The following is a 54502-nucleotide window of genomic DNA, read 5'->3' on the forward strand; positions in this document are numbered from 1 at the left end:
GCCCACCGCCAGCGCCACAATGCCCAGGGTGGAGCTGGCGTACAACGTGGTGGCCAGCGCCTCAAAGGAGCGAAACGCCGGCGCCACGGAGAGGAAGAAGACGAAGATGGCGATGAAGCCGAGGAGGCTGGCAAACTCCGGGCGGCGGATCAGGCGCGCGAACCCGGTGCGGGTTTTCAGGCGGTCGTCCCTCATCGCATGCCCGCCTTCGCGGCCTCTTCGACCTTGTCCACGTTGCTTTGGTCCACGAAGCTCGGGCCCGTGTAGACGGGGCGCCCGCCGCCGAGGGTGCCGCCGTTGCGTTTTGCAATCCACAGCGAGTCTACCGCCAGGTAGCCCTGCAGGTACGGCTGCTGGTCCACGGCCCACGCCACGCGGCCGTCCGCGATGGCGCCGACGAGCTCCGCGTTGGTGTCGAAGGTGGACACCTGCGCCTGCGCGCCGGACTGGTTCACGGATTCCACGGCGCGCATCGCCACCGGCGCCTGCAGCGCAAACACGGTGTCGAACGAGCGGTCCTGGGAAAGCTTCGAGGTGATGGTGGACTGTACGGCGGTGAGGTCCTGGCCGTTGACGTACAGCAGCTCCACCGCGTTTGAGTCGCCGCCGAGGCCGTCGCGCACACCGTCGCAGCGCGCCTCCTGTGACGAGTTGCCCTGCTCGTGGATCACGCACAGCACCTTCTTTTTGCCTTCCTCCTTGAGCCGCTCGCCGGCGGCGCGGCCGGCCACGGTCTCGTCCTGGCCGAAGAAGCCGGTCATCCCGTAGTCCTGGTACGCGGTCATGCCGGCGTTGAGCCCCACCACGGGGATGCCATGGTCCACGGCGTCACGCGCCGCCGGGCCGATCGCCTCCGCATTCGGCATGGTCACGGCGATGCCGTCCACGCCCGCGTCCACCGCGGAGCGCACGAGGTTCGCCTGGTTGGGCGCCTGCGGGTCGGAGGAGTAGCGCAGCTCGATGTTGTCTTTCTTCGCGGCGTCCTCGGCGCCCTTGCGCACGAGGTCCCAGTAGGTGTCGCCGGGCGCGCCGTGGGTGACCATCGCCACCACGTACCGCGGGGTGTCCACGCCGCCCGCCGTGCCGTCGCCGTCTTCGTTGCGGGGGGCTCCGCCTGTCGACGAGCATCCGCCCAACACCGCCACCACCGCAAGCAACACGGCGGCCACTGTTTTCCGCGCCTTGGTCATTGCCAAAGTGTGAACCACTCCACTCGCTCCGTCAAGCGAAGGCACCTAGAACACCCCGGCGATGAGCAGCATCGCGGGCAGCGCCAGGAACGTGGTGAGAAAGACCGTGTCGCGGCAAATCACCTCACCCGAGCGGTACGTCGCCGCGTAGTTGTACACGTTCTGCGCAGTGGGCAGCGCGCACAGGATCAGCGCGGCGTACATCTCTTCCGGCCCTAGGTGCAGAAGCTTTGCGACGATCCATGCCACCGCCGGCATACCCACCAGCTTCAACGCGGTGGCGGTGAGGGTGGGGCCGCGGTGGCTTGTCAGCACCTTCTCACCGGTGAGTGAGGCGCCGAAGCTCATCAGGATCAGCGGGATGGACGCCCCGCCCAGGATCTCCAGCGGCGCGAGCACCGGCTCCGGCACGGTCCAGGATGCCGCGGAGACGGCGAAGCCCGCGAACGCCGCGACCACCACGGGAGCTGTCAGCCCGGACAGCACGGACTTGGAAACGCCGGAGGAGCTGCGGTCCAACCCGGCGATCACGATGGGGGAGAGCACCGCCATTTGCAGCACGAGGGCGGGCACGACGAAGGTGGCGTCGCCAAGCACATAGGTTGCGATGGGCAGGCCGATGTTGACGGAGTTGTAGTAGCTCGACGACGCCGCGCCCGCCATAGTCTCGGCCGCGTCCTGGTGGAAGAAGAGCGCGCTGATTGCCCAGTAGATGAGCATGGTCACCACCGTGGCGACGGCGATGACCAGGATGACCGGGGAGAAAAACGCGTCCGTGTCCGAGACCGCCACCGAAGAGAAGATCAGCGACGGGGTGGCCACGTGGAACGCGATGCGGTTGAGCTGCAGGCGCTGCTCGCCCGGCCCGATGACGCCTTTGTGGGCCAGCCACCACCCCGCCGCGATGACGGTGAAGATGATGGCGAAACCGGTGAGGACGTCAAGCATGCCGTGAGTGTATCGCCGGGGCTGGGGGTGGTCGCGTTTGGGAATGTGGCAAATATTTGCCACATTGCGAAAACGCGACACCTAGCTGTGATGTCCAGGGACGTTGTTCTGGCCCCCGCCCGTAATGACACCGTGCCGATTCAAGAAGTATCTGTCCAGACCGCTTGCCATTGAAGGCATGTTAGAGTTTGGGGCATGTCGAGTCCCGAATCAGACAGGTCAGGGGTTGTCGGTCACACCGCCAGCCCCTTGAACCACTAGTTACGACGCCCACGATCTGTGTGGGCGTATGTCTGGCGTACCCGGGGCGCTGGCCGTGGTGACAAGAAGAACCATTTCTTGATCTCACACCTCGGAGTACTCGATGCCTTTTGCCCTCTACATGCTTGCCCTGGCGGTCTTCGTCATGGGCACTTCAGAATTCATGCTCGCGGGATTGCTCCCCGCGATCGCGACCGAACTTGACGTCTCGGTCGGCACTGCGGGCCTGCTGACCTCCGCATTCGCAGTCGGTATGGTCGTCGGCGCGCCAGTGATGGCGGCATTCGCTCGCCGTTGGCCACCGCGGCTCACATTGATCGTTTGCCTTCTCGTGTTCGCGGGAAGCCACGTCATCGGAGCGATGACACCAGTGTTCTCTCTCCTGCTCATCACCCGGGTGCTCAGCGCTCTCGCAAACGCAGGATTCCTCGCCGTAGCACTGAGCACGGCCACTACCCTCGTGCCAGCGAACCAGAAGGGGCGTGCACTGTCGATCCTGCTCTCCGGCACGACGATCGCAACCGTCGTGGGCGTCCCCGCCGGGGCACTGCTCGGCACAGCGCTGGGCTGGCGAACGACGTTCTGGGCGATCGCCATCCTCTGTATTCCCGCGGCCGTTGGAGTCATTCGTGGCGTCACGAACAATGTTGGTCGGAGCGAGACTAGCGCGACCTCACCAAGGCTCCGTGTCGAGCTCAGCCAGTTGGCGACGCCGCGGCTCATCCTGGCCATGGCACTCGGAGCGCTGATCAACGGAGGGACCTTTGCGGCATTCACCTTCCTGGCACCCATCGTGACCGAGACCGCGGGCTTGGCCGAAGCGTGGGTGTCCGTCGCGCTGGTGATGTTCGGCATCGGATCGTTCCTTGGCGTCACGATCGCAGGACGACTATCAGATCAACGACCTGGCCTCGTGCTCGCAGTCGGCGGACCGCTATTGCTGACAGGCTGGATCGTGTTGGCAGTGGTCGCATCTCATCCCGTTGCGCTTATCGTCCTCGTCCTCGTTCAGGGATTCCTGTCGTTCGGCGTCGGCAGTACTCTGATCACGCGTGTGCTGTATGCAGCATCGGGTGCGCCAACGATGGGCGGTTCGTACGCAACCGCAGCATTGAATATCGGAGCTGCAGCGGGGCCCGTGCTTGGTGCGCTCGGGCTCGCGACCGGGCTGGGGCTGCTCGCGCCGGTTTGGGTCGCTTCGGTGCTGACAGCGATCGCTCTCGTCATCATGCTTCTCACCAGACGCGCGCTTACGAAGACCGCGGCGGAGGCCAATTGATGACCCATCCGAACGCTCTTCTCACTCCTCGTGCCCGTCTCCGGTTAGCTCGGCTGATTGTCGAAGACGGCTATCCGGCCACGATCGCCGCAAAGATGTTCATGGTCTCCCCGATCACTGCCCGGAAATGGGCAGGCCGCTACCGGGAAGAGGGTGAGTTTGGGATGCAGGATCGCTCCAGCAAGCCGCACCGGATCCCAGGCAGGACGCCCGAGCATGTCAAGAAGAAGATCATCAACCTGCGCTGGCGGCTTCGACTGGGGCCAGCCCAGATCGCTGCGCGACTTGGTCTCTCGACGTCGACTGTTCACGCGGTCCTCGTCCGTTGCCGCGTGAACCGCCTCTCGCATATCGATCGTGTCACTGGCGAGCCATTGCGGCGATATGAGCATCCTCATCCGGGATCGTTGATTCATGTCGATGTCACGAAGTTCGGCAACATCCCCGACGGCGGTGGACATCGTTACGTAGGTCGGCAGCAAGGCGCACGGAACAAGCTCGCGACTCCGGGATTACCACGAGGAAAAGATCACAAGCCGCGCACCGGGACGGCGTTCGTTCACACAGTCATCGACGACCACTCCCGCGTCGCATACGCAGAAATCTGGTCGGATGAGCAGGCGAGCACAGCGGTGGGAGTTCTCGAACGCGCCGTGGCCTGGTTCGCCGAACGAGGCGTGACCGTCGAGCGAGTCCTATCCGACAACGGGTCGGCATACAGATCCCACGCATGGAGGGACTTCTGCGCTCGGCTCGGCATCCGACACAAGCGGACACGCCCCTACCGGCCGCAGACGAACGGGAAGATCGAGCGATTCCACCGCACGCTCGGGGACGGCTGGGCCTATGCCAGGTTTTACGGTTCAGAGGCCGAACGACGCCTGGCGCTGCCCGGCTGGCTCCACTTCTACAACCACCACCGACACCACTCTGCGATTGGCGGCGTACCCTTCGACCGACTCAACAACGTCCCTGGACATCACACCTAGCGCGACGCCAACGGCGCGTACGGCACGGCCTCGCCGATACCGGCGAACTGACCCCAGAACGACCAGCCGAACCACGCGAACGCCACCGCGGTGACCACGGCCCAGGCCAGCATGGTCTTACCGTTCAGCCCCAGCACCGGGATGAGCTCTTTGCCCGAAGCCCCGCCGCGAACCTTCAAAACGCTCGCCACCGCCAGCGGCAGCGCCACCAGAGCCGCTAGCGCAGACACGGTGGTCATCGACAGCACCACTGAGATGAAGAACGGGAACAAGGTCAGGACGGTGAAGAGGGTGCGCGCGTTGTCGTCGCCAAGCCTCACCGCAAGTGTGCGCTTGCCGGCGGCCGCATCGGTTGGGATGTCGCGGATGTTGTTGGCCAGGTTCACCGACGCGGAGATCGCGCCAATGGCCAGCGCGCACAGGAAGCCTTCCCACGACACCATTCCGGACTGGGTGTATTCGGTGCCCATCACGGCGACCAGCCCGAAGAACACAAACACCGAGAGTTCGCCGAAGCCGGAGTAGCCGTAGGGGCTGTCGCCGCCGGTGTAGAACCACGCCGCGGCGATGCACAGCGCGCCCACCAGCACGAGCCACATCGCGCCGGCCACCGCGGACAGGATCACGCCGAACACCGCGGCGGCGCCGAACGCGATAAACGCCGCAAGCTTCACCTGTTCCGGCGCGGCCAGCCCGGAACCGGTTAGGCGCGTCGGGCCGGTGCGGTCGTCGTCGGTGCCGCGGATGCCGTCGGAGTAGTCGTTGGCGTAGTTCACGCCGATGATCAGCGCCCACGCCACTGAAAGCGCGAGCACGGCGCGGCCGGGGTGGGCCTGCAAGGTCAGGGCCGCCACGCCGGTGCCGGCGATGACGGGGGCGAATGCGTTGGGCCAGGTGTGTGGGCGGGCGGCGTCCCACCAGTCGCGGGGCGTGGCGGTGTGAGTCCCAGTGTCAGTCATGCCCTCCATCATGCACCCTCCCACGCCGGTGGGCTAGGGTAATGCGCCATGTGGATTGACTACGCCGTGCGCCAGGGGTTCGTGGCCACCGGCGCATTCGTTCGTCTCCCGTTGCTGCTCAACGCGGCGCACAACTCGGATAAGCGCTTCCCGGAGGACGGCGAAACCGTCATTTCTTTGACCACCCACGGTACCCGTTTGCGCTCAGCGTCCGCGGCGATCGCGTCGCTTCTGGTGGGCACGGTGCGCCTGCCGGTGCACCTGTGGCTGGACCCGGTGGATTTCCACGCCCGGTGGCCGGACGCGCTGCAGTCGCTTGCGAATCGCGGCCTGCAGGTGCACGAATCCACCGGCGGCTTGGGCCCGCACACCAAGTACTACGGCACGTTCCAGCAGTACCCGGACCGCAACGTCATCACCGTCGACGACGATGTGCTCTACCCGCGCACGTTTGCGCAGAAGCTCATCGACGCTCCTTCGGCCTCCACCATCACCGCCTACCGCGCCCACAGAGTCGTGCTGGACGAAGAAGGCATCGCCCCGTACAAGAAGTGGCGGCCGGTAAGGAGCACAGAGCCGTCGATTTTGCACTTCGCCACCGGCGTGGACGGCGTGCGCTACCCGAAGGAGATGGTGCGCTACGTCGCCGAGCGCGGTACGGAGTTTTTGGACCTCGCACCACGCGCCGACGATGTGTGGCTGAACCACTGCGCCCTGAGCGCCGGGTTCCCGGTGAAGCAGGTTTCGGAGCGCTCGGCGAACTTTCCGCTGGTCCCGGGCTCGCAGCGTGTGCGCCTGTCGCGGGTGAACCTCTCCGGCGGCAACGACGTCCAAATCGCGGCGACGTATTCAGCAGAAGACGTAGCCAAGCTGCGCGCCGCGGAGTAGCGTTTGGCCGGTGAATGACACAGCCTCCAAGAGGTGGCTCGGCCCCGCGCAACTAACTGCGCTGGGCTTTCTAGCTCTGATCCTCACCGGCACAGCGCTGCTTTCCATGCCGTTCGCCTCCGCTGACGGCGCGCCTACAGCGCTGATGAGCGCGCTGTTTACCGCCACGTCCGCGACCACTTTGACCGGCCTGGTCACCGAGGACACCGGCAGCCACTGGAGCCTGGCCGGACAGTTCATTGTGCTGGCGCTGATCCAGGCCGGCGGCCTGGGCATCATGAGCATTACCTCGCTTACCGGCATGCTGCTCACCGGCCGGGTGAAGCTGCGTTCGCGGTATGCCACGGCAGCTGAGGGGCGGCCAATTTTGGAAGGTGGGGTGAGGCGGACGCTCGTGGCAACGCTGCTGCTCACCTTCTTTTTTGAGGGGGTGGTAGCGGTGATCTTGGGCATTCGCTTCGCCACCGTCTACGGCATGGCGCCGGGGCGCGCCGCATACGAGGGCGTGTTCCACGCGATTTCCGGGTTCAACAACGCCGGCTTCGGACTGCGTCCGGACAGTCTGGTCTCCTACAACACGGACGGGTGGATCCTCATCCCGTTGGCGGGTGCGTTGATGATTGGCGGGCTGGGCTACCCGGTGCTTTCCGAGCTGGTGCGCCGCGGCCGCGAGCAGATGCGCGGGCTGGTCCACGGCGCGCCGGTGAGCTCGCGGCGGCTGTCCATCACCACCCGCATGACGCTGCAGGCGACCGCGTTTCTGGTGGTCAGCGCCACGCTTATCATCGCACTACTGGAGTGGCGCGGCTTCCTCGCCGGCATGCCAACCAGTGTCAAGTGCCTCAACGCGTTCTTTTCCGGGGTGACGCCGCGCACCGCGGGGTTCAACTCTGTCGATTACGCCGAGGCGCACCCGATCACGCTGATGGTCACGGACATTTACATGTTCATCGGCGGTGGGTCCGCGGGCACAGCCGGCGGCATCAAGATCACCACCGCGACCGTGCTGCTAGCGGCCATGCTGGCGGAATTCAAAGGCCGCGACGCCACCACCGTGGGCCACCGCACCGTGCCAAAAAGTGTGGTGCGCCAGGCCATGACGGTGGCCGCGGCGGGACTGGTAGCGGTGACCGCAGGCGTAGCTACGCTGCGTATTTGCGACCCCCAGTTCACCGCCGACCAGGTCAACTTCGAGGTCATCTCGGCGTTTGCCACCACGGGGCTTTCCACCGGCATCACCGCGGATTTGTCCACCCCGTCCCAGCTCGCGCTGTGCCTGCTGATGTACCTCGGGCGCATCGGCCCGTTCACACTCGTCGCAGCGCTGGCGCTGCGCACCGTTTCCCGCAGGTTCGACTACCCCACAGAAAGGCCGTTCATTGGTTAACTTCCCCCGTTTCACGTCCACGCAGCGTTTGAATATCCCGCCCGTGGTGGTCATTGGCCTGGGCCGTTTCGGCGGTGCGATCGCCCAGGAGCTCACCCGCTACGGCGTGGAGGTGATGGGCGTCGATGTGGATGAGCGGCTGGTGCGCGAGCATGCGCCTTTGCTTACCGACGCCACCGTCGCCGACACCACCGACCCCGAAGCCTTACGCCAGCTCGGTGTGCATGACGTCAAACGCGTGGTGCTCGGCATCGGCTCCGCGCTGGAGGCGTCCATCCTGACCGCCTCCAACCTGGTAGATCTAGGGGTGCCCGACATTTGGGCGAAGGCTGATTCGGAGTCCCACGCCCGCATTTTGCAACGCCTCGGCGTGCACCACGTGGTGCGCCCGGAGCACGACACCGGCCGCCGGGTGGCGCATCTGCTCGGCGGGAGGTTCCAGGATTTCGCAGAGTTGGCGGAGAACTACGGCGTGATCAAGATGGCCCCGCCGCGTGCGCTGCTGTCCGGTCCCTGCGACGCGGAAAAGCTGTGGGACAAGCACCGCGTGCAGGTGGTCTCCGTGCGCAACAGCAATGGCGAGTGGCAGCCGTTTGTGCCGGGCCAGGAGCTCTCCCCGTCGGACCTGATTGTGATGGCGGGTGCGCCGGACGACTTAGAGCGTTTCTCCCAGCAGTAGGGGCATGTGGCAGTCTTTGGACCAGTTCGGCTGGGAGTGGTTCTGTCTCAGCTGGTGAGTCTCAGTCCATCTGCAGCACGGTGCGAAGTTCCGCGAACAGCTCCGGGCGCAGCCGGTGGAGGACCGACCTGCCCAGGCGGCTCTTTTCTAGGAGGCCGGCCTCGGTAAGTTTTTTGAGGTGGTGGGAAACCGTCGGTTGGCTTAGCCCAGAGCGTTGCGTCAGTTCGCTCACGCTCATCGGCTCGCAGCCCTCTTCGGCGAGCCAGGAGAGTAGTTGCAGCCGGCCGGGGTCCGCCAAAACTTTGAACAGGGCCGCGTAACGCGTCGCGTCGTCTGCGGAGAGCAAGCCGGAGCCCAGCGAGCAGCAGTCGAGGCCAGTGTCTGCTGTCGTGGCGACAGAATCTTTCATGCTTCCTACCTTTTCATATTGACAGCGATAAATGTGCCTTTTAGTGTTCGTATTGATAATCGTCAATAGATAAGGATTCCAGATGGAAGACACAACCTCTCAGCCAGTAGAGCGCATGTCATTTCTTGACCGCTTCCTACCGGTGTGGATCATGCTCGCCATGGCGGCGGGCCTCGCCCTCGGCCGCGCAGTGCCGGGGCTTTCGGGCGCACTCGAGCGCCTTGAAGTCGGCGGGATCTCGCTGCCGATCGCGCTCGGCCTGCTTGTGATGATGTACCCGCCGCTGGCCAAGGTGCGCTACGACAAAACCCGCGAGATCGCCACCGACAAACGGCTCATGACCGTATCCATCATTTTGAACTGGATTCTTGGCCCCGCGTTCATGTTCGCGCTCGCGTGGATGTTCCTGCCTAACGAGCCGGAGCTGCGCACCGGCCTGATCATCGTCGGGTTGGCGCGCTGCATCGCCATGGTGCTGGTGTGGTCCGACCTCGCCTGCGCAGACCGGGAAGCCACCGCCGTGCTGGTGGCCATCAACTCGGTGTTCCAGGTGCTCATGTTCGGCGTGCTTGGCTGGTTCTACCTGCAGGTCCTGCCGTCCTGGCTGGGCCTGGAGACCACCTCGGTGGATTTCTCCTTCTGGGCGATCGTCTCCTCCGTGCTCGTCTTTTTGGGCATCCCGCTGCTGGCCGGGCTGCTGTCTCGCATCATCGGTGAGCGCACCAAGGGCCGCGACTGGTACGAAAACACCTTCCTGCCCCGGATCTCCCCGCTGGCGCTGGTCGGCCTGCTGTACACGATCGTGCTGCTGTTTTCCCTGCAGGGCGACCAGATCCTGTCCAGGCCGTTGACTGTGGCCACGGTGGCGCTGCCGCTGCTGTGCTACTTCGTGGGCATGTTCGCCGTGGCACTTGTGGTGGCCAAACTCTCCGGCATGGACTACGCCCAATCCGCCTCGGTGGCGTTTACCGCCGCCGGCAACAACTTCGAGCTCGCCATCGCGGTGGCGATCGGCACCTTCGGCGCCACCTCCGCCCAGGCGCTGGCGGGTACGATTGGCCCGCTCATCGAGATCCCGGTGCTCGTCGGCTTGGTCTACCTCATGCGGGGGATCGGCCCGAAACTGTTCCCCGGTGACCCAACCCTGCCTAACCAAAGGAGCCTTACATGAAGCCCTCAGTCCTGTTCGTCTGCGTCGGCAACGGCGGCAAGTCCCAGATGGCGGCGGCGCTCGCCGAGAAGCACGCGGGTAGCCAGCTCGGCATCCACTCCGCAGGCACCAAACCCGGCACGAAGCTGAACCAGGAATCGGTCGAGGCGATTGCAGAGACTGGCGCCGACATGTCGCACGGCACGCCCAAACCCATCGATCCGGAACTGCTGCGCAGCGTTGATCGCGTCGTGGTGCTCGGCGAAGACGCGCAGGTGGAAATGCCTGACGGCGCCCGCGGCACGCTGGAGCGCTGGCGCACCGACGAACCCTCGCACCGCGGCATCGAAGGCATGGAGCGCATGCGCCTCGTGCGCGACGACATTGACGCCCGTGTGCGTTCGCTTATCGACGAGCTAGTAGGACCCGTACATTAGCTCGCTTGCTGGGTGCGCAATCCATCAATGAACACGTCGACGAGCCAGGCGCGCCTGCCCGCGAACGCTTCCTCCGCGGGCTCGGGCAGCGGGCGTGAGAGCGCGATGATGGCGAAGTGGAACGACAGGTAGTCGAGGTCCGGGGGGCACAGTTCGTGCTGTTTGGCTTGCGCAAGTAGCGGGTCGTAGATGGCTTGCAGCTGCGCGGTGGCGACAGCCCTGTCTTCGTGCGACAACGTGGGTAGCAGTTTGGGCAGGATTTCCTGGCCGACGGCGGGGAAGTTCAAGTTCACCATCTCGCCGATCGCGGAACGCCAGGTGTCTTCGGGTAGGTCGGGGAAACGCAGGAGGTGCTTGGCCACCACGTCGCGCATGCTGTTCATGATGTGTTCGAGCACCGCGCGGAAGAGCTCGTCCCTGTCGGGGAAGTGGCGGCTCGCGGTGGCCACGCCCACGCCTGCCTCCTTAGCGATGTTGCGCAGCGACACGCCAGGCCCCATCTGGGCGATGAGCGTGGAGGCGACCTCCACAATCGCTTGACGGTTTTCGGCAGCATCTTTTCGCATGACCCGCAGCTTACCGTTGACGCGCCAGAAGTGGAACAGTATGCTCCATTTGTGTAATTGAAACACACTGTTCCATTTGGAGGAGATTATGTCCACAACCGTGGCGCGCCCCGCACCCACGCAGGGCGCAACAAAGAAGGCACTCGCCATGATCCTTGGCATCCCCGTCGTCATCGGACTGATGCTCTGGGCGTTTTTGGCCCCGACATTCGCGTCCGGGCCGGACGGGGTGCCGGTTGCGGTGGCCGGTCCGGGGCCTGTCGTCGAGAAGCTCATTGCTCAAGCTGAACAGCAAGAGGAGCACCCGGACTTCATCACCGTGAGCTCGCCGGAGGAGGCGGAGACGATGGTGCGCGACCGCGAGGCGGTTGGCGCGATCGCGATCGGTGAAGGCGGCGCGACCGTGTATACCGCCTCCGGCAATGGCGCACCGTACGTGCAAATGCTGAGCGGTGTCGCTCAAAACATGGAGGCCAGCGGCATGCCTGTGGAAACGAAGGATCTCGCCCCCACCACCAAAGATGACCCGCAGGCCCAAGGCCTCGCGCTGCTCGGACTGCCGCTCGCGTTCGGCGGCGTGATCTCGGGCATCTTGCCGACGCTGCTGCTTCGCGGGAAGAAGTGGTCGAAGGCTGCCGTGATTGCTGGTGTTGCAATGATTGGCGCCGGTGTCGCGGTCTGGATGCTGCACGGCGTATACGGCACCCTCTCCGGCAGCGTGTTCATGGAATGGTTGGCTGTGACGCTCGGCATCGCCGCGACGTCGTCGGTGACCGCGGGCCTCGGCGCGCTTATGGGTATGCCGGGTGCGGGCCTGGGCGCGGTGCTGACAATCTTCGTTGCCAACCCCTTGTCCGGCCTGGCCACGGGCCCGTGGTTGCTGCCGGCGGGTTGGTCCACGCTCGGCCAGCTGATGCCGATTGGCGCGACGGGCTTCCTCGTTCGCTCGCTAAGCTTTTTCGATGGTGCCGGGTCCACGCAGCCCTGGATAGTGTTGTGCTGCTGGATTCTCCTCGGCCTACTCCTGCTGGCCTTCGATCGCTCGAAGGCACCGACTGCTGAAACAACAACTGAAACTGCCTAACCCCTACGCCCGGCCCAAACGTGCACTATCACCTGGCCGGGATCATCGGGATTCGCTGTTTGTTGCGGAACCTCGACGCCTGCATGCGCGCCGGCGAGGTGCCGCGGTAGTGGGTGGTGGAGGGGGAGGTTGCGTACTTCGGATTTGTGGACGGTTTGCGGGAGCGTAGCTTCTCGTGCCTCACATCACCGCATTGTGGCACGAATTACACGGTTGTGCTTTGCGAGCAATTGCTTTGCGACGATCCTCCGGTGGACCGCCGCCCAGCGCCCACCGCGGCAGCCAGGGCAAACACCGATCGACGCGAGCGGGAATCTCGGCCTTCCCGGAGCCGGAGCCCGCGGCGCGTCACCTCGACCGGGGTGCCCGAGGAGTCTGCGCAGGTGGCCGACTACTTCCCCGTAAACCTGCGCACAATCAAATAGACCCGTGCACATATTGCGATGCCAAAGCCGAAGAAGAGCCCAAAGGCGAGAATTCCCGTGAGAAACGACTCAGCATCCGGGTCGAAGGTTTCCAGGCACAATCCGAACAGCAGGAACGAGATGAGGCCGACGGCTGCGGACCACCAGAACACCTTGACTGCAGTGGGGCGCTTCGCCGACTTTGCAGGCTCCTCCTGGACGGGGGCGGTGGCGGCCGCTGGAGCAGGGGCGGCAGCCGGTGCTGTCGTGGTGGCGGGTGCGACCTGTGGTGGTTCTGCGGCAGCAGGTTGCGAGGCTGGACTGGTCTGCGTGGTCAGGTCAAGCACATCACCGTGAAGCAGCAGTGGTTCCGGGTGGCGTTGAAACATATTGCCTTGCGACGGCGTCCCCGCCGCCCCTGCTTGCCCCGCTGTCCTATCCATCGTTGCTCCTCGCTGAGGTCCGTAGTCGTTGACTCCTGCACGACAGTAGTGCGCAACGGGGGAACCGTCTCGCTGGCGGAGAGCAAGGCCTGGAAACCGACGGTCGAGAACGCGATCCGAGCCGTAATCGTCATGCGCTGCGTCCGGGCGAAGAAATCACGCCGTTTCTCCGGTGGGTGGCTGACTATGGCTCGCCGGGCTTCCAGGTCGCGCCCGTGGTCATCGAGAACCCGAACGGCTAAAACAGCGCCTTGACGGCCGCGCGGTCCACCTTGCCCGGGCCGAGCTGCGGCAACGCCGCCACCACCTTGAGTTCTTTGGGGATCTGCCAGTGCGCGATGCGGCCGGCGTCCTCCGCGTCGGCGAGTGCGTCCAGGATGTCCGGCACTGTCGCAGAGCCGGTGTAGGCAGCGCAGATGCGCTGGCCGAAGCGGTCGTCGTCTTTGCCGATGACGGTGGCAGCGGTGACGCCGTCGATAAGCAAAAGCTCCTCTTCCAACACCTCGGGGTGGAGCTTGAGGCCGCCGGAGGAGATGACGTTGTCGGTGCGGCCGAGGACCGTGAGCACGCCGCCGTCGAGCTCGCCGGCATCGGAGGTGCGGAACCAGCCGTCTTGGAGGTCGGGGGAGGCGAAGTTGTGGTAGCCGCGGGCGACCATGGGGCCGCCGAGGTGGATGCGCCCGTCTTGGATTCGCACGCGGGCACCGGCGATGGGGCGGCCGTTATAGACGCAGCCGCCGGAGGTTTCGCTGGAGCCGTAGGTGGTGACCACGTTGATGCGCAGTTTGCGGGTGGAGTCGAGCAGGCGCGGGTTGGTTGCGGCGCCGCCGACGAGGACTGCGGAAAACGTGCGCAGCGCGTCGATGCCCTTGAGCGTGGATGTGGCCTTGGCCAGCTGCATCGGGGTCAGCGCGGTGTAGATGCGCTCGCCGGTGCGGGCGAGTTCGTGGGCGCGGGCGGCGAACTCGGCGACGTTGAAGCCGCGGGTCAGGTCAATGAAGGCGGGCTCGACGCCGGCGACCATGCTGCGGACGAGCACCTGGAGCCCGGCGATGTAGGCGGCGGGCATGGCAAGCAGCCACTGGCCCTCGCCGCCGAGCGCCTGGTGGGTCGCGTCCGCACTCGAGATCAGGTTCGCCGGGGTGAGCATCGCGCCTTTCGGTTTGCCCGTGGAGCCGGAGGTGGAAACCACCAGGGCGATATCGTCGTCGATGGGCGCGCCGGGTTTGAGAGTGTTGCGCAGCAGGTTCGTGCGCGCCGGGTCGTTGGCAGGCACGGGCAACAGCGTGTGCTGGCCGGTCAGGGCCTCCTCGAGCGCGGGCATGATGGCCAGCGGGTTCGCGGGGTCGACGGGGAGGAGTTCGAGGAGGTGGGTCACTTGGCGGACGTTTCGTTCTCGAGAGGGTTCGTATGGGCGGTGCGGGCGAAGGCCATGCGGGACAGCGGGCCGTCGATAATCGCCCAAAGCCCCACGGCTGTCAGCGCGGTGAGCAGCACGTACATCACCGGCACGCTGTGGGGTGCGACAAGCACCGCAACGGCGTTGAGCCCGACGTGGCACACAACCGCCAGCGCCCAGAGCTGCCAACGGCGCTCACGCACCGCGCGCAACACGATCAGTGTGAACACGACGTGTGCGGCGATTGCGAGCGCGCGCTCGTACCAGCTTGTGGCGATCATGCCGACTCCGATGTTCTGCAGCGCCTCAATCTGTTCGGCGATGGCTTGTGCGGTGGCAGGGTCGTCGTTCCCAGTGGCCTGCGCCTTGATCGCGTCGCCGGTGGTCAGCAGCATGATGTTGCCAGCAAACAGGTTGGTGAAGAGTAGCAGCGCTTCTATGCCGCCGTGGCCCAGGCCGAAGCCGACGCCGTCGTTCCACTCGCGGGTGTTCTTGTCCCAGAAACGCAGCACGATCCAGCGGGCGGTCTCCTCGAACAGGCCGGAGGTGACCAGGAACAGTGCAGTGGTCAGGGCGGTAGCCGCCGTTGGATCGAAGGTTTTGTTGAAGAGGAACTGCAGCGGGATCACCAACGCGAACCTGGCTACCTGGGACAACGGGAACGCCAGCGCGCCCCAGCCGAGCGAGGCCCAGTTGAAGCCGAAGTTGCGCTTCCCAACGAACCACGCGGCAACCACCAGGGCGATCATGCCTATGAACTGCAGAATGAGAAGGCCCAATGTCATGGCCCCGACGATACCGCTGCGGTCGCGGCGCGGCGGAACGGGTGTTAATGACGAAGTCGACTTTGTAGTCACCTGTAACGCAGGTCTCACTCTTCACCGATTACATAGACATGAGGAAGATCATCGCACCGGCCGTCGCTGCGGCGACCGCCCTTTCACTCACTGTCCCTGTCACTGCTACCGCCGCCACCTTGACTCCGTTTACCAAGGACGGCACCAACTACTGCCGCGTCACGCTCAACGACGTCGAGCGCGGCCCCGCCAACCAAGCCGAGCGCGCCGCGAAAACGCTCACGCACGGCATGTACGCCACCTCGGTCACCGAGGCGTTCGAGGCGACGTTCCCAGAGCTGAAGAAGCTTGGCGACGATTACGTGGCTGACCCGGCCGTCATCAAGCATCTGCACCTGCTGCTGGACGACAAAATGTCCCAGGAAGATGTCCGCGCCGACGCCCGCGCCACCGCGAAAGAGAAGCTGGCGCCGCTTGGCCTGCACACCACCGACGCCGACTTCTACCTGGACATGAAGGAAATCTCCCAGGTGCCGCTCAGCCCCGCGGCCAAGGCGCTCAAAGGCACCGCCGACTGGTTCGTGGGCATCGACGGCGGGGTACCCAAAATGCAGCCGCTTGGGGACGACTACGCGTTCGGCCGCAACGGCGACAACACCGCACGTTGGCTGCGCCACGTAGAAGACTGGCAGCGCAGCGAGTTCGCCCGGAACATGACAAAGACCTACTTCGCCCAGGTGCAGGACACACTCGAGAGCTCGTACTACTACCCACTCGAGGAGTCCAAGACCTGCCACGACGGCACCAGCCACGTCATCTTCCCCACGCAGGATCTAAAGCTGCCGAAGGCGCCGGAACTGGCCAACGCCGACTTGGGCGATACCGCGCCTGAGCCGGATCCAGCCCCGAAAGACCCGGAAGAGAAGCCGGACACCGAGGCCCCGGAGACCTTCGACGCGAAGCTGGCCAAGATCTTGGGCATCGTCGCCGCGGTGTTGACGGCACTGGGCGCGCTGTTCGGCCTGCTGCAGAACATGGGCGTCAAGGGCCTGCCTGCCATTCCTCAGATCCCGGGGTTGACCAAGTAGGTCCTCCTCGAGGAGGAGGTGGGGGCGCGGAGCCGCGAATAAGCTAGGCGCCCGTGCATATCAAACCGGGCGACGCGGTGCTCGCGGTGGCTATGGCGGTGCTCGCCGCTTTCTACACCGTGAGCGCGATCGGTGACCCCACCAACGCTTACGGTTGGGTGCAGGCCGTGTTGTCCTGGGGATTTGCGGCCTTTTTCGGTGTGCTGACCAGCCGGCCGAAAACCTCTGCCGCGGCACTAGTTGCGCTGAACGTGGTCTGGGCGGCGGCGTGGTTGGCAGCGCCGGTAAACATCGGCTACACCTTGTGGGTCCTCGCGGTGCCCGTGGCCGTGTTTGTGGCCAGCCGTTACGCGGACAAACGCTTCGCGCTGGGGGTGCTGGCGGCTGCGTGCGCGTGGGCGTTTGTGTCGCCGTTTATGTGGACATGGGATGAGCACTTCGTGCTGTTTTACCGCCAGGGCTCCGACAGGGCGGTCTCATTGGGACTGCACTGGGCGGTCGCAGCGGTGGCGTACCTGTTGGGCGCGAACCTTGCGGCCGAGCACGACGCCCGTGCCCGCGAAGCGGAGGCGAAAGAGACCCGTCGCGCCGCCGCCCGCCAGCAGGAGCGCCAAGATATCGCGCGCGAAATCCACGACGTGCTCGGGCACTCGCTCACTTTGATAAAGGCGCAGGCGAACGCCGGGTTGGCATCCGGCCGCGAGCGAGAGGCGCTGCGGCAGATCAACGCGGCTGCGGGGGAGTCGTTGGCAGAGATACGCATGCTGGTTCGGGGCCTGCGCGACAGCGACCTTGGGTTCGCGCCGGTGGCGGGGGTGGGCGACGTGCCTGCGCTGGTGCAGCGTTTCCGCGCTGCGGGACTTGAGGTCACACTTGATGCCATGCCTATCGACGTCCCACCGGTCACCTCCCACGCCATCCACCGTATTGTCGCCGAGGCATTGACCAACGCCACACGCCACCAGATAGACCCGCAGGTGGATGTGCGGATTGCGGGTGGCAACCCCGTCGTGGTGGAGGTGGCTTCTACCGGTCGGGTGCGCCCGCAGCCGGGCACCGGCGTGGGGCTGGAGGGGTTGCGAGAACGCGCTATAAGTGCCGGAGGCACGCTCGAAACGTCGCTGACAGGCCAGACGTTTACGGTTAGGGCGGAGCTGGCCGCATGATCAAGATCCTGCTCGCAGATGACCAACCGCTGTTGCTGAGCGCCCTGGAGACGATCCTGGGAGCCCAGACGGACCTCACCGTGGCGGCCACCGCCGCCAACGGAGCGGAAGCGGTTGAGAAGGCCCGGGCGCACCGCATCGACGTGGCAGTGCTGGATATCCGCATGCCGGTGTTGGACGGTATCGCCGCAGCCAGGCAGATCATGGAGCTCGGCCCGAAAGTGATCATGCTGACCACCTTCGACGACGACGCCCTCGTCCGCGCCGCCATCGACGCCGGTGTGGATGGATTCCTGCTCAAAGACGCCGAGCCGGAGGTGCTCGCCGGTGCCGTGCGCGCCGTCGCCCGTGGTGAATCCGTGCTGGCGCCCGGCGTGACCGGGCGGGTGATGGCATGGGTGCGTGGAAGCACGGGCTCCACCGAGGCGGCTGCAGAGTTGGAGGGGCTTACTTCTCGGGAGCTGGAGGTGCTGGCGGAGATCGGCCGCGGCGCTACCAACGCCGAGATCGCACGGACACTGTTCATCGCGGAGACTACGGTGAAAACGCACGTGTCCAGCCTGCTTACCAAGCTCGGGGTGCGCGACCGGGTGGCGCTGGCGCTGACGGCGCAGCGCGCCGGGCTCTCCTCCTAGGGGAGGATGCGGAATTGGTCCCGTCGGCCGATCCGCTTGGAATCCAGCGGCGGAACAATCGGGTGCATGACTGCAACGCAACTCGCCTGCCGCTTCGTGGCCGTGTCCTTCGGCGGCCACCAGGTGCTGCGCGACATCACGCTGACTACCACCCCCGGGCGCGTCCACGCCTTACTCGGGCCAAACGGCGCAGGTAAATCGACCTTGATGTCGGTGCTGCTGGGCCTTTTCACCCCCGATGCTGGAGAGGTCACGCTAATGGGCCGCCCGTTCGAGCGGGCTGCGCTGCACCACGTAGGCGCCTCCATCAACGACCCGGCCTTCTACGCGCACTTGAGCGCGCGAAATAACCTGCGGGTGCACACCGCGCTGTTGGGCCTGCCGGATGCGGAAGCGGACCGGGTGCTTGAACTTGTCGGCCTCGCTGGGGCAGGACGCAAGAAGGCGGGCAGCTTCTCCACCGGTATGAAGGGCCGTCTCGCCCTGGCTCAGGCTCTGCTCGGTGAGCCGGAGGTGCTTATCTTGGACGAGCCGCAAAACGGACTCGACCCTGAGGGCATCGCCCACCTGCGTGCCTACTTACGTGAGTACGCCCGCGCCGGGCGCACCGTCCTGGTCAGCTCCCACCAGCTCGGTGAGGTGCTGCACATGGCTGACGACGCCACCGTTATCGCCGGTGGCCGCGTCCGCTTCACCGGTGAACTCGCACAGCTTGGGCCAAACCTGGAAGAGTCCTTCTTCCGCCTCACCTCGGGGGTGGACGTCTGATGGCAGCGTTGCGCGCCGAATGGATCCGCGCCCGTGGCTCCACGCTGTGGTGGCTCGCCAGCGCCGGGCTGTTAGTCGGCCTTGTGCTGACCGCGTTTTCCCTGATGGGGAGAGTAAAAGACGCGTCCGATCTGCTCCATCCCCAGGGCGTGCTTCTGACCGGCATGTCCGCGCCAATCGCCGCGATCTTTGCAGGTGTTGCCGAACACCGCGAGCGCGACGCCCGCTCCGGCGGCACGCTGTGGCGCCCCGCCGCACCCTTAGCCGTCCGGGCGGCCCGCCTGGTGGTGGTCTGGGTGGCGTTGGCGGTATTTGTGATCCTCGACGTCGCGGTGCCGCTTGCGGTGACGGTTGCGTTCGGGGTGGACGGTGCCGGCTGGGTCGCGCTCGTCGGCCTGTTCATTTTGCTCGGCATGCTCGGCCCAGCAGGCTTAGCTGCGGCTGCAACCCGCCGCGTTGGGTTGCTTCCCACGCTCTTGGCCGCATTCGCCTTCACCATCGAGTTGGGGTACTTCGCTGAGCGCGACTGGTGGTGGGCCAACCCCGGCGCCTGGCCCGCCCGCCTGGCTCTGCCGTCGTTGGGGTTGCACTTCAACCTGCTTCCGCTCGAGCCGGATTCGCCACTAGTCGGCGAGTCTCCCTTGCCCGCTCTCGCCCTCACCCTCCTGTTGGCCGCTGTCGGTTTCGCCGCCGGCGCGCTCACCCCGCGGCGTACGAGGCCCGTTCTGAAGCGCCGCACCACTCACGAAGTGGCTGCTCCCGCTGCTGCTGGGCCAGCCATACCGCGGCCCGCGCGCACCGGGTTTCTGTCCGCGTGGAAGGGGGTTGCGAGGGCGGGGCGGATGCCGTCGTTAAGCATGGTGCTTGTGCTGACCGCTCTGGTGCTTCTCTTTGCCACCCGGTATCCGGAAGATGTGCGCCAAGCGCTTTTCGCGTACGCAATCCTCCCGGTCGGCGCGGGCGTGTTGCCCACGCTAGTGTGGCCGCGGATCCGCCCGGCATGGGCACTGATGCAAGTGGAGCACCCGCGAGTTGGTGCCGCGTTGATGGCCTGGTTTACCAGCATTGTTGCGCTTGTATGCCTGTTCGCAGGTGTCGTGACGTCAAGCGCGAGGTTCGGCGCGCTTTCCCTTGTAGCCGGTACCGTTCTTGTCCTCGCGGCGTTAGCTGTGACCGTGCGCTTCGGCGTGATGTGGACGTTGGCTGCGACCGTTTTGGTCACGATTGTTTCCGCCACGATCGGCGGCGACGTGTTGGCGGAGTCCTTCCTGTGGATCGCCGCCGTGCCCGCTTGGCCGGTGACAGCTACCGGCCCGCGCGTCTGGGTCGCGCTAGCGGTTGGCGCGGTCCTATTAGCCGCGCTGGTGGCTGAGCTGCACCGGGGACTGCGGGGGATACGCCCGGTCCGTCGCTGATCCGTGCTAGCCGGCGCGGTTCAACGGCCCCTCCGCGTGGTAGCGCCCGGTGGGGGCGTTGTAGGTGGCGCGCTCGCGGGAGTCGTTGATGGCAAAGTGCCACGTGCCGCCGTTATCGCAGGTGCCTTCCGTGATGGTCTCGCGGAAACCGTCCTGGATCTCCTCACCGGCGGAGGCGTGCACCGGCTCGAGGAGGCCGGCGCAGCCGAGGTCCGGGTAGGTCACCGGGATGCGACCGCCGCGGTCGCGGGTGCCGAACTGCACGCGGTAGGACTGCCCGTTGAGCTCCGGGATGTCGGAGACTTGCTTCATGGAGCCCTCGCGCGGAACGGTCAGCGGGTCCTGCTGGTCCCGCTCCGCCAGCTGCGTGGCGTCTGTGGTCGGGGTCCAGTGGATCAGGGTCGCATCGTCCAGCGGGTTGCCCACGACGGTCTCCTCCGGGCCGTAGACCTTGACCAAGCGGTTGCCGTGCAGCTCGAACTGGGTCGCGGTCAGCCGCGCGCCGTCCGACTCGTACTGCGTCAGTCCCGGCTGTATACCGGCGGTGAACACGGTGGGGTAGGTGTCGGCGGCGTCATCGACCAGGTAGTCGGTGGTGGCCGTGAGTGTGCCGTCGACAAGCTGCAGCACGCGCACCGGCGCCGGGCCCTGCTTGCCGGCACGCAGGAGCAGTTCGAGCTCGGTGTCGCCGTCGACGTCGACGAGGTCGTAGGTGAAGGTGCCGTCCAGGCCCTCGATGTCAGCGAAGTATTGCGCTGGGTCCGCGAGCGCCGCGGCGTAGGCGTCGCGCGAGGAGGCTAGCGGTGCGGGGAGGTTCTCTTGCTCCGCCACCGGCGCGACGGTGTCGGCAGCGGCAGCGTCATCGGCGGGCGGCGGCACCTCCTCTTCGGAGGCGGCGTCAGCGGTGGTCGGGGTGTCTGGAATGTTTCCGTCGCACGCGGCCAGAGTCAGCGAGGCGGCGACGATTGTTGCTGTCATCGTGCGTCTCAACATGGCCGGAGCGTAACCCGTAGACCTTGCGGAGCCCTGAAAATTCCGTACAGGTGTATGGCAGTAGAAGGGGAATTGGCTCTGACGTGGTGGGCGCGGATTTGTTACCGTCGGCCGAAACGCCCTGTTCGACGAGACTCCTGCTCAGCGCCAATGTCTACTTTCGACCCACCTGCCCGACCGACCGACCCATCCAGCGCGTTCTTGGAGCGCATGGATGACGCTGTCCAGCATCGACTCGCGGAGGCGGCGCCGGATTTTGATCTGGAGCTGAGCGGTCCTGAGCACCTGAAGTCCTGGAAGGACGCAGAGGCGCGGGTGGAAGAGGTCCGTGCCGACCTCGACCACATCGTCCGCGACCTGCACGCTCACCCGGAAGAGGCATTCGAGGAGCACCACGCGCAAGCGGTGATCGCTGAAGTGCTCCAGCGCCGCGGGTTCCAGGTGGAACGTGGAGCACATGGCGTATCGACGGCACTGCGGGCCGAATGGCACAGCGCCGATTACGACCCAGCGGTGCATCCCACTGTTGCCGTGTTGGCTGAGTACGACGCGCTACCCGGCATCGGCCACGCCTGCGGGCACAACGTCATTGCGGCGGCCGGGGTGGGCGCGTTTCTCGGCGCCGTTGGAAGCGGCAGCGGCCGGATCGTGTTTCTTGGCACCCCCGCGGAAGAGGGGCACACAGGCAAGGAATACATGATCCGCGGCCGCATGCTGGACGGCGTCGATTGCGCAGTGATGATGCACCCGTTTTCCTACGACCTTGTGTCCCACGTGTGGGTGGGCCGCCGCACGTTGACGGCCACGTTCACCGGCGTGCCGGCGCACGCGTCGATGCAGCCGTACATGGGGCGAAACGCCCTCGACGCGGCGACGCTTGCCTATCAAGCGTGCGGGCTGCTGCGCCAGCAGATGCCGCCTTCGGACAAATTGCATGCTGTGATTGCGGACGGGGGAGCCCGCGCGTCGATCATCCCGGAGTCCGCCACCCTGCAGCTGTATGTTCGCTCGCTGTACACAGAGACACTGATGGACTTAAGCCAGCGCGTGGAGGACATCCTTCAGGGGGCGGCGTTGATGACGGGCACGGCAGTGGATGCGCAGTGGGACGAACATCCGATGTCGCTGCCCGTGCGAAACAACGAGACGCTCGCTCGGCGGTGGGGTGCCACGCAAGCGTCCCGTGGAAGAAACGTGTTTCCGGCGGGGACCTTGCCGGATTCGCAAGCCGCATCGACCGATTTCGGCAACGTGTCCCACCTGGTTCCGGGTATCCATCCTCTGGTGAAAATCGCGCCGGAGGGTACGGCGCTGCACACCACCGATTTCGCCGCGGCGGCGATCTCGGACCAGGCGTTTGAGGGCGCGTTCGATGCTGCGGTCGGGTTGGCCCAAACCATTGCGGACATCCTCAACGATCCGCAGCTTTTGACCGACGCCCAGAAGGAGTTCGAAGCGGCAGGCGGTGCAATTTCAGTGGAGGACTTGCTGGCCGGGGCGACCGAGCAGCAAGACTCCTAGTAGTAGAACGGGAACTCGTCCCAGCGCGGCGGGCGCTTCTCCAAAAACGAGTCGCGGCCCTCCACAGCCTCGTCGGTCATGTACGCCAGGCGGGTGGCCTCGCCGGCGAAGACTTGCTGGCCCATCAGACCGTCGTCCACAAGGTTGAACGCGAACTTCAGCATGCGCTGGGCGGTGGGGGACTTGCCGTTGATTTCGCGGGCGACCTGGATCGCCTCGTCCTCAAGCGACGCGTGCGAAGCCACGATGTTCACCGCCCCCATGCGCTGCATCTCCTCCGCCGAGTAGGTGCGGCCGAGGAAGAAGATCTCGCGCGCGAACTTCTGGCCCACCATCTTGGCCAAATACGCCGAGCCGTAGCCGGCGTCGAAGGACCCCACGTCCGCGTCGGTCTGCTTGAAGCGGGCCTCCTCGCGCGAGGCGATGGTCATGTCGCACACCACGTGCAGCGAATGCCCGCCGCCGGCCGCCCAACCATTGACCACGGCGATGACCACCTTCGGCATCGTGCGGATCAAACGCTGGACCTCCAGGATGTGCAGGCGCCCGCCCTCGGCCTTCACGCGCGCTTCATCGACGGTCTCCGCCGTCTCGCCGCCCGCGTACTGGTAGCCGGAGCGGCCGCGGATGCGCTGGTCGCCGCCGGAGCAAAACGCCCAGCCGCCGTCCTTCTCGCTCGGTCCGTTGCCGGTGAGCAACACCACGCCCACCGACGGGTCGCACCGGGCGTGGTCGAGCGCCTGGTACAGCTCGTCCACGGTGTGGGGGCGAAACGCGTTGCGCACCTCGGGGCGGTCGAACGCGATGCGCACGGTGCCGTCGGCACGCGTGTCGCCCACGTGGCGGTGGTAGGTGATGTCGGTGAAATCGAAGCCCTCGACCTCGCGCCACTGGCTGGGGTCGAAGGGCTGGGCGGTGGAGTAGCTCATGCGGCTCATCCTACGTGTCGCCAATTTCACAACAGAAGTGTGGAGAAATCCGAAGTTAGGTATTGCTTACCTCAGGCGGGGGGTAATCGTGAAAACCACGGCCTTTCCGACATCGCTCGCGTCGGTTTTTGCTTACGGCGTCACCACTGTCGTGTAAAGGGTGCGGACGATACCTTCCATCATTCTCACCCGTGCGCAAACTCACGCAATTCTTATCTACTTTAGTGCCGACTTTCAAAATCGGGTTGCGCCCGCGGGATGTGGGTTCTAGCCTCTTGGCTGGAGAACCTAAGTCGAGTGGCCGACTCTTCGGAGAGGGAGCTCGCAGTCCCTGGTTTTGGGGACAGCCCTAATTCAATGCGTGAGTATTGGATTCGCGTCGACACAAGGAGTAGTCCATGAAGAAATTGCTCGCAAGTCTCAGTGTTTCGGTGATCCTTTCCGGCGGATTTGTGACCGAAAAGGCGAATGCTAAAGACGTCACCGACTCAGATCAGATTGTAACCGTGAACAACAACAGTGACGCTGCGCGTAGCGTCTCTCCATCCGCAAAGAGCATTACAATTCGGAATGCCTCGGGAGGTGGGATCGGGGAGAAGATCGATACTCCTTCGGGGGTGCAACTCGAGTGGAGTATTGAGTCGCCCGTAGAGGAACATCAAAAGTCGTTCAGGGTAGAGGCGGATGGTCAGGTTGACCTGCATGTCGATCGGAACAGTGGCGCTCTACTCGTCCGAGTTGACGGATCTGATGTGGCGCTCATTGACGCTCCGTGGGCGCGCGACGCTGCCGGAAAGGCGCTCCCCACCCACTACGAAGTCGCTGGCGATACGTTCACCCAAGTTGTCGAGGTGAATCAACCCGACGTGGCCTATCCCATTGAAGCCGATCCCCGCGTGAATTGGGGGATTGTCAGCGGTCATATTTACTTCAGCAAGGAAGAAACTCGGCGAATGGCTGCCTCATCGGCAGCGGGGGCAGCAATTTCACCTTTCTGGGTTCTGGTTCCGCCCCCGTTCGGCGAGGTATTAGGGGCGTGGTGGGCAGACAATAGTGTTAACGTGACCGTCTGGGCAACAGCGGCGGTGGCGCAGGACAAATGTCTCGCGCTCAAAGTTGGCGCTACGGGCAGCGTTTCTCCTCCATCGTTAGGAGTAACTCCGGAACACTACACGCAGGGATGTGCTTAGCTGATGCCGATCTCTGGAGCAAATCTTCACTCTGCCAGGCTCACTAGGCGGGAGAGGGGCCTCAATCTCTCGTGGCTGGTCGCGCTGACGGTGCCCGCGTTGGGCTTGGCTTATTCGTGCATTACCAATGCACAGTCTGCAGCTGAATATTGTTGGGGCATCTCCGCAGCCGTAATTGTGTTTGGAGCCCTCTTCTATTTGGTTCCCAGGTATTCCCGCACGAAGCCCAGGCGATTTCTGCCCAGTTCCTTTGCTCCATTGTTTGCGGCGTACATCCCCGGTGTCATCGGGTTTTGGCAGGGGGGACTTTCTGCGGCTTCCTTGCTCTATCCGATTCTTCTCTACGCATTCGTTGCAGGCAGCGGGCGTCTCTATAAATGGGCTGAGGATGCCGCGCCGTAATCAATTGTTATGGGGCGTGTACGCGAGGGCCTTCACGATGTCGCAGGTTATTCCAACTGTGCTGACCTCGACGGAATCACTGAAAGGACCCATAGTGTTATGTTGCCTGCCGTTGGTCCCTGCGCGAGATCGAAGGGCTGGGCGGTGGAGTACAGCATGGGGTAATCGTACTCACGGACATTTCTAGTCAGGCGGCTTTGCTTTGATGGGCAGTGTCCTGCGAACTGGCCGATGCGCCTGCTTTATAACTCTTTATAACTACCCCAACCTATAAAGAGGTATAAAGCACCCATGCTGCCTTCCGCCGACGAAATCCTCGAGCGCGCCCACGTCGTCGCCCTGCCCATGGCCGTGAAATTCCGCGGCGTGACCACCCGCGAGGCCCTGCTCATCGACGGCCCCGCCGGCTGGGGCGAATTTTCCCCGTTTACCGAATACGGGCCCGAAGAATCCGCCGCGTGGCTGCGCGCCGGGCTCGAAGCGGCGTTCACTGGGCTGCCCGAGGCTCACGGCGAAGTCGAGGTCAACGGCACTATCCCCGCCGTCGCGGACGTCCAGCCAGTGCTCGCGCGCTACCCCGGCGTTTCCACCTTCAAAATCAAGGTGGCGGAGAAGGGGCAGTCGCTTGACGACGACCTCCGGCGCGTCGCCGCCGTCCGCCAGCTGCGCCCCGACGCGAAGCTGCGCGTGGACGCCAACCGCGGCTGGAGCGTCGACCAGGCCATCGAGGCCGCCGAGAAGCTCGGGGAGCTGGAGTACATCGAGCAGCCCTGCGCCACCGTGGAGGAACTCGCGGAGGTCCGACGGCGCACCAGCACGGCGATCGCGGCGGACGAGTCCATCCGCCGCGCCGCCGACCCGTACCGTGTGGCCGAACTCGGGGCGGCTGATGTGGCGGTGTGCAAGGTGGCGCCGTTAGGTGGCGTCGATAAGCTTCTGCGTATTGCCCGCGACTTGGACCTCGATGTGACCGTGGCCAGCGCGTTGGATACCGCCGTCGGGATGGACGCGGGTCTGGTGGCGGCGAAGCTGACCGGCTCGCGCGCGGCGGGGCTGGCCACGCAGCGGCTGTTCGTAGAAGATGTCGCCGCGCCGCGCGAGCTCGCGAACGGCCGGCTGGAGATCACCCGCACCACCCCCGATCCGGACAGGCTTCACGGGCTGCGCGCGCCGGCGAAGCGCCGCGACTGGTGGTTCGACCGCGTCCGCGCCTGCGTAGAGGTGCTATCAGTAGATCCCCAATTCCGGGTGTAAAATCGGACAATCGTGTTGGAATCGGGGGCGCGCCCGCTAACCTTTGCGCCATGTCGACTCCCGTACTCCACGAATCCGCCGCACTTTCCGACGGCGACCTGGCCAAATCGCCCGAACCCGGCGAGTGGCGCCGCCAGCTCATCGGCCTGATCACCGGCGTGGTGCTGGCTGTGCTTGTCTACATCTTCTTCCCCTCTGGCGCGGCGGACACCGTCGCCCAGTCCTCTGGCGCGAAGGAAGGCGTGGAGTACTCCGCGGACACCATGCGCATCGTCGCCGCCACCACCGTGCTCATGGGCGCGTGGTGGATGACCGAGGCGATCCCGCTGGCCGCCACCGCGCTGCTGCCCATCGCCGTGTTCCCGCTGGCAGGAGTCGCGCCGTTTAAAGACGTCTCCTCGCCGTACGCCTCCGCGACGATCTTCCTGTTCATGGGCGGATTCCTCATGGCGTTGGGCCTGCAGCGCTGGAACCTGCACCGCCGCCTGGCGCTGATGGTGGTCAAGGTGGTGGGCACCAGCCCGAAGCGCATCATCTTGGGCTTCATGATCGCCACCGGGTTTATGTCCATGTGGGTGTCCAACACCGCCACCGCCGTGGTGATGCTGCCGATTGGCACCTCCGTGCTCATGCTCACCGCGGACACCGTCGGCGGGATGGCCAACCAGAAGAAGTTCGCCACCGCGCTGATGCTGGCGATCGCGTACTCGGCGTCGATTGGCTCGCTGGCAACGCTCATCGGCACCCCGCCGAACGCGCTTTTGAAGGGCTACATGGAAGAAGCCCACGGCATTGTCATCGGCTTTGGTGAGTGGATGCTGGTGGGCCTGCCGGTGGCTGTGCTGTTCACGTTCATCGCGTGGTGGGTGCTCATCACCGTGTTCAAGCCGGAGGTGGACAACATCCCGGGCGGACGCGAGCTCATCGACGAAGAACTGAAAAAGCTCGGTCCCTGGACCTTCCCCCAGGCCGCCGTCGGCGTGATCTTCCTGGTGGCCGCCCTGGCGTGGATCTTCATCCCGCTGGGCATCAACCAGTTCGGCTGGACCTTCCCGTACGACGACGCCATCGTGGGCATCATCGCCGGCCTACTCATGTTCATCGTGCCGGGCACCGCAAACGGCAAGCGCCTGCTGGACTGGGAGACTGCCAACGAGATGCCGTGGGACGTGCTGCTGCTGTTCGGCGGCGGGCTTTCCCTGTCCGGCATGTTCACCGCGACCGGCCTGTCCCTGTGGATCGGTGAGAAGGCGAAGGGCCTGGCGTCGCTGCCGATGATCCTGCTCATCCTGGCCGTCGCCGCACTTGTGCTGCTGCTGACGGAGCTGACGTCCAACACCGCCACCGCCGCGACCTTCCTGCCCATCATGGGCGGTGTGGCAGTGGGCATCGGGCTTACCGACGCCACCGAGATGAACGTTATGCTCCTCGCCATCCCGGTGGCACTTTCCGCCACCTGTGCGTTCATGCTGCCGGTGGCCACCCCGCCGAACGCGATCGCGTACTCGTCGGGCTACGTCACCATGGGCGAGATGATCAAGGGTGGCATCTGGCTCAACGTGATCGCCATGGTGCTGATCACGCTGGCCACCTACTTCATCGCGGTGCCTGTGTTCGGGCTGGTGCTGTAAGCCCCGAATCTGCTGCGACACTTCCGCGCCCCGTCAAGAGCTTTTGGCGGGGCGCGCTAGTGTATTTCGCATGGATAACGAGACGAGACAGTACGGCCCCCAGGGTGGCGAGCCGCGCCGCGAGCGGCCCCGGCAGTACTTCCCGGACCAGTCCCAAAACCAGTACCAGCAACCGCAGGCGCAGCCCCGCTACGAGGAGCGCTACACCCAGCCCGCCTACGAGCAGCAGCAATACCAGCAGCCCTACCAGGACCCGTACTACGACAACGGGTATGAGCCGGAGCCGGAGAAGGGCACGTCGGCAGGCGCGATTGCGCTCGGCGTGTTCGCGGCGCTGAGCTTCATCGCCGCGGTGGTGCTGGCCGTGCTGTGGCGCGGCGCGGCGGCGGAGGCGAACAAGCCGCCGGTGACGGAGACCAGCACCATCGTGCAAACCACCACCGAGCGCGAGACGAAGACGGAGACCACCACCAAGTTCCCGTCCATTTTCCGCGACCGGGACAACCCCACCGCCACGCTGGAGCCGACCGAGCCGGCTCCGGATCCGAACGAGATTGAGCGCGAGATCCGCGACGGCGCCCGCGACATTCTGGACCAGCTGCGCGGCGACGCGGACGAGTACCTACAGGAGCAGTAGATGGCAGCTATGGAGATTGCGGCGGCGGTGGCGGAGCTCGTCGCCAAGCATTGCACCGATGTGGTGATGAGCCCGGGCTCGCGCAACTCGCCGCTGGCCTATGCGCTGCTCGCGCGCCGCGACGTGCGGGTGCACATGCGTATCGACGAGCGCTCCGCCGCCTTCACCGCCCTCGGTCTCGCGCGCGTGCAGCGCCGCCACGTCGGCGTGGTGATGACCTCCGGCACCGCCGTGGCGAATGCGTACCCGGCGGTGATCGAGGCGCACATGTCCCACACCCCGCTCGCGGTGATCAGCGCGGACCGCCCGGAGCGCCTCGTCGGCACCGGGGCGAGCCAAACCATCTGGCAGCAGGGCATCTTCGGCCGCTACGCCGAAACGCAGCAGGTGCAATCGCTTGACGACGTCCACGCGGCCTCCTTTACCGCCACCCAGGTCCACATCAACGTGGCCCTGGACACCCCGCTCGTGCCGGAGCAGCTGCCGGAACCGGTGGGGCAGCCGCGCCGGGTCGGGCCGGGTGCCCTCGAGGGCTCGCGCGGCTGGGAGGATCACGGCGTCGTGGACGTGGACCTGACCCGCAACACCCTGGTCATTGCCGGCGACGAGGCCTGGGAGGTGCCGGGGCTCGAGCACGTGCCCACCATCGCTGAGCCGACCGCGCCCACGCCGTTCCACCAGGTGCACCCGCTGGCCGCGCGATTTTTCGCGCAATCTGAGGTGGCCATCTCCCACGACGGGGGCGACTTCGCTGCCGACACCAAGCCGGAGCAGGTCATCGTGGTCGGCCACCCGACGCTGCACCGCGACGTGATGGCGCTGTTGGCGGACCCGGACATCGAGGTCGTCGGCATCTCGCGCACCGAGACGTTCACCGGGCAGCCGGATAAGCGCGGCTCGCGGGTCAACGCCACCGGCCAGCCCACGGACACGTGGCTGAAGATCTGCGAGGCCGCCGGCGACGTCGGCGCCGAAACCGTGCGCCAAGCGCTCACGGAAGACGAGTTCGGGTTCACCGGTCTGCACGTCGCCGCCGCGGTGTGCGACACCCTCGGTGTCGGCGACACGCTGGTGCTCGGCTCGTCCAACCCGGTGCGCGACGCGTCGTTCGTGGGCATGCCCTTCGACGGCGTGGACACCTATTCCGCCCGGGGTGCTGCGGGCATCGACGGCACCGTCTCCCAGGCCGTCGGCGTGGCCCTTGCCACCCAGGCGCTGCGCCCGGACGAGATCCGCGCCCCGCGCACCGTCGCGCTCATGGGGGATTTGACCTTCCTCCACGACGCCAACGGTCTACTCATCGGGCCCGACGAGCCGCGCCCGGGCAACCTCACCATCGTGGTGGCCAACGACGACGGCGGAGGCATCTTCGAGGCCCTCGAACCGGGCGCGGACAATCTCCGCGGCGCGTTCGAGCGGGTCTTCGGCACGCCGCACGGCGTGGACGTCGAGAAGCTTGCGGAAGCGTACGGGGCCGACTACCGGCGCGCCGACACCCTCGCCGAGCTCAACGAGGTGCTGCTGGAGCTCGAAGCGCAGCCGAGCCCGATCACCGTCGTGGAGGCCGCCACCACACGCACCACCCGCCGAGCGTTGGCGGCGCGCCTGAACCGATGAGGTGGCGCCGCCGCGCGCACCAGGTGGTGCTCGCGCTCTACGCCTTTGCCACCCTCGGCAGCGTGGCCATGGTCGCAGGTCCCGCGCTCAACGACGCCCGCATCCAGGCCAACCCCGGCCGCGGCACCGCGATAGTCACCGAAGCCGGGCGCATGCGCACCTTTGTGGAGTACCAGACCGAAGACGGCCAGCTGGTCTCCCCGCCGCGCGGGCTGCTGTACCCGACCGGGCTAGGGGAGGGGCAGCAGGTGTGGGTGACCTACGACAAAACCGACCCTGACCTGGTCAAGGTGGAAGGCCGCGGCTGGGCGCTGGCGCTTCTGCCCGCCCTGTCGACGTGGGCGGTGGCCACGCTCGTCGCGGCCGGGGCGTGGTTTGCTGTTGGGTGTTGGGGGCCGGAGGAACGTCGATAAGCTCTCGCTTCCGCGCCGCCGGCACCCCCGCGACCAAGGTGTCGCTGGGGACGTCGCGCGTGACCACCGACCCCGCGGCCACCACCACACGGTCGCCGATGCTCACACCCGGCATCACCATCGCGCCCGCGCCGAACCAGCAATCCTCGCCGATAGTGATCGGGCGGGCGCGCTCCCACCCCTGCGCCCGGCGGGCGTGATCCGTCACCGGGTGCTCCACGGTGATGAGCTGGCAGCCGGGACCGAACAGCGTCCTCGCGCCGATGTTTATGTCTGCCAGGTCCAGGATGACGCAGTTGAAGTTGAGGAAACATCCCGGGCCGAATTCGGTGTTGGCGCCGAGCTCCACGTACAGCGGGGCGAACACCTCGGGCAGCTCGCCCTGCGGGAAAATCTCCCGCAGCAGCTCGGCCGAGCGTTGTGGATCCGTCAGGGCAGGGCCGTTGAGCTCGCGCAGCGCGCGGCACACCTCGGCGCTGCAGGCGCTTGGCTCCTCGCCGCCCGGCAAGTACCAGCGGCCGGACCGGATATGGGCCATGTCATAGGTTGTGCTCCATGGGCCCCAACGTAGCGTTTGCGAAAATTCACGCGCCGTTTAACTGCGGTTGGGCGGTGGTTCGCCTGGGTGTGCAAAAGTATGTGGCTATGCGAGTGGGAATCGTGGCGGAGTCTTTCCTCCCCAACGTCAACGGAGTGACCAATTCGGTGCTGCGCGTGCTCGAGCACCTCAAGCGCGAAGGCCACGAGGCGATGGTCGTCGCACCCGGCGCGCGCGACTTCCAGGACGAGATCCCCGACTACTTGGGCTTCGAGATCGTCCGCGTGCCCACAGTCATGGTCCCCCTGGTGGATTCGCTGCCGATCGGCGTGCCCACCTCCACCGTCGCGGCGGCGCTGTCCGGGTTCAAGCCGGACATCATCCACCTGGCTAGCCCGTTCGTCCTCGGCGGGGCCGGCGTGTTCGCGGCGCGCCAGCTCGGTGTGCCGGCGGTGGCGCTGTACCAGACGGACGTCGCCGGCTTCGCCACCAAGTACCACCTGCCCATGGTGGCGAACTTGGCGTGGGATTGGACGCGCACGATCCACAACATGAGCGAGATGACGCTGGCGCCGTCGTCGAGCTATATCCGCATGCTCGAGTCCCACGGCATCAACAACGTGCGCCACTGGGGCCGCGGCGTGGACACCGAGCTGTTCAATCCGGCAAAGCGCTCCGACGTGCTGCGCCGCATGTGGGATCCCACGGGCGAGAAGAAGATCGTCGGCTTCGTGGGCAGGTTGGCCGCGGAGAAGTCGGTGCACCGCCTTGCCCCGCTTGTCGACGACCCTGCGGTCCAACTCGTCATCGTCGGCGACGGCCCGGAGCGGGATTGCCTTGCCGAGACCCTGCCTTCCGCCGTGTTCACCGGCGCGCTGTCCGGCGAGGAGCTCGCCCGCGCCTACGCGTCGCTGGACCTGTTCGTGCACACCGGCGAGTTTGAGACGTTCTGCCAGGCCATCCAGGAGGCGCAGGCCTCGGGCGTGCCGACGATCGGCCCGCGCGCCGGCGGCCCCATCGACCTGATTAAGCACGGAGACAACGGCCTGCTGCTTGAGGTGGACACCTTCGAAGACGAGCTGCCGGACGCCGCGCGCTGGATCCTCGACGACGTCCGCCACGCCACCCTGCAGGCCGCCGCCCGCGAGTCCGTGGCCGACAAGACCTGGGCCGCACTCGGCGACCAGCTGCTGGGTTACTACACCGAGGTGCTGGACTCCTACGAGCGCAAGGTGGTCAGCCTGTTCGGCCGCGACGTGGCCCTGCCGCGCTGGGCACCGGCACGCCTAGGCCAATCCCGCAGGCAAGCGCGGCGCGGCGACACCGCGTAGGCGCATGCGCGCCGCCAAGTAGAGTGGCGAGCATGTCCGTCGGCGACCTGTCCACCAGCACCCAGAACTACCTCAAAGGCATCTGGGCGCTTTCGGAGTGGTCAGATACGCCGGTGACGCCGTCGTCAGTGGCCAAGCACCTTGGACTGCGCAAATCCACCGTCTCCGACGGGGTGCGCAAACTCGGCGAGCAGGGCCTGGTGGAACATAAGCCCTACGGCGCCGTCGAGCTGACCGACACAGGCCGCACGTACGCGGTGGCGATGATCCGCCGCCACCGCCTGATTGAAACGTTTTTGGTGGAGGCGTTGGGCTACACCTGGGACCAGGTGCACGACGAGGCCGAAAACCTCGAACACTCGGTGAGCGACTTTATGGTCGACCGCATCGACGCGTTTTTGGACTACCCCAGCCGCGACCCCCACGGTGACCCCATCCCCTCAGCCAGCGGGCGTGTTGATGCCCCCGAGGCCGTCCCACTGACCGGCGTGCAGCCGGGGCAGAAGGCCACGATTGAACGCATTGCCGACGACGACCCGAAACTGCTGCAATTCTTCGACAGTCACGGGCTCGTCGTCGGCGCAACCCTCGAGGTGGGAGAGGGTGCCCCTTACTCCGGCGCGGTCGCGGTCCGGCTTGCCGGCGCGGCGGAGGCGGTGCCGCTCGGCGAGGAAGCCACGGATTCCGTCTTCGTGCGCGTGGATGCGTAACGACGACCCCGCAGCACCCCATGCGGGCCGAACAGGTACACCACACCAAACACCACACCTTGGGCGAGCACGATCATGCCGCCAGAGGCCGTGTCCAGGTAGTAGGAGCAGTACAGGCCCACAATCGCACACGCCGCCGACATGGTCGGGGCGATGATCAGCATCGTGCCGAATTTGTTGGTGAGCAGGTAGGCGGTCGCACCCGGGATGATCAGCATCGCCACCACCAGGATCACGCCAACGGCCTGGAGTGCCACCACTGACGTCAGCGCCAGCAGTGCCAGCAGGGCCGCACCGAGCAGGCGCGGATTCAACCCAATCGCGTGTGCATGGGTGGGATCGAACGCGTAGAGGGTGAAGTCGCGCCGCTTGAGCACCAGCACGCTCAACACGATCGCTCCCAGGATGGCCACCTGCAGCAGGTCCCCACGGGACACACCAAGCAGATTGCCGAAGATGATGTGGTTCAGATCCGTGTGCGAAGGGGTTACCGAAATGAGCACGAGCCCCAGCGCGAACATGGTGGTGAACACAATGCCAATGGCCGCATCCTCCTTCACCCGGGACGTATCGCGCACCAGCCCGATCAGTGCCACCGCAAGGAACCCGAACACCACCGCGCCGACGGCAAACGGCACGCCCAGAATGTAGGCCAGCACCACGCCGGGCAGGACAGCGTGGCTTACCGCATCGCCCATCAGCGACCAGCCAACCAACACCAGCCAGCACGACAACAGCGCGCAGACAATCGACGCCACCAGCGAGGTCGCAAGCGCACGCATCATGAACTCGTACCCAAACGGCTCCGTAAGCAGCGCAATCATGCTGACACCCCCATACCGAAGCCCTGTACCAAATTGTCCGGCTCTAACACCACTTCAGTCGGGGCGTGCATCAACACCCGGCGGTTCAACAGCACTGTCTCCGGCGCGAGCTGGGGCAAGGCAACCAGGTCGTGCGTCACCACAAAAATAGTGGTGCCTTCTGCCGCGAGGTCACGCAGCAGCTCAGTGATGGTGGCCTCGGAATGTTTGTCCACGCCGGCGAAGGGTTCGTCGAGAAGCATGATGCTCGCACCCTGAGCGATACCGCGGGCGATGAAGGCACGCTTCTTCTGGCCACCCGAAAGCTGACCGATCTGGCGGTCTGCGAACGACTCAAGGTGGGTGCGCTCAAGCGCGCGATCCACAGCCGCAATGTCCTCCGCACGCGCGTGGCGGGTAAAGCCCATGTGGCCGTAGCGGCCCATCATGACCACATCACGCACTGTGACCGGGAACTGCCAGTCCACGTCCTCGCTCTGCGGGACGTAGCCCAGCACCTGCGTCTTGCGGGCGCGCATGGGGTCGATGCCGTTGATACGAACCGTGCCGCGATCCGGCTTGACCAACCCCATGATCGCCTTGAGTAGCGTGGATTTGCCCGCGCCGTTCATCCCGATCAGCCCACAGATACGGCCTGGTTGGACGCTCAAAGTTGCGCCGTCGAGCGCGACGACGTCGCCGTAGCGCACCGCAACATCGTCAACCGCGATTGCGGGGATCACTGCTTGCCCCCGTTCAAACCGTCGATGATCACCTTCGTGTCGTGGCGAATCAGATCCAGGTAGGTCGGCACCGGACCGTTTTCCTCAGAAAGCGAATCGACGTAGAGGGTGCCGCCGTACTCCGCGCCGGTGGCCTTCACGACCTGCATCATCGGCGCGTTAGAGACCGTGGATTCACAGAACACAGACGGGACGTTGTTTTCCTTCACAAACTCGATCGCGCCGGCGATCTGCTGCGGGGTGGCTTCCTGCTCAGCGTTGACCGGCCAGATGTAGCGCTCGGTCAACTTCGCGTCGCGAGCCAGATAGGAGAACGCACCTTCGCAGGTGACCAAGGCGCGCTGCTTGTCGGGGACAGCGGCGAGCTTGGTTTCCAGCTCGTCTTGCACAGCCTGCAGTTCCTGCTTGTATGTTTCGCCGTTGGCCTTGAAATCATCGGCGTGCTCCGGGTCGAGTTCGCTGAACGCGTCGACGATGTTGTCCACGTACTTCTGCACGTTCACCGGACTCATCCAGGCGTGCGGGTTGGGCTTGCCGGCGTAGGCGTCCTCCGCGATGTCGATCGGGTCGACACCTTCGCTGACCACGGCGTGGGGCACGTCCAGGTCGGCGACGAACTGGGAGAACCAGTTTTCCAGGTTCATGCCGTTGTCCAGGATCAGGTCGGCGTCGGAGGCGCGCGAGATGTCGCCCGGGGTGGGCTCGTAGCCGTGGATTTCCGCGCCGGGTTTGGTGATGGACTCCACCCGCAGGTGGTCGCCGGCGACGTTCGAAGCGATGTCCTGGATCACCGTGAACGTGGTGAGTACCACGGGGGTGTCTTTGCCGCCTGCGGCGTCGGCGCTGTCCTGCGAACAGCCTGCGAGGCCGGCAGTTAGCGCAGCCGTGGCGGCGAGCGCGAGCACCTTGGATTTCAGCATGTTGGTCCTTTTCTTTCTGTGTACTTTTCCGTGCGGTTAGAGAAGCGGCGGCGGGCCGACGCGGTGGGACGTGGCAATGAATCGGTCGAGCTTTTCCGGGGATTCGTCGTGCAGGTAGACGGCGAGCAGCCGCATCAGGTTGAGCGTGACGTCTTCCGGGTTGGCGCTGGAGCGCACGAGCCGCGCGGACGCGAGGTAGTCGCCTTCGCGGGCGGTCTCGAACAATGCGATGGCTTCGAGCCATGCGCCCATGTTGGAGTCATCAAGTCCCATACCGGCGAATAATAAAGTTCGGCACGACGAACTTGCAAGTGTTGTGTTGTCGTACGGCCTCCGTTTGTGGGTGGCAAAGTAGACTTGCGCACCATGGCCAAGGCGGATCTGGAGAAAAAGCCCTTCGACGTCGCGGGGATGTTCGACGATGTCGGCGCGAAGTACGATACGACGAACACCGTGCTGTCGTTCGGCTTGGACAAGTACTGGCGACGTCGCACCCGCGAGCGCCTGGACTTAAAGCCCGGCGAGCTCGTGCTCGATCTGGCCGCCGGCACCGCCGTGTCCACTGTGGAGCTGGGCAAGTCCGGCGCGTGGGTGGTGGCCTGCGACTTCTCCCAGGGCATGCTCGCCGCCGGCAAAGACCGCGACGTGCCCAAGGTCGCCGGTGATGCGATGCACCTGCCGTTCGCCGATGGCACCTTCGACGCGGTGACCATCTCCTACGGGCTGCGCAACGTCCACGACTTCGAGGCCGGCCTGCGCGAAATGGCGCGCGTGACCAAGCCGGGCGGGCGCCTCGCCGTCAACGAGTTCTCCACCCCCGTCGTGCCGGGTTTCCGCACCCTGTACAAGGAGTACCTGCCGCTGGCGGTGCCGGCGCTGGCGAAGCTATTTTCCTCCAATGCGGAGGCCTACGAGTACCTCGCCGAATCCATCCGCGCCTGGCCGGGCCAGGAGGAGCTCGCCGCGGCGATTAACGCCAACGGTTGGGCCGATGCTGGCTGGCAGAACCTCACCGGCGGTATTGTCGCGCTGCACAGCGCGGTCAAGCCTGCCTAGCGCACGTCCCAAAGCGGCTGGTCGCCCGACACCGCCCGCGCGCCCTTACCGGCCATACGCCACAGCCTTGCGACGAGGTCCGTGTCCTCCTCAGCCACGAGGTTGCCCATCAGCCGCGCCGCCACCGGCATGAGGTAACGCCCGCCCAGCCCGCGCAGCGCCACCGGTCCCGCCAGCGGCAAAAACTGCGGGTACGTAAGCAGGCGCGCCAGGGTGCGGGCCAGGGTGAACGCCTCGCCGTAGCGCTCGCGCAGAAGCGCCGGCCACGCCAGCGTCAGGTCGCCGCCGCCTGCGATCAGCTCGACGGCGGCGACCGCCGTTTCCAGTCCGTAGTCGATGCCCTCGCCGTTGAGCGGGTTCACGCACGCCGCCGCGTCGCCGATCAGCGCCCAGTTCGGGCCCGCCACGTTGGACACCGCCCCACCCATGGGCAGCAGCGCCGAGGCCACGGCCTGTTCTGGGCCGAGCTGCCACTCCTCGCGCTGCTGCGAGGCGTACAGGGCGAGCAGCTTCTTCGTGTTCACTTTCGCCGGGCGCGCATCCGTCGACAGTGCGCCGCAGCCGAGGTTCACGGTGCCGTCGCCAAGCGGGAAGATCCAGCCGTAGCCGGGCTGGATTACCCCGTCGGCGTCGCGAAGTTCCACGTGCGAGTGCATCCACGGCTCGTCCGAAAACGGCGAGGCGCAGTAGGATCGCGCCGCAATCCCGTAGACCTGCCCGCGGTGCCACTTTCGCCCCAGCAGCTTGCCGAAAGGGGAGCGCACCCCGTCCGCCACGATCACCCAGCGGGCGCGGACCACGCCGCCGGAAGTCTCCACCGCGCTGATCGCCCCGTCGCTGAAACGCACCCCCGTCGCGGCGCAGTCGTGGCGGACGGTGGCGCCGGCGAGCGAAGCTTCGCTGACAAGCATCGCGTCAAACCTCGCCCGCGGGGACGCGGACCCCTCGCCGCGCGGCCACGGCGCGACAACATCCCCGCCGAAGCCATGCAACTTCAGGCCTTTGTTGCGGTACGCAGGCACCTCCAACCCCAGGCGCACAAGCGTATCGACGGCCCGCGGCGTCAGCCCGTCCCCGCAGGTTTTATCGCGGCGGGGGCCTTGCGCGTCGAGAAGCAAAGTGCTCATGCCGGCGCGCTGCGCCGCGATCGCGGCGGCGGAACCCGCAGGGCCAGCGCCCACAACAACGAGGTCGAACAACTCACTCACGCGCCACATTCTGCCAGCGCCACCCGCAAGTGCACCCGGCGGGGTAATTGGGCTACGGTTAGTGCGTTACACATGGGCCCATCCAACCTGCAAGGACGTTATCTATGACGTACGGCACTACTCCGTCACCGCGCCACGGATTCAACCTGGACCTGGGCGACGACGCGCTCAACACCCGGCTCAACGCCGGGCTCGAAGCGGTGGAGGAGCTGCTGATGACGGAGCTCAACCGCGGGGAGAGCTTCCTCACCGACAAAGTCACCCACCTGGCCAAAGCCGGCGGAAAACGTTTCCGCCCCATGATGGCGCTGCTCTGCAGCGAATTCGGGCCGAACCCCGGCACCGAAAACGTCATCCGCGGCGCCGCCGTGACCGAGATGGTGCACCTGGCCACGCTTTACCACGACGACGTCATGGACGAAGCCGAGCGCCGCCGCGGTGTCGAATCCGCCAACACCCGGTGGACCAACACCGTGGCCATCCTCGCCGGCGACATCCTGTTCGCCCATGCGTCGCGCCAGATGGCGCTCATGGACGTCGACACCGTGGGCCACTTCGCCGACACCTTCTCCGAGCTGGTCACCGGCCAGATGCGCGAAACCGTCGGCGCGGACGGCACGGGCGTGGCGGACCCGGTGGAGCACTACCTGAAAGTCATCGAGGAAAAGACCGGCGTGCTCATCTCCTCCGCCGCCTACCTGGGCGCGCGCCACGCCGGCGCCTCCGACGAGGTGGTGGAGCGCTGCGCCTGCATCGGCGACGCGGTGGGCATGATCTTCCAGATCGTCGACGACATCATCGACATCTTCTCCGACCCAGAACAGTCCGGAAAGACCCCCGGCACCGACCTGCGCGAGGGCGTGTTCACTCTGCCGGTGCTCTACGCGCTGCAAGAGGACTCGCCGGCGGGTGAGGAGCTTCGCGGGCTGCTCACCGGCCCGCTGACCAACGACGCCGACGTCGCCCGGGCGTTGGAACTCCTCGGCCAGACCCGCGGGCGCGAGCGTGCCCTGGAGACCGTGCGCGGCTACGTCGACGACGCCGAGCGCGAACTCGACGCGCTGCCAGAAAGCCCCGCCCGAGAAGCGCTTCGCACCATGACCCGCCTGACCGTCGAACGGGCCGGTTAACCTGCCGATTTGCACCGATTGCGGGGCGGTGTTGTAAGGTAAATCCCGCACTTTGAACGTGCTCGCCAGATTGCCCGAGCGGCCAAAGGGAGCGGACTGTAAATCCGCCGGCATTAGCCTTCAGAAGTTCGAATCTTCTATCTGGCACCGCAGACAAACCCCGACGGTTTTTACCGGCGGGGTTTCGTCGTGGGTTGAGGGGTAAAAAGCGGGTTAAACGACAAAAAGTGTGTCTGATTCAGCGTGTCGTGGGGGTTAGATTTGGCCTTTTTGGATGCCGATTGAGTGGGTGTAGTTGGTGTCGATAGCGTTGTCGTAGAGGGCTGGTCGTCCTGTTTCGTGGTCGGCTTGGTTCTCGGTTTGGGTCAGGGTGGATACTTTGGCGAGTTGGTCCTGGCCCCAGTTGGACTGCCTGGCGATTCGTACTGGATCGTCAGGCAGTTCCGTTTTTAGGTAGAGCCACCAATCCAGCATGCGGCGTTGTCGTTCGCCGGATCTGCCGCGGTGGGTTCTGGCGAGCAGTTTGAGCTGGGCGTTGATGCCGCCTTCTAAGCTGTTGGTGGTGGATTTGATCCGCTCTGGTTGAAGTACTGCTTTTGGCGGGTTGAGGTAGACGAACAGCATCTCGGACCGGAATAAGTGGTTGAGGCTGTTGTAGGCCTTGCGCACGTTGTGATGCGTCCACACCCGGGTCCATGCACCGGTTTTCGGGTCTTTCACCATGGTTTTCTCGTCCATCCATGACCGGTAGATCGTGGAGAACTCGTGCAGCTGCGCACCCCATGCGGCGGCTGCATCCAGCGTGGTGATCCGGGTCAGCTTCAGCGCAAGTCGGTAGATGGTGCGCCCGGCATCCGTACGCGGGTTGCTGGTGGTGTAGCGGCGCACCACGCGTTGGGCGTGGACGAGGCAGCGTTGAATTTTCGTGGCCGGCCAGCACTTTTTGATCGCGCTGTAGGCTCCTTGGCCGCCGTCGATGACGGCGATGAGTGGGGCTTCGATGCGTTCAAGCAGCAGTTGGTAGTCGCGGGTGGTTTCGTGTGTGCACCAGTGCCAGGCAATCACGTGGTCGATCGTCGCCGCGACGATCAAGCAGCCGCCGGCGGTGTAGGTGCCGTCAAGGAAGATCTGGTCGTAGACCCGCTTGTCGTGGCCGGCGGTGGGGTCAGGCACATCAACGAACCAGAACGGTTCGAATCGACGTTGCATCGTGCGCGGTGAGCACCCCACACGGCGGGCAACGGTATCGAGGCTGGCACCGGTGGTGAGGTGGTCGATGAAGACGGTGAACGCCGCCGCGTTGGTGATGTCGCTTCGGTGTTTCACGCTGGAGGCGCCACATTGTTTGCAGCGCCACCTGGTGGTGCCTTTGCTGGTGGTGCCGTTGCGTTTCATTTCACCGCCGCAGTAGCAGCGAGGTTGGTTCTTTGACATTGCGACACCACACCACGCCGCACATAGCACACCAACGCTGCCACACCGAGGATTGAACGCTCGAGACCTAGATATATGCCCCCGGAGCATATATTTCCCTGAAACCTACAGGTCAACCCCTGAAAATCGTAGATTCCAGACACACTTTTTGTCGTTTAACCCTAAAAAGCGTGCCGTTTCACTTCACCGCCGCGGTCGGCATTGCGAGAGCGCCGAGGACACACCTTTTGATCCTTAACCCCCTTCAAAAGCACCTCCTGCCAGCCGATTTGTGTTTGAAAACAACATCGGGTTAATCTTTCCAAGGCTTCAACGGAGCGGGTCAGAGCGAAAGCGAAGATCCACAACAAAGAGGCTGTGCCCCCTTAGCTCAGTCGGCAGAGCGTTTCCATGGTAAGGAAAAGGTCGACAGTTCGATTCTGTCAGGGGGCTCTGTTGTTTGCTAGGGTCTTTTTGCCCAGCGGACACATGGCGGTGTAGCTCAGTGGTAGAGCAAGCGACTCATAATCGCTGTGTCGAGAGTTCAATTCTCTCCATCGCTACTCACCTCAAACGGGAACCGAAAGGGCCCCGTGGTAGGGTTAGGCGCACTTGATCGAGTGCCCTAGGGGCGTGGCGCAATTGGTAGCGCAACGGTCTCCAAAACCGTAGGTTGCAGGTTCGAGTCCTGTCGCCCCTGCCAAAACAACCTGGAGGAGTTTTAGTGACTAACCCCAACGGTCAAAACCCCGCACAGCCGACCGGCAAGCGTCAGCTGCGTGGGGCTACTCCCGTTTCCTCCGAAGGCTACGAGGCGAAGCGTGCCCCCGTCGCCACCGACGCCGAAGACGCCAAGGACGGCTCCAGCGTCACCGCCTTCCCGGGCGAAGTCGTCTCCGAGATGAACAAAGTCATCTGGCCCACCGGCAAGCAGATGCTCAACTACACGCTCATCGTGTTCGCGTTCTTGATCGTGCTGACCATCTTCGTGTGGGGCACCGACGCGCTGGCATCGTGGGCGATTCGCTGGATCTTCATCCGCTAGGTACAATTCCACGCGTACAACGTTTTCCCGCCGCCTCGGACACCGAGGAGGGCGGGATAATTTTTGCCCCGGTACCCTGGGGCGCACACGTTTCGACGGATGAGGAGACAAAGCCATGACTGAGGCAAACAAAGACGTTCAAGGCGCAATCGAGAACAACGAGCAGGAAATGATCGACGAGGGCGCGCCCGTGCAGCCGGCCACCGACCCGGCCCTCAACGGCGGCGACGACGACCCGGCCGGCACCGAGGATGGTGACTCCTCCGACGAGGAGAGCGACAGTAGCAGCGACACCAACGCTGCCGACGCTGACGCTGCCGACGCTGGTGCGGAGCTGAGCGACGCCGAGGTGCAGGACGCGGCGCAGGACGCCGTCGACGCCGAGGCGGACGACGCGGCCGAGGCGGCAGACGCTGCGACCGACGCCGACGGTGCCGTCGAAGAGCCGGTCCAGGAGACCGACCTCAACAACGTCGAAGCCGCAGCGGGCGAAGGCGAGGGCGAGGCCGACGCGGACGCCGACTCCGACAGCGAATACCGCCGCCGCCTGCGCGAGTACACCCGCGAGCTGAAGAAGCAGCCGGGCGACTGGTACATCATCCAGTCCTACTCCGGCTACGAAAACAAGGTGAAGACCAACCTGGAGATGCGTTCCCAGACCCTCGAGGTCGAGGACTCCATCTACGAGGTTGTCGTGCCCATCGAGCAGGCCATCGAGAACAAGGACGGCAAGAAGAAGCTGGTCAAGCGCAAGCTTCTGCCGGGCTACGTGCTTGTGCGCATGGACATGAACGACGCCGCCTGGTCCGTGGTCCGCGAGACGCCGGGTGTGACCTCGTTCGTGGGCAATGAGGGTAATGCGACGCCGGTGAAGCACCGCGACGTCGCTAAGTTCTTGCTCCCCAAGTCCGCCGCAACCGGCGCGAAGCCGGAGGTCAACGCCGAAGGCGAGACCGTCGTGGCGATGCCGGAGGAAGAGGCGCCGAAGCAGCTCGCGCACGACTACAAGGTCGGCGAGGCTGTCACGATCCTCTCCGGCGCGCTGGCGAGCGTGTCCGCCACCATCAACTCGATCGACCCGGAGACCGGCAAGATCGAGGCGCTGGTGTCCATCTTCGGCCGCGAGACCCCGGTTGAGCTGACCGCCGACCAGATCGAGCGCATCATGTAGGAGCGTTTTGCTTCTCGACGTCCTCACGGCGTATCCTGATTCGTCGCGCGTGCACGCACGTGCGACGCTTTCGTTTCTTGTAAATCCCCGGTGGCTGGGTCTATCCCCGGCATCCGGAAGCCCCGCGGCAGCTCATCGTGGCTGCGGGTGCTGTAACTAGGAGGTAATGCGATGGCTAAGAAGAAGGTCACTGGCCTGATCAAGCTGCAGATCGAGGCAGGCATGGCCAACCCGGCCCCGCCGGTCGGTCCGGCCCTCGGTGCGCACGGCGTGAACATCGTCGAGTTCACCAAGGCCTACAACGCCGCAACCGAGTCCATGCGCGGCAACATCGTGCCGGTGGAGATCACGGTCTACGAGGACCGCTCCTTCGACTTCATCCTGAAGTCCCCGCCGGCAGCGTCGCTGCTGCTGAAGGCTGCTGGTCTGAAGAAGGGCTCCGGCGTCCCGCACACTGACAAGGTTGGCAAGGTCACCTGGGAGCAGTGCAAGGAGATTGCCGAGACCAAGAAGAAGGACCTCAACGCCCGCGACATCGAGGCAGGTGCCGCGATTATCGCTGGTACTGCCCGTTCCATGGGTATTGACGTCGAGAAGTAAAAAGCTTCACGTGGAAGGGCCGTAAGCCAGGCCCGCAAACCACAACTCCTGAAAGGAATCCAACATGGCTAAGAAGTCCAAGCACTACATCGAGCAGCTGGCGAAGGTCGACCGCGACAGCTTCTACCACCCGCTCGACGCCGTCACGCTCGCGAAGGAGACCTCCTCCGACAAGTACGACGCCACCATCGACGTTGCAATGCGTCTGTCCGTCGACCCGCGCAAGGCCGACCAGCTGGTCCGCGGCACCGTCAACCTGCCGCACGGCACCGGTAAGACCGTCCGCGTCGCAGTCTTCGCCGAGGGCGAGAACGCAACCAAGGCGCAGGAGGCTGGCGCGGACATCGTCGGCACCGACGAGCTGATCGAGCAGATCAACGCCGGCCAGATCGACTTCGACGTGGCTATCGCTACGCCGGACCAGATGGCCAAGGTCGGCCGCGTCGCCCGCGTGCTGGGCCCGCGTGGTCTGATGCCGAACCCGAAGACCGGCACCGTCACCCCGGACGTCGCGAAGGCGATCCAGGACTCCAAGGGCGGCAAGATCGCCTTCCGCGTGGATAAGGCGTCGAACCTGCACGCGATCATCGGCAAGGCGTCCTTCACCCCGGAGCAGCTCGCTGAGAACTACGGCGCACTGCTCGACGAGGTCCTCCGCCTCAAGCCGTCCTCCGCGAAGGGCATCTACCTGAAGAAGATCACCGTCTCCGCAACCCAGGGCCCGGGTGTGCCGGTGGACACCTCCGTGGAGAAGAACTACGCCACCAAGTAGTTCGACTTCGAGCGCTTGTACGCGCGCGTTTGACGCCGTCGTCCGTTTGGGCGACGGCGTTTTGCGTTGCTAGGTGCTTTGTGGTCCGAAGAGTTGGTCGAGTGCTCCGCGGTCGGTGTTTTTGATGTGGAACCCGCGGGGTGAGACCCACCAGGGCGCGCCGCGGATCATGGTGATGCGTCCGCGGGTGTTGCGCCAGGGGTCGTCGTCGTTGATCCGGTTGTGGTACCGGCACAGCGGCACCAGGTTGTTCATGTTGGTGTAGCCGCCGTGTTTCCACGCTGTCACATGGTGGATCTCGGAAGCATACGCCCCGTGGCGGCAGCCCGGAAACGCGCACACGGGTGAGACCATGCAGGCGAGATCGCGCTGCTTCTGGTTGGCGAAGCGTTCGGTGTCGTAGAGGTTGACCGCCCCTTCCTCCGGGTGGAAGGCGGCAACCTCCAAGGCTTCGCCGAACTCTTGCTGGAGGTACTCCGCACCGGTCATGGTGGTGCCGTCGGTCAGTGTGAGGATGACGTCGTCGCCGTCACCCGCCATGATGCGTGCGTGTTCGGTGATCGGCACCATCACGATCGGGCGTGGTGCGGCGGCGACGACCCCGCCGGTGGTGCCTTCGACGATGCGCCAAAACGCCTCCTCCATCTGGGCCGCGGCAGGCATGGCCGGGTCGATGTCTTGGCGCAGGCGGTGCTCGAGGTCTGCGGCGTTGCGGTCGGTGGTGTCGATGGTGATGCGTGCGCGTCCGTTCTTCGGCTGCGAGAACGCAACCTGTTTCTTCGTTGGGGTGGTGTCGTCGCGGGGGATGAGCTCGCGGGCGGCGCGTTCGATGGCTTTGTACCCGCCGGTGACGTCCAACAGTTCCAGTCGCAGCCGCCACCGCTCGCCGGCATCTTTCACTCCGTTGATGCGCCGTTCGATCAGCCCGAGCTCGTCGAGTGAGAACCCGCGGGCTTTCTGCACCGCGTGGGCTTGTTTGCGGGTGAATTTTGTTTTCCCGTAGTAGACGTTCTGCATCTCATCCCAGGCGCGGGCCTTATCCGGCGCCATGCCGGCAGCAAGGGCTATGGGCAGGTCGAAGTGCCGCAGTGTCTCCATGGATACTGCGGACATCGCCTGGATGAATGCGTCGAACGGGTTCATGGCCACAGACCCTAAACCCAACGCAACCCCCACAACCCGCACAACCAGAAACTGTGGATAACTCGCCCCAAAAAGCACCAAAGTTATCCACAGCTGCGGCAAGCCCTGGTGTTTTCCCCGTGATGGGGGTAAATTTCCCGCGCCAATAACTATTGAAACTAATCTCCATTAAGTGTTGAAAAGAGTTTTCATTAGTTCGGCGGTGTTCCTGCTCGCGGTGCTGGGCATCACGCCGGCGCACGCGCAGGTGCAGCGCCTGGATCAAGGCCACATCGACGCGTTCAACGTCACGGCAGACGGCGGTGAGCTCACCTTGGATCTGAAGGAAGACGCCACCGGCAGCCATGTGCGCCACGCCCCGGAGGACGTGGAATTGGTCGTCGGCCAGGATGCGTACACGGAGCGCACGGCAGAGATCCCGGAGATCGGCAAGGCCGGCTATATGCTGCCGCAGACGCAGCGGTCGGATCTGATCTGGCCGGGTTGGGATACCCAGGGCGCCCGCGACATAGGCGCGATCGACCTGGAGTTCGCGGAGGTCACCGGCCCGGGCGAGGTCTACCTGTTCCAAACCGGCAGCTTCGGCTCCCTGGATCCGGTGCTCGATGGCGGCTCGACGCGCCTTGAGACGGGCTCCGTGATCGCCCAGGAGGAGCCCGCCCACGTCCACGCGAATTGGCTGTTCACCGAGCCCGGCACGTATCAGATGCGCGTTGTGGCCACCGGCGGCGGCGCGAGTTCGAACGAGGCCACCTACACCTGGATCGTCGGCGACGGGGAGGCGGCGCCGGCGGCGAAGGCTGAGGCGCCTACGGAGGCGCCCGCCTCGCAGTCCAAGGCGGCGACGAGCGCTGCGCAATCGAGCACCGCAACGAAGAAGGCGGCTCAGCAGCAACCCGAGAAGCAGGCCCAAAAACCGGCCCAGCAACCGGCCGAGAAACCGGCGCAGCAACCAGCCCAGCAGGAGCTGCCCGCCGACGAGCGCCCGGGCACGCTTGCGGAGACCGGCACGACGGTGATGACCGTCCCGTTCGCGATCCTCGGCCTCGGCGTGGCGGTGTTCGGCGCGGCGATGTGCTGCCTGGATACGGCGCTGCGCCGCAAGCTGTTGGCGCTTGCGGGGGTTGGGAAGTGAGGCGTGCCTGGGCGCTGGCGGCGTGCGTGTTCGCCGTCGCTCTTACGGGTTGTTCGCAGGCTCCGGGGGAGGTTGAGGGGGTGAACGTGGTGGCGTCGACAAGCATTCTTGCGGACGTCGTGCGCAACGTCGCCGGCGATAACGCCGAGGTCAAGACGCTGATGCGCCGCGGTGCCGACCCGCACTCGTACGAGCCGACGCTGCACAACACGCGCGATATCGCGTACGCGGACGCGGTGTTTACCAACGGGTTGTTGCTGGAGCCGCAGGCGCTGACCCGCACGATTGATGCGACGGCGCGCCCGCAGGCGCGGGTGGTGGCGCTGGCGGAGCAGACGCAGCGCTTCGGCTACGCGCCGATTCCGCTGGTGGAGGACGCGAGCCTGGACACGGTGTGGCTGGGGTTGCGGTTTGCGGCGGATCTGCCGCGCACGGCGGTGGCGGAGCTTGAGCTTGTCGACGCCTCCGGGCCCGGCACCGCCTCCGCCTTTATCCTCGGCACCTTTGGCACCCCGGAGCTGCTGTTTGACTCCACGGGTGGCGCCACCACGCTGCCAGTGGACGCGCACACCCACGTCAGCTGGGCATTTTCCGCCCCCGGCGTGTACGAACTGAAGCTTCGCGCCTCAGTGCGCGACGCGGTGGACGCGCCGGTGCGCAGTCAGACGGAGCAGACGGTCACCCTCGTGGTGGGGCAGGACCCGGCGCAGGCCGCCCCGGGCAAGCATGCGGTGGAGCGCGGGCACGTGGACATCGCCACGGTCGCCGACAACGACAACACGCAGCTGACCCTGCGCACGGACGACGAGGGTGACCTGGACCCCGCGGGCACGGTGGTCGTGGTGCCGTCGAAGACGCTGCAGCCGATCCCGCCGCAGCGCGAGTTCCGCTTCCTGGGCGACCCGGGCGAGGAGACGTACCTGCTGCCGCAGGCGGTGCTGGGCCGCCACGTCCACGGCGAGCTGGATCCGCACATCTGGCACGACCCTGCCGCGATGGACGCGGTGGTGCAGGTGGTGCGCGACGAGCTGTCCGCGGCGGATCCGCGCCACGCCAGCGCGTACGCCGATAACGCGGAGCGCTATCGCGCCCAGCTCAAGCAGGTGGCGCAGGAGGTGCGCGAGCAGATCGAGCAGGTCCCGGAGACCAACCGCAACCTGGTCACCACCCACCACGGCTACGCGTATCTGGCGCGCGCGTACGGCCTGCGTGTGGCCGGGTTTGTCACTCCGAATCCGCGCGTGGAGCCGAGCCCGCGCGACCTGATGGCGTTGTCGCGCACGCTGGAGAACTTGGGCGTGCCGGCGGTGTTCGTCGAACACGGCCAGGAAGACGAAACGCCCGTTTTGAACGAAACCGCCGCCTCGCACGGGGTTGAGGTGTGCCCGATCTGGGGCGACACCTTGGATCCGCCGGGGGAGGGGCCTGCGCAGACGTATGTGGATCTGGTGCGGGCAAATGGAGCGTCGATAAGCAAATGTTTGAAAGGACAACCATGAAGATTCCCGCCATTATCACCGCCGCAATGATCGCGGCCGCACCCGTCGCTGCCGCCCAGGTGCCGGACAACGACCCGGCGTTGCAGCAGGTCGTAGGCGCCGACGAGCAGGTCGCCCCGCTGGGCGAGCGCGCCGTTATCGATGCCGGCCACGCGGACCTGGGCCCCGTCTTTGCCGACGGGAAAATGCAGTTCCTGGTGCGCGACGACACGCAGGACACGCCCGTGTGGCGCCACCTCGAGGACGTGGTCTTCGCCGTCGGCGACGGCGCGAAGCAGACCCTGCCGGAGACCGACCAGTTCGCGTTCACCGGCGCGAAGCCGGGGGCCGAGGTGTGGGTGATCCCGCAGACCGAGGTCGCCGGCGTGCCGTGGCTGGGGTGGAACTCGCAGGCGCCGTCGCTTCTGGAACGCTCCGCCAACGGGATGAGCCTGGAGTTCGGCGGGCACGAGGGCCCGGGCCAGTTCTCGCTGTTTGTCCAGCCCGGCGGGTTCCACGAGTCGCAGCAGCTGTGGAACGAGCAGGAGCCCGGCACGCAGTCGATGTGGGTGGAGCCGAACACGCACACCCACGCCAACTGGGTGTTCACCGAGCCGGGCGTCCACCTGGTGGGTGTGCGCGCGAAGGTGGAGGACCACGACGGCACGGTGCACGAAGACGAGCAGGTCGTTCGCATCGCCGTGGGTGTGGACCCGGCGGAGGCGGCGGATGCGACGTTCGGCGAATTCCGGGCTGAGGGGCAGGCCGGCGCGGAGCAGCAGAACAACGGCCTGAAAATCGGACTGTTGGCGGGCGCGGGCGTGCTGCTTATCGCCTTGCTTGCGCTGTTTGTCGTGCGGGGCCGCCGATGAGAAGGATTGAGGTGCGCGACCTGGCGGTGTCGTATCCGGGCCGCGACGTGTTCCGCGGGGTGGACCTCACGCTGCGCGGCGGCGAGTTTGTCGGCCTGCTCGGGCCCAACGGCGCCGGCAAGACCACCCTCATGCGCGCGGTGTTAGGCCTTATCCCTGCGGACGCCGGGACGGTCTCCGCTGGCAGGCGCCCGGTGCGCAAGGTGGTGGGGTACGTGCCGCAGGCGCACAACGTGGCCTGGGATTTTCCCATCGACGTCTATGACGCCACGCTCAACGCCACCCTGGGCCAGCGCCCGTGGTGGCGCCGCGCCGGCGAGCGCGAGCACCGCGCCGCCGAGCGAGCTTTGGAGATGGTCAACCTGACCGACCTGGCCGCGCGCCCAATCCACGACCTGTCCGGCGGCCAGCGCCAGCGTGTGCTCATCGCGCGCGCCCTGGTGCGGCGGCCGGGCATGCTGCTTCTCGACGAACCGTTTACCGGCCTGGACATCCCCACCACCGAGCACCTGCTGCGGCTGTTCCGCCGCCTGGTGGACCGGGGGCTCGGCGTGGTCATGTCCACCCACAACATCGCCGAGGCCATCGATTCCTGCGACCGCTTGGTGCTGTTCAACCGCGGGGTCGTCGCCGATGCCGCGACGCATGAGCTTGACGACGACACCCCGTGGACCCGCACCTTCTCCGTCGACGAGGATTCGCCGTGGCTGCGCGGCGTGAGAGCGCATTTGGAGGCTACCCGTGCCTGAGATTTCGTTTGTGCAATTCCTGGCCGACATGGCCAACCCCCAGCTGGCGTTTCTGCCGCGCGCGCTGGCGGCCGCGGTTATCGCGGCGGTGCTGTGCGCGGCGGTGGGCTGTTTCGTGGTGCTGCGCGGCATGGCCTTTATCGGCGACGCGGTGGCGCACGCCGTATTCCCCGGCATCGCGGTGGCGTTTGCCTGGCAGGTCTCCGTGTTGCTGGGCGGGGCGGTGGCCGGCGCGATCGTCGCGGTGTTGATCGCGGTGATGTCGCAGCGGCGCACGATCAAAGAGGACTCGGTGATCGGCATCGTGTTCACCGCCGCGTTCGCCTTCGGCCTGGTGGTGATCTCCCGGGCGGAGGGCTACACCGCCTCCGTCAGTTCGTTCCTGTTCGGCTCGCTCACGGGCGTCAGCTCCGCCACGCTGGCCGTCCACGCCGTCGCCGGCGCGCTGATCGTGGCCGTGGTGGTGGCGCTTCGCCCGTGGCTCACAGCGGTGGCACTGGACCGGGAGACCGCCCGGGCGATGAACCTGCCGGTCGCCGCGCTGGATCTGGCGCTGTACCTGTGCGTGACCTTCGCGGTGGTGCTGGCGGTGCAGACGGTGGGCAACATCCTGGTGGTGGCGCTGCTGATCACTCCGGCCGCCGCGGCGCGCCTGTTCACGGACAAGCTGGGCGCGATGATGTGCATCGCCGCCGCGTTCGGCGTGGCCGGCAGCGTGGCGGGGGTGTGGCTGGCGTGGTCCTACGACTCGCCCACGGGCGCGACCATCGTTTTGGCCGTGACTGCCATCTTCGCGCTGAGCTGGCTGTTCGCCCCGAAGCGCGGTGCACTGGCCGGCTGGCTGCAGGGGGTGAAACGGTGAAGCGATTCGTTGCAGCAGCAGCCGCAGCGGTGCTCACGCTCGCGGCCGCGCCGCTGGCGCAGGCCGCGGAACATAACCCCGGCGACCCGGGCCACAGCGTGGAACTGGGAAAGATCGACCACCCATGCGCCGGGCGCAAACTGCTCTACCACTCCCACAACGACGCGCTCTACGGCACCTACAAAAACGACAAGCTCACCGTGATGGCGGTGGACGGCCAGCAGGTCACCGACCAGGAAAAGGTTTGCTTCCGCCTTGCCCCGGACGCCGACGCCGACGGCAACGACGTTTCCACCTTGACCGTGCCGGAGGACGGCTCCCTGGACTTCCTCGGCGAGCCCGGCAGCACCGTGTGGGCCGCGCCGCAATCCGCGGACTGGACCGACAGCTGGCGGCCCATCTGGTCTGGCCTGGGCGCTTTCGACCCCGCGCACGAGGCGGGCGAGATCCCGGACAACTTCGTCGACGACGTCATGCACTTCGACCTGGTGGACATGGACGGCCCCGGCGACGTCAACGTGTTCTTCTCCTCGCGCGTGGGCGATCCGGAGCGGCTGTTTAGCTCCGCCGACGAGGACATGCGCACGATCACCTACGACGTCGGCGGCCACGGCCACTTCACCTGGACGTTTTCCGAACCAGGCATCTACGAAATGACCTGGCAGGGCCGCGCCGAGCTCGCCGGCGGCGGCACGGAGCGCTCCGAGCCGGTGACCCAGTACTGGCTCGTCGGCGACGACGCCACCGTCGGCCTGCCCGAGGGCACCACCACCGATCTGCGCACCCCCAACACCGCACCGGACACCGCCAGCCCGAGCACAAGCGCCAGCCCCTCCACGCGCGCGACGCCCGCGCCGCGTCCTGCGGCACCGGCCGAAACAGCGCCGACGAGCACTACGCCCGCCGCGTCCGCGGACCGGCGCAAGCTCATCACGTCGGGGCATATGGATATGGCGTTGGTGGCCGAAGGGGCGTCGATAGGCGCGAAGCTTATCGACGACTCCGACCCCCACAACCAGGCCCAACGCGAATCCGGCAGCTTCATTTTCGCCGTGCCGGACGCGGCGCGAAAAACGCTGCCGGCGGGCGCGAGCGAGAGCTTCCCGGACGCGCCCGAGGCGATGTGGATCCTGCCGCAGGCGCAGGAGAAAAACCTTCCCTGGCTGGGGTTTTCCACCACCCGGGTGGCCGCCGACGCGCTGGCGCAAGGCTCGAAGGTGACCGTGGCGATGCGCGACGTTAGCGGCCCTGGGCGCATCTACACCTGGCACGAGGACCTGCGCGGACTGCGCGTGGAGCTCGATTCCGGCGACGCGTCCAAGCGGCTGGAATACCCCGTCAACGCCCACGACCACCAGGGCTTCGGGTTCACCGAGCCGGGCGCGTACACCGCCACGTTCACCTTCTCCGGCACGTCCGCTGACGGCAGGGACTTCTCCGAGGACATGGTGGCCACCTTCGCGGTGGGCGACGGGGCGGTCACCGCCGCGCGCGAGGGCCGCCTCGGTGGCGCCGACGCTGCGGCCGGTGCCGGCAAGGGGAAACTCACGCTTCCGGACGCGCTGGCGGAGGGCATCCGCTCGCTGGAAAAGGAGCTGAAGAAGGCCGGCGACACGCTCGCGCCGCTTGCGCGCAAGAGGGACACCGGCAGCGGCAACGGCGGCAGCGGCTCGAAGTCGGGATCCCCGTTGAGCTCGGCCGCGGCGCCGGCGGCACCGCCGAAACATCCCCAATCGGCCGCTGCGCAACCCGTGCCCGCGCAGCCAGCTCCGGCACCCGCTGCGCACCCCGCGCAGCCGCAGCCGCAGCGCGCGTCGAGCAGCAACCGCGCCAGCACCTCCTCCGACAAGCAAAGCACCCGCCGCGCCATCAGGTCGAAGACCAGGGAGGACTCCAAGGCCGCAAAGCCCGCGGTAACGACCAAAGCAAAAGCGCCGTCCGAAGCGTCTTCGGCGACAACCGGTAGCGCAGACACGTCCGAGACCTACGCCGCCCAGCCGAATCCCGTAGGTGGAAGCGGCACGGGGATCCACTCGTCGTTGGATGCCGCCGGCGCGCAACCGGACGGCCAGGCCGCGGACACGTCGCCGACCGCGGGCGGGTTCTGGGCGGGACTCGCCATCGGCGTGGGCGTCATGGCGCTCATCGGCGGTTGCGTCCTGTTCGTCGCGGCGGCGAGGTTGCTGCGGCGGGTGGAGCGGAGCGCGTCGTAAGGCAACTGCCTCAGAGCGCAAACCAGGAGTAATGACCCAGGAGGACGGCCCAAAAAGGGCCGTCCTCCTGGTTTGTTGCTCTTAGTCTGTCTTGCGGGAACGAGGATGTGGGGCGCGGATGGAACGAAGCGCGTCGTAAAGGCAAGGGAACCGGAACCCTCTCCTCAGCGTCTAACGGGCGGGGAGGGTTTTATGGCGAGCTATATTCCGCGGCCGAGGCCGGGATTTCTGGACGATCTGGAAAAAGTGCGGGGAAGGGGAAGGCCGAGATGGCGCAATCTAAAAAGCCAGCGTCTCTACGAGTATGACCCTTTACATGGCCACATTGAGGGTTATAACCTGCGAGGGGAGCACGTCGGCGTCTTTGACGCAGTGAGCGGGACGCAAATTGGAGATCCAATTCGTGGAAGGAAGATCGATGTTTAAGCCTTTTGTGGATCGCTGTTTGGCGGGCGAGGTGGAGCCGAACGACATCGACGACTGGGTGACGGCCTGGCACAACTCCGCGCCAGGAAGTGAGGAAATGAGCCTCTACGAATACCTTGGATTCACTGAGGTTGAAGGGCGGATGTGGTCGCGAGACGCCAGGGCTCTAGCGCCAATCCTGGAGAACCGCCGCCAAAACCGCCAGCCCGCGTAACCCGCGATTTGGTCAAACCCGCACCCACCCGCTAACATCCCCAACCGAAGTTTGAACGGCCCGCAAAGGCCGAGCTCAAGTTTCACCGAAGACCGTCGGTCACTCTCGAGAGGGAGTCGAAGGCGCTCCACTCAAGGGGCCGACCCACGCAGGAGAAACGCGGCACACTCCAACGTATGCCTCGTGCTTCTGCACGGGGCATTTTTGCTTCTAGACGTCAGCTTCGCGCGAAGCGAACGCCGATAGGCAAGATGCTCCGGGCGGATTGAACAACATGAAGTAATCGGAAGGAGGCGTGTGTCATGGCAAACCCGAAGAACACTGCGGAACTTGCAGCTCTGAAGGAGAAGTTCGCTGAGGCGGATTCCCTCGTGCTGACTGAGTACCGTGGCCTGACCGTCGGCCAGCTGCAGCAGCTGCGCGGCGATATGGGCTTCGATGTCGAGTACCACGTCGCCAAGAACACCCTCATCAAGATCGCTGCGAACGAGCACGGTATCGAGGGTCTCGATGATCTTCTCACCGGCCCGACCGCCGTCGCGTTCATCAAGGGCGACGCTGCTGTCGACGCTGCGAAGGTGATGAAGAAGTTCAACAAGGACCACGACGCGTTCGTGATCAAGGGCGGCTACATGGACGGCAACGTCCTGGACGCTTCCCAGATCGACGCGCTGGCCGAGATGGACAACCGCGAGACCACCCTGGCCAAGCTCGCTGGCGCATTCGAGGGCTCTCTGGCAAAGGCAGCCGGCCTGTTCCAGGCTCCGGCATCCAAGACGGCCCGCCTTGTTGCTGCACTGCAGGACAAGCAGGAAGCCGCATAAACACACTCTTACATCCGGGCTGTAAACGCCCACCAACAGAAAGGAAGCCACAATGGCTAAGCTCACCAAGGACGAGCTCATCGAGCAGTTCAAGGAAATGACCCTCATCGAGCTCTCCGAGTTCCTGAAGGAGTTCGAGGAGGTCTTCGACGTGACCGCAGCCGCTCCGGTTGCTGCTGTCGCTGCAGGCGCTCCGGCCGCCGGCGGCGAGGCTGCCG

General features: G+C 65.6%; 57 protein-coding genes, 4 tRNA genes and 1 pseudogene (2 of these 62 only partly in view). 43 read left to right on the top strand and 19 right to left on the bottom strand.

Annotated elements, in window-relative coordinates; translation table 11 throughout:
• The 3 genes in view from CAFEL_RS01265 to CAFEL_RS01275 are tightly spaced (at most 45 nt apart) and all read right to left on the bottom strand, a layout consistent with a single transcriptional unit that may run on beyond the window.
• Nucleotides 1–195, bottom strand: partial view of an ABC transporter permease gene (locus tag CAFEL_RS01265; RefSeq protein ID WP_194560144.1) — the 5' portion only. The gene continues 822 nt to the left of window position 1, outside the view; 195 of the gene's 1017 nt are visible here — the first part of the coding sequence; the start codon lies at nt 193–195; the stop codon falls past the left edge of the window.
• Nucleotides 192–1190, bottom strand: coding sequence for a substrate-binding domain-containing protein (locus CAFEL_RS01270; protein ID WP_194560145.1), 999 nt, complete (start codon nt 1188–1190; stop codon nt 192–194). The genes CAFEL_RS01265 and CAFEL_RS01270 overlap by 4 nt, the downstream gene beginning before the upstream one ends.
• Nucleotides 1191–1235: 45 nt before the next feature.
• On the bottom strand, nt 1236–2138 hold the full coding sequence (locus tag CAFEL_RS01275) for an AEC family transporter (RefSeq protein WP_194560146.1): 903 nt from the start codon (nt 2136–2138) through the stop codon (nt 1236–1238).
• Between the two features lie 289 nt (nt 2139–2427).
• Between CAFEL_RS01275 and CAFEL_RS11205 the strand changes: the two genes are divergently transcribed.
• The 3 genes from CAFEL_RS11205 to CAFEL_RS01285 are packed head-to-tail and all read left to right on the top strand — an operon-like array spanning nt 2428 to nt 4667.
• Nucleotides 2428–2481, top strand: coding sequence for a chloramphenicol resistance leader peptide (locus CAFEL_RS11205; protein ID WP_011113070.1), 54 nt, complete (start codon nt 2428–2430; stop codon nt 2479–2481).
• 21 nt (nt 2482–2502) lie between these two features.
• Nucleotides 2503–3678: a chloramphenicol efflux MFS transporter Cmx gene (cmx, locus tag CAFEL_RS01280; protein WP_005297378.1), complete on the top strand. Its 1176-nt coding sequence runs from the start codon at nt 2503–2505 to the stop codon at nt 3676–3678.
• Nucleotides 3678–4667 (top strand): IS481-like element IS5564 family transposase, encoded by a 990-nt coding sequence (locus CAFEL_RS01285; protein WP_011113072.1) that lies wholly within the window; start codon nt 3678–3680, stop codon nt 4665–4667. The genes cmx and CAFEL_RS01285 overlap by 1 nt, the downstream gene beginning before the upstream one ends.
• Here the strand turns inward: CAFEL_RS01285 and CAFEL_RS01290 are convergent.
• Nucleotides 4664–5635 carry a 1,4-dihydroxy-2-naphthoate polyprenyltransferase gene (locus CAFEL_RS01290; RefSeq protein ID WP_194560180.1) on the bottom strand — a complete coding sequence of 324 codons (972 nt, stop codon included), beginning with the start codon at nt 5633–5635 and terminating at the stop codon, nt 4664–4666. The two genes, CAFEL_RS01285 and CAFEL_RS01290, sit on opposite strands and share 4 nt — an antisense overlap.
• 39 nt (nt 5636–5674) lie before the next feature.
• On the opposite strand from CAFEL_RS01290, the gene CAFEL_RS01295 reads away from it, so the two are divergent.
• From CAFEL_RS01295 to CAFEL_RS01305, 3 genes are read left to right on the top strand one after another with little or no spacing between them, the layout of a single operon-like run.
• Nucleotides 5675–6514, top strand: a complete 840-nt coding sequence (locus CAFEL_RS01295) for a glycosyltransferase (protein WP_194560147.1) — start codon at nt 5675–5677, stop codon at nt 6512–6514.
• A 10-nt stretch (nt 6515–6524) separates the two neighbouring features.
• Nucleotides 6525–7901, top strand: coding sequence for a TrkH family potassium uptake protein (locus CAFEL_RS01300; RefSeq protein WP_070844916.1), 1377 nt, complete (start codon nt 6525–6527; stop codon nt 7899–7901).
• Nucleotides 7894–8580, top strand: coding sequence for a potassium channel family protein (locus tag CAFEL_RS01305; protein WP_070844915.1), 687 nt, complete (start codon nt 7894–7896; stop codon nt 8578–8580). The genes CAFEL_RS01300 and CAFEL_RS01305 overlap by 8 nt, the downstream gene beginning before the upstream one ends.
• 61 nt (nt 8581–8641) lie before the next feature.
• On the opposite strand, the gene CAFEL_RS01310 is transcribed toward CAFEL_RS01305, so the two are convergent.
• Nucleotides 8642–8989: an ArsR/SmtB family transcription factor gene (locus CAFEL_RS01310; RefSeq protein ID WP_070844914.1), complete on the bottom strand. Its 348-nt coding sequence runs from the start codon at nt 8987–8989 to the stop codon at nt 8642–8644.
• 115 nt (nt 8990–9104) lie between these two features.
• On the opposite strand from CAFEL_RS01310, the gene arsB reads away from it, so the two are divergent.
• Together arsB and CAFEL_RS01320 are read left to right on the top strand one after the other, a co-directional pair.
• Nucleotides 9105–10160: an ACR3 family arsenite efflux transporter gene (gene arsB / locus CAFEL_RS01315; RefSeq protein ID WP_290172069.1), complete on the top strand. Its 1056-nt coding sequence runs from the start codon at nt 9105–9107 to the stop codon at nt 10158–10160.
• Nucleotides 10157–10576 carry an arsenate-mycothiol transferase ArsC gene (locus tag CAFEL_RS01320; protein WP_038609479.1) on the top strand — a complete coding sequence of 140 codons (420 nt, stop codon included), beginning with the start codon at nt 10157–10159 and terminating at the stop codon, nt 10574–10576. The genes arsB and CAFEL_RS01320 overlap by 4 nt, the downstream gene beginning before the upstream one ends.
• Here the strand turns inward: CAFEL_RS01320 and CAFEL_RS01325 are convergent.
• Nucleotides 10573–11142 carry a TetR/AcrR family transcriptional regulator gene (locus CAFEL_RS01325; RefSeq protein WP_194560148.1) on the bottom strand — a complete coding sequence of 190 codons (570 nt, stop codon included), beginning with the start codon at nt 11140–11142 and terminating at the stop codon, nt 10573–10575. The two genes, CAFEL_RS01320 and CAFEL_RS01325, sit on opposite strands and share 4 nt — an antisense overlap.
• Before the next feature lie 88 nt (nt 11143–11230).
• Between CAFEL_RS01325 and CAFEL_RS01330 the strand changes: the two genes are divergently transcribed.
• Nucleotides 11231–12226, top strand: a complete 996-nt coding sequence (locus CAFEL_RS01330) for a membrane protein (protein WP_038609485.1) — start codon at nt 11231–11233, stop codon at nt 12224–12226.
• A 391-nt stretch (nt 12227–12617) separates the two neighbouring features.
• Here the strand turns inward: CAFEL_RS01330 and CAFEL_RS01335 are convergent, their stop codons facing one another.
• The 3 genes from CAFEL_RS01335 to CAFEL_RS01345 all read right to left on the bottom strand — a co-directional run bounded on the left by CAFEL_RS01335 (nt 12618) and on the right by CAFEL_RS01345 (nt 15257).
• On the bottom strand, nt 12618–13019 hold the full coding sequence (locus CAFEL_RS01335; protein ID WP_194560149.1) for a hypothetical protein: 402 nt from the start codon (nt 13017–13019) through the stop codon (nt 12618–12620).
• 292 nt (nt 13020–13311) lie between these two features.
• Entirely contained in the window at nt 13312–14451 is a 1140-nt protein-coding gene (menE, locus tag CAFEL_RS01340) for an o-succinylbenzoate--CoA ligase (protein ID WP_194560150.1), read from the bottom strand.
• Nucleotides 14448–15257, bottom strand: coding sequence for a YhfC family glutamic-type intramembrane protease (locus tag CAFEL_RS01345; RefSeq protein ID WP_194560151.1), 810 nt, complete (start codon nt 15255–15257; stop codon nt 14448–14450). Before CAFEL_RS01345 ends, menE begins: the two co-directional genes overlap by 4 nt.
• Nucleotides 15258–15367: 110 nt before the next feature.
• On the opposite strand from CAFEL_RS01345, the gene CAFEL_RS01350 reads away from it, so the two are divergent.
• The 5 genes from CAFEL_RS01350 (at nt 15368) to CAFEL_RS01370 (ending at nt 20341) form a co-directional block, all read left to right on the top strand.
• On the top strand, nt 15368–16357 hold the full coding sequence (locus CAFEL_RS01350) for a hypothetical protein (protein WP_194560152.1): 990 nt from the start codon (nt 15368–15370) through the stop codon (nt 16355–16357).
• Nucleotides 16358–16410: 53 nt separating this feature from the next.
• Nucleotides 16411–17523 (top strand): sensor histidine kinase, encoded by a 1113-nt coding sequence (locus CAFEL_RS01355; RefSeq protein WP_194560153.1) that lies wholly within the window; start codon nt 16411–16413, stop codon nt 17521–17523.
• Complete coding sequence (locus CAFEL_RS01360) at nt 17520–18158, top strand: response regulator (RefSeq protein WP_194560154.1); 639 nt, start codon at nt 17520–17522, stop codon at nt 18156–18158. The genes CAFEL_RS01355 and CAFEL_RS01360 overlap by 4 nt, the downstream gene beginning before the upstream one ends.
• 66 nt (nt 18159–18224) lie before the next feature.
• Nucleotides 18225–18926: an ATP-binding cassette domain-containing protein gene (locus tag CAFEL_RS01365; RefSeq protein WP_194560155.1), complete on the top strand. Its 702-nt coding sequence runs from the start codon at nt 18225–18227 to the stop codon at nt 18924–18926.
• Complete coding sequence (locus CAFEL_RS01370) at nt 18926–20341, top strand: ABC-2 family transporter permease (RefSeq protein WP_194560156.1); 1416 nt, start codon at nt 18926–18928, stop codon at nt 20339–20341. The genes CAFEL_RS01365 and CAFEL_RS01370 overlap by 1 nt, the downstream gene beginning before the upstream one ends.
• Nucleotides 20342–20347: 6 nt before the next feature.
• Here CAFEL_RS01370 and CAFEL_RS01375 read toward each other — a convergent pair whose 3' ends face one another.
• Nucleotides 20348–21334 (bottom strand): hypothetical protein, encoded by a 987-nt coding sequence (locus tag CAFEL_RS01375; protein WP_194560157.1) that lies wholly within the window; start codon nt 21332–21334, stop codon nt 20348–20350.
• A 150-nt stretch (nt 21335–21484) separates the two neighbouring features.
• Between CAFEL_RS01375 and CAFEL_RS01380 the strand changes: the two genes are divergently transcribed.
• On the top strand, nt 21485–22855 hold the full coding sequence (locus CAFEL_RS01380; RefSeq protein WP_194560158.1) for a M20 family metallopeptidase: 1371 nt from the start codon (nt 21485–21487) through the stop codon (nt 22853–22855).
• Here the strand turns inward: CAFEL_RS01380 and CAFEL_RS01385 are convergent.
• Nucleotides 22852–23784 carry a 1,4-dihydroxy-2-naphthoyl-CoA synthase gene (locus CAFEL_RS01385; RefSeq protein WP_194560159.1) on the bottom strand — a complete coding sequence of 311 codons (933 nt, stop codon included), beginning with the start codon at nt 23782–23784 and terminating at the stop codon, nt 22852–22854. The two genes, CAFEL_RS01380 and CAFEL_RS01385, sit on opposite strands and share 4 nt — an antisense overlap.
• A 398-nt stretch (nt 23785–24182) precedes the next feature.
• On the opposite strand from CAFEL_RS01385, the gene CAFEL_RS01390 reads away from it, so the two are divergent.
• The 6 genes from CAFEL_RS01390 (at nt 24183) to CAFEL_RS01415 (ending at nt 30928) form a co-directional block, all read left to right on the top strand.
• Nucleotides 24183–24974, top strand: coding sequence for a hypothetical protein (locus tag CAFEL_RS01390; protein ID WP_194560160.1), 792 nt, complete (start codon nt 24183–24185; stop codon nt 24972–24974).
• Between the two features lie 693 nt (nt 24975–25667).
• On the top strand, nt 25668–26630 hold the full coding sequence (locus CAFEL_RS01395) for an o-succinylbenzoate synthase (protein ID WP_085956855.1): 963 nt from the start codon (nt 25668–25670) through the stop codon (nt 26628–26630).
• 50 nt (nt 26631–26680) lie between these two features.
• Complete coding sequence (locus CAFEL_RS01400; RefSeq protein WP_194560161.1) at nt 26681–28261, top strand: SLC13 family permease; 1581 nt, start codon at nt 26681–26683, stop codon at nt 28259–28261.
• A 70-nt stretch (nt 28262–28331) separates the two neighbouring features.
• Nucleotides 28332–28898 carry a hypothetical protein gene (locus CAFEL_RS01405; RefSeq protein WP_194560162.1) on the top strand — a complete coding sequence of 189 codons (567 nt, stop codon included), beginning with the start codon at nt 28332–28334 and terminating at the stop codon, nt 28896–28898.
• On the top strand, nt 28899–30515 hold the full coding sequence (gene menD, locus CAFEL_RS01410) for a 2-succinyl-5-enolpyruvyl-6-hydroxy-3-cyclohexene-1-carboxylic-acid synthase (protein ID WP_194560163.1): 1617 nt from the start codon (nt 28899–28901) through the stop codon (nt 30513–30515). It abuts the gene before it with no gap.
• Nucleotides 30512–30928: a DUF3592 domain-containing protein gene (locus CAFEL_RS01415; protein WP_228496318.1), complete on the top strand. Its 417-nt coding sequence runs from the start codon at nt 30512–30514 to the stop codon at nt 30926–30928. The genes menD and CAFEL_RS01415 overlap by 4 nt, the downstream gene beginning before the upstream one ends.
• Nucleotides 30929–30995: 67 nt before the next feature.
• Here CAFEL_RS01415 and CAFEL_RS01420 read toward each other — a convergent pair.
• Nucleotides 30996–31466, bottom strand: a pseudogene (locus CAFEL_RS01420) (sugar O-acetyltransferase); the annotation flags it as partial.
• 107 nt (nt 31467–31573) lie between these two features.
• Here CAFEL_RS01420 and CAFEL_RS01425 point away from each other — a divergent pair.
• Nucleotides 31574–32797 (top strand): glycosyltransferase family 4 protein, encoded by a 1224-nt coding sequence (locus CAFEL_RS01425; RefSeq protein WP_194560165.1) that lies wholly within the window; start codon nt 31574–31576, stop codon nt 32795–32797.
• A gap of 32 nt (nt 32798–32829) precedes the next feature.
• Nucleotides 32830–33507, top strand: coding sequence for a metal-dependent transcriptional regulator (locus CAFEL_RS01430; RefSeq protein WP_038609549.1), 678 nt, complete (start codon nt 32830–32832; stop codon nt 33505–33507).
• Here the strand turns inward: CAFEL_RS01430 and CAFEL_RS01435 are convergent.
• The 4 genes from CAFEL_RS01435 to CAFEL_RS01450 are packed head-to-tail and all read right to left on the bottom strand — an operon-like array spanning nt 33408 to nt 36246.
• Complete coding sequence (locus tag CAFEL_RS01435; protein ID WP_051952118.1) at nt 33408–34331, bottom strand: metal ABC transporter permease; 924 nt, start codon at nt 34329–34331, stop codon at nt 33408–33410. The genes CAFEL_RS01430 and CAFEL_RS01435 overlap by 100 nt on opposite strands.
• A complete protein-coding gene (locus CAFEL_RS01440; protein ID WP_034997179.1) occupies nt 34328–35053 on the bottom strand; it encodes a metal ABC transporter ATP-binding protein in 726 nt (241 codons plus the stop codon). Before CAFEL_RS01440 ends, CAFEL_RS01435 begins: the two co-directional genes overlap by 4 nt.
• The gene (locus CAFEL_RS01445; RefSeq protein ID WP_066529067.1) at nt 35050–35973 is read right to left on the bottom strand and encodes a metal ABC transporter substrate-binding protein; all 924 of its coding nucleotides are present in this window, start codon (nt 35971–35973) and stop codon (nt 35050–35052) included. Before CAFEL_RS01445 ends, CAFEL_RS01440 begins: the two co-directional genes overlap by 4 nt.
• Before the next feature lie 36 nt (nt 35974–36009).
• The gene (locus CAFEL_RS01450; protein ID WP_038609556.1) at nt 36010–36246 is read right to left on the bottom strand and encodes a tudor domain-containing protein; all 237 of its coding nucleotides are present in this window, start codon (nt 36244–36246) and stop codon (nt 36010–36012) included.
• A 93-nt stretch (nt 36247–36339) separates the two neighbouring features.
• Here CAFEL_RS01450 and CAFEL_RS01455 point away from each other — a divergent pair, with 93 nt between their 5' ends.
• Nucleotides 36340–37029 carry a demethylmenaquinone methyltransferase gene (locus CAFEL_RS01455; protein WP_194560166.1) on the top strand — a complete coding sequence of 230 codons (690 nt, stop codon included), beginning with the start codon at nt 36340–36342 and terminating at the stop codon, nt 37027–37029.
• Here the strand turns inward: CAFEL_RS01455 and CAFEL_RS01460 are convergent.
• On the bottom strand, nt 37026–38246 hold the full coding sequence (locus tag CAFEL_RS01460; protein ID WP_194560167.1) for a geranylgeranyl reductase family protein: 1221 nt from the start codon (nt 38244–38246) through the stop codon (nt 37026–37028). The two genes, CAFEL_RS01455 and CAFEL_RS01460, sit on opposite strands and share 4 nt — an antisense overlap.
• A 95-nt stretch (nt 38247–38341) precedes the next feature.
• Between CAFEL_RS01460 and CAFEL_RS01465 the strand changes: the two genes are divergently transcribed.
• Entirely contained in the window at nt 38342–39367 is a 1026-nt protein-coding gene (locus tag CAFEL_RS01465; protein WP_194560168.1) for a polyprenyl synthetase family protein, read from the top strand.
• A gap of 64 nt (nt 39368–39431) precedes the next feature.
• Nucleotides 39432–39514, top strand: a tRNA-Tyr gene (locus tag CAFEL_RS01470).
• Between the two features lie 108 nt (nt 39515–39622).
• Here CAFEL_RS01470 and CAFEL_RS01475 read toward each other — a convergent pair.
• Nucleotides 39623–40801, bottom strand: coding sequence for an IS1249 family transposase (locus CAFEL_RS01475; RefSeq protein WP_290172071.1), 1179 nt, complete (start codon nt 40799–40801; stop codon nt 39623–39625).
• Between the two features lie 359 nt (nt 40802–41160).
• On the opposite strand from CAFEL_RS01475, the gene CAFEL_RS01480 reads away from it, so the two are divergent.
• The 7 genes from CAFEL_RS01480 to rplA all read left to right on the top strand — a co-directional run bounded on the left by CAFEL_RS01480 (nt 41161) and on the right by rplA (nt 44368).
• Nucleotides 41161–41233 (top strand) — tRNA-Thr (locus tag CAFEL_RS01480).
• A gap of 38 nt (nt 41234–41271) precedes the next feature.
• Nucleotides 41272–41343 (top strand) — tRNA-Met (locus CAFEL_RS01485).
• Nucleotides 41344–41407: 64 nt separating this feature from the next.
• Nucleotides 41408–41483, top strand: a tRNA-Trp gene (locus CAFEL_RS01490).
• A 21-nt stretch (nt 41484–41504) separates the two neighbouring features.
• A complete protein-coding gene (secE, locus tag CAFEL_RS01495) occupies nt 41505–41825 on the top strand; it encodes a preprotein translocase subunit SecE (RefSeq protein ID WP_194561159.1) in 321 nt (106 codons plus the stop codon).
• Between the two features lie 169 nt (nt 41826–41994).
• Nucleotides 41995–42996, top strand: a complete 1002-nt coding sequence (gene nusG / locus CAFEL_RS01500) for a transcription termination/antitermination protein NusG (protein WP_194561162.1) — start codon at nt 41995–41997, stop codon at nt 42994–42996.
• Nucleotides 42997–43167: 171 nt separating this feature from the next.
• Nucleotides 43168–43596: a 50S ribosomal protein L11 gene (gene rplK, locus CAFEL_RS01505; protein ID WP_126857347.1), complete on the top strand. Its 429-nt coding sequence runs from the start codon at nt 43168–43170 to the stop codon at nt 43594–43596.
• Nucleotides 43597–43660: 64 nt separating this feature from the next.
• Nucleotides 43661–44368 (top strand): 50S ribosomal protein L1, encoded by a 708-nt coding sequence (rplA, locus tag CAFEL_RS01510; protein WP_194561158.1) that lies wholly within the window; start codon nt 43661–43663, stop codon nt 44366–44368.
• A gap of 69 nt (nt 44369–44437) precedes the next feature.
• Here the strand turns inward: rplA and CAFEL_RS01515 are convergent, their stop codons facing one another.
• Nucleotides 44438–45511: an HNH endonuclease signature motif containing protein gene (locus CAFEL_RS01515; RefSeq protein WP_194561157.1), complete on the bottom strand. Its 1074-nt coding sequence runs from the start codon at nt 45509–45511 to the stop codon at nt 44438–44440.
• A gap of 172 nt (nt 45512–45683) precedes the next feature.
• Between CAFEL_RS01515 and CAFEL_RS01520 the strand changes: the two genes are divergently transcribed.
• From CAFEL_RS01520 to rplL, 10 genes are all read left to right on the top strand, one after another.
• Complete coding sequence (locus CAFEL_RS01520; RefSeq protein ID WP_290172072.1) at nt 45684–46646, top strand: choice-of-anchor M domain-containing protein; 963 nt, start codon at nt 45684–45686, stop codon at nt 46644–46646.
• Complete coding sequence (locus tag CAFEL_RS01525; RefSeq protein ID WP_290172074.1) at nt 46643–48145, top strand: anchored repeat ABC transporter, substrate-binding protein; 1503 nt, start codon at nt 46643–46645, stop codon at nt 48143–48145. The genes CAFEL_RS01520 and CAFEL_RS01525 overlap by 4 nt, the downstream gene beginning before the upstream one ends.
• On the top strand, nt 48142–48996 hold the full coding sequence (locus CAFEL_RS01530; protein ID WP_228496574.1) for a choice-of-anchor M domain-containing protein: 855 nt from the start codon (nt 48142–48144) through the stop codon (nt 48994–48996). Before CAFEL_RS01525 ends, CAFEL_RS01530 begins: the two co-directional genes overlap by 4 nt.
• On the top strand, nt 48993–49745 hold the full coding sequence (locus tag CAFEL_RS01535) for an anchored repeat-type ABC transporter ATP-binding subunit (RefSeq protein ID WP_194561155.1): 753 nt from the start codon (nt 48993–48995) through the stop codon (nt 49743–49745). Before CAFEL_RS01530 ends, CAFEL_RS01535 begins: the two co-directional genes overlap by 4 nt.
• Nucleotides 49738–50607, top strand: a complete 870-nt coding sequence (locus tag CAFEL_RS01540) for an anchored repeat-type ABC transporter permease subunit (RefSeq protein ID WP_194561154.1) — start codon at nt 49738–49740, stop codon at nt 50605–50607. The genes CAFEL_RS01535 and CAFEL_RS01540 overlap by 8 nt, the downstream gene beginning before the upstream one ends.
• Nucleotides 50604–52820 (top strand): choice-of-anchor M domain-containing protein, encoded by a 2217-nt coding sequence (locus CAFEL_RS01545; RefSeq protein ID WP_194561153.1) that lies wholly within the window; start codon nt 50604–50606, stop codon nt 52818–52820. Before CAFEL_RS01540 ends, CAFEL_RS01545 begins: the two co-directional genes overlap by 4 nt.
• A gap of 192 nt (nt 52821–53012) precedes the next feature.
• Entirely contained in the window at nt 53013–53246 is a 234-nt protein-coding gene (locus CAFEL_RS11210) for a colicin E3/pyocin S6 family cytotoxin (RefSeq protein WP_194561152.1), read from the top strand.
• Nucleotides 53239–53460 carry a hypothetical protein gene (locus tag CAFEL_RS01550; RefSeq protein ID WP_194561151.1) on the top strand — a complete coding sequence of 74 codons (222 nt, stop codon included), beginning with the start codon at nt 53239–53241 and terminating at the stop codon, nt 53458–53460. Before CAFEL_RS11210 ends, CAFEL_RS01550 begins: the two co-directional genes overlap by 8 nt.
• 302 nt (nt 53461–53762) lie before the next feature.
• Entirely contained in the window at nt 53763–54284 is a 522-nt protein-coding gene (rplJ, locus tag CAFEL_RS01555) for a 50S ribosomal protein L10 (protein WP_194561150.1), read from the top strand.
• Between the two features lie 52 nt (nt 54285–54336).
• Nucleotides 54337–54502, top strand: the start of a protein-coding gene (gene rplL, locus CAFEL_RS01560) for a 50S ribosomal protein L7/L12 (protein WP_034997198.1). 224 nt of this gene lie beyond the right edge of the window; only the first 166 of its 390 coding nucleotides appear in the window; the start codon lies at nt 54337–54339; its stop codon lies beyond the right edge, outside the window.

It is taken from the genome of Corynebacterium afermentans subsp. lipophilum, from assembly GCF_030408375.1.
Lineage (GTDB): Bacteria > Actinomycetota > Actinomycetes > Mycobacteriales > Mycobacteriaceae > Corynebacterium > Corynebacterium lipophilum.

Coding starts and splice junctions, on each gene's coding strand:
- CAFEL_RS01270 (WP_194560145.1), bottom strand. CDS start 1,190: ATGACCAAGGCGCGGAAAACAGTGGCCGCCGTGTTGCTTGCGGTGGTG.
- CAFEL_RS01275 (WP_194560146.1), bottom strand. CDS start 2,138: ATGCTTGACGTCCTCACCGGTTTCGCCATCATCTTCACCGTCATCGCG.
- cmx (WP_005297378.1), top strand. CDS start 2,503: ATGCCTTTTGCCCTCTACATGCTTGCCCTGGCGGTCTTCGTCATGGGC.
- CAFEL_RS01285 (WP_011113072.1), top strand. CDS start 3,678: ATGACCCATCCGAACGCTCTTCTCACTCCTCGTGCCCGTCTCCGGTTA.
- CAFEL_RS01290 (WP_194560180.1), bottom strand. CDS start 5,635: ATGGAGGGCATGACTGACACTGGGACTCACACCGCCACGCCCCGCGAC.
- CAFEL_RS01295 (WP_194560147.1), top strand. CDS start 5,675: ATGTGGATTGACTACGCCGTGCGCCAGGGGTTCGTGGCCACCGGCGCA.
- CAFEL_RS01310 (WP_070844914.1), bottom strand. CDS start 8,989: ATGAAAGATTCTGTCGCCACGACAGCAGACACTGGCCTCGACTGCTGC.
- arsB (WP_290172069.1), top strand. CDS start 9,105: ATGTCATTTCTTGACCGCTTCCTACCGGTGTGGATCATGCTCGCCATG.
- CAFEL_RS01320 (WP_038609479.1), top strand. CDS start 10,157: ATGAAGCCCTCAGTCCTGTTCGTCTGCGTCGGCAACGGCGGCAAGTCC.
- CAFEL_RS01325 (WP_194560148.1), bottom strand. CDS start 11,142: ATGCGAAAAGATGCTGCCGAAAACCGTCAAGCGATTGTGGAGGTCGCC.
- CAFEL_RS01330 (WP_038609485.1), top strand. CDS start 11,231: ATGTCCACAACCGTGGCGCGCCCCGCACCCACGCAGGGCGCAACAAAG.
- CAFEL_RS01335 (WP_194560149.1), bottom strand. CDS start 13,019: ATGTTTCAACGCCACCCGGAACCACTGCTGCTTCACGGTGATGTGCTT.
- CAFEL_RS01345 (WP_194560151.1), bottom strand. CDS start 15,257: ATGACATTGGGCCTTCTCATTCTGCAGTTCATAGGCATGATCGCCCTG.
- CAFEL_RS01350 (WP_194560152.1), top strand. CDS start 15,368: ATGAGGAAGATCATCGCACCGGCCGTCGCTGCGGCGACCGCCCTTTCA.
- CAFEL_RS01360 (WP_194560154.1), top strand. CDS start 17,520: ATGATCAAGATCCTGCTCGCAGATGACCAACCGCTGTTGCTGAGCGCC.
- CAFEL_RS01365 (WP_194560155.1), top strand. CDS start 18,225: ATGACTGCAACGCAACTCGCCTGCCGCTTCGTGGCCGTGTCCTTCGGC.
- CAFEL_RS01370 (WP_194560156.1), top strand. CDS start 18,926: ATGGCAGCGTTGCGCGCCGAATGGATCCGCGCCCGTGGCTCCACGCTG.
- CAFEL_RS01375 (WP_194560157.1), bottom strand. CDS start 21,334: ATGTTGAGACGCACGATGACAGCAACAATCGTCGCCGCCTCGCTGACT.
- CAFEL_RS01380 (WP_194560158.1), top strand. CDS start 21,485: ATGTCTACTTTCGACCCACCTGCCCGACCGACCGACCCATCCAGCGCG.
- CAFEL_RS01385 (WP_194560159.1), bottom strand. CDS start 23,784: ATGAGCTACTCCACCGCCCAGCCCTTCGACCCCAGCCAGTGGCGCGAG.
- CAFEL_RS01390 (WP_194560160.1), top strand. CDS start 24,183: ATGAAGAAATTGCTCGCAAGTCTCAGTGTTTCGGTGATCCTTTCCGGC.
- CAFEL_RS01395 (WP_085956855.1), top strand. CDS start 25,668: ATGCTGCCTTCCGCCGACGAAATCCTCGAGCGCGCCCACGTCGTCGCC.
- CAFEL_RS01400 (WP_194560161.1), top strand. CDS start 26,681: ATGTCGACTCCCGTACTCCACGAATCCGCCGCACTTTCCGACGGCGAC.
- CAFEL_RS01405 (WP_194560162.1), top strand. CDS start 28,332: ATGGATAACGAGACGAGACAGTACGGCCCCCAGGGTGGCGAGCCGCGC.
- menD (WP_194560163.1), top strand. CDS start 28,899: ATGGCAGCTATGGAGATTGCGGCGGCGGTGGCGGAGCTCGTCGCCAAG.
- CAFEL_RS01415 (WP_228496318.1), top strand. CDS start 30,512: ATGAGGTGGCGCCGCCGCGCGCACCAGGTGGTGCTCGCGCTCTACGCC.
- CAFEL_RS01425 (WP_194560165.1), top strand. CDS start 31,574: ATGCGAGTGGGAATCGTGGCGGAGTCTTTCCTCCCCAACGTCAACGGA.
- CAFEL_RS01430 (WP_038609549.1), top strand. CDS start 32,830: ATGTCCGTCGGCGACCTGTCCACCAGCACCCAGAACTACCTCAAAGGC.
- CAFEL_RS01435 (WP_051952118.1), bottom strand. CDS start 34,331: ATGATTGCGCTGCTTACGGAGCCGTTTGGGTACGAGTTCATGATGCGT.
- CAFEL_RS01445 (WP_066529067.1), bottom strand. CDS start 35,973: ATGCTGAAATCCAAGGTGCTCGCGCTCGCCGCCACGGCTGCGCTAACT.
- CAFEL_RS01450 (WP_038609556.1), bottom strand. CDS start 36,246: ATGGGACTTGATGACTCCAACATGGGCGCATGGCTCGAAGCCATCGCA.
- CAFEL_RS01455 (WP_194560166.1), top strand. CDS start 36,340: ATGGCCAAGGCGGATCTGGAGAAAAAGCCCTTCGACGTCGCGGGGATG.
- CAFEL_RS01460 (WP_194560167.1), bottom strand. CDS start 38,246: ATGTGGCGCGTGAGTGAGTTGTTCGACCTCGTTGTTGTGGGCGCTGGC.
- CAFEL_RS01465 (WP_194560168.1), top strand. CDS start 38,342: ATGACGTACGGCACTACTCCGTCACCGCGCCACGGATTCAACCTGGAC.
- CAFEL_RS01475 (WP_290172071.1), bottom strand. CDS start 40,801: ATGTCAAAGAACCAACCTCGCTGCTACTGCGGCGGTGAAATGAAACGC.
- nusG (WP_194561162.1), top strand. CDS start 41,995: ATGATCGACGAGGGCGCGCCCGTGCAGCCGGCCACCGACCCGGCCCTC.
- rplK (WP_126857347.1), top strand. CDS start 43,168: ATGGCTAAGAAGAAGGTCACTGGCCTGATCAAGCTGCAGATCGAGGCA.
- rplA (WP_194561158.1), top strand. CDS start 43,661: ATGGCTAAGAAGTCCAAGCACTACATCGAGCAGCTGGCGAAGGTCGAC.
- CAFEL_RS01515 (WP_194561157.1), bottom strand. CDS start 45,511: ATGAACCCGTTCGACGCATTCATCCAGGCGATGTCCGCAGTATCCATG.
- CAFEL_RS01530 (WP_228496574.1), top strand. CDS start 48,142: ATGAAGATTCCCGCCATTATCACCGCCGCAATGATCGCGGCCGCACCC.
- CAFEL_RS01535 (WP_194561155.1), top strand. CDS start 48,993: ATGAGAAGGATTGAGGTGCGCGACCTGGCGGTGTCGTATCCGGGCCGC.
- CAFEL_RS11210 (WP_194561152.1), top strand. CDS start 53,013: ATGGCGAGCTATATTCCGCGGCCGAGGCCGGGATTTCTGGACGATCTG.
- CAFEL_RS01550 (WP_194561151.1), top strand. CDS start 53,239: ATGTTTAAGCCTTTTGTGGATCGCTGTTTGGCGGGCGAGGTGGAGCCG.
- rplJ (WP_194561150.1), top strand. CDS start 53,763: ATGGCAAACCCGAAGAACACTGCGGAACTTGCAGCTCTGAAGGAGAAG.